The organism is Pseudoclavibacter helvolus, from assembly GCF_014191305.1.
Lineage (GTDB): Bacteria > Actinomycetota > Actinomycetes > Actinomycetales > Microbacteriaceae > Pseudoclavibacter > Pseudoclavibacter helvolus.
Genome location: NZ_JACHWJ010000002.1, coordinates 113,908 through 171,578 on the forward strand (window position 1 = coordinate 113,908; position 57,671 = coordinate 171,578).

Annotated in this window: 44 protein-coding genes, 1 tRNA gene and 3 rRNA genes (2 of these 48 only partly in view); 31 read left to right on the plus strand and 17 right to left on the minus strand. The window is 66.2% G+C overall.

The window, feature by feature from the left end; translation table 11 throughout:
- The 3 genes from FHX72_RS07480 to rrf all read left to right on the plus strand — a co-directional run.
- Positions 1–807 (plus strand): 16S ribosomal RNA (locus tag FHX72_RS07480); it begins 713 nt to the left of the window's first position.
- Between the two features lie 429 nt (positions 808–1,236).
- Positions 1,237–4,350: ribosomal RNA gene (locus FHX72_RS07485) — 23S ribosomal RNA — on the plus strand.
- 133 nt (positions 4,351–4,483) lie between these two features.
- Positions 4,484–4,600 (plus strand): 5S ribosomal RNA (gene rrf / locus FHX72_RS07490).
- Together the 16S, 23S and 5S rRNA genes form the textbook arrangement of a ribosomal RNA operon.
- 185 nt (positions 4,601–4,785) lie before the next feature.
- On the opposite strand, the gene FHX72_RS07495 is transcribed toward rrf, so the two are convergent.
- From FHX72_RS07495 to FHX72_RS07515, 5 genes are read right to left on the minus strand one after another with little or no spacing between them, the layout of a single operon-like run.
- A complete protein-coding gene (locus tag FHX72_RS07495; protein ID WP_183624161.1) occupies positions 4,786–6,093 on the minus strand; it encodes a DUF58 domain-containing protein in 1,308 nt (435 codons plus the stop codon).
- A gap of 55 nt (positions 6,094–6,148) precedes the next feature.
- Positions 6,149–7,102, minus strand: coding sequence for an AAA family ATPase (locus FHX72_RS07500; RefSeq protein WP_068477018.1), 954 nt, complete (start codon positions 7,100–7,102; stop codon positions 6,149–6,151).
- Positions 7,099–8,400 (minus strand): DUF4350 domain-containing protein, encoded by a 1,302-nt coding sequence (locus tag FHX72_RS07505; protein WP_183624163.1) that lies wholly within the window; start codon positions 8,398–8,400, stop codon positions 7,099–7,101. Before FHX72_RS07505 ends, FHX72_RS07500 begins: the two co-directional genes overlap by 4 nt.
- A complete protein-coding gene (locus FHX72_RS07510; protein WP_183624165.1) occupies positions 8,397–9,074 on the minus strand; it encodes a DUF4129 domain-containing protein in 678 nt (225 codons plus the stop codon). The genes FHX72_RS07505 and FHX72_RS07510 overlap by 4 nt, the downstream gene beginning before the upstream one ends.
- Positions 9,074–10,384: a DUF7847 domain-containing protein gene (locus FHX72_RS07515; RefSeq protein ID WP_183624167.1), complete on the minus strand. Its 1,311-nt coding sequence runs from the start codon at positions 10,382–10,384 to the stop codon at positions 9,074–9,076. Before FHX72_RS07515 ends, FHX72_RS07510 begins: the two co-directional genes overlap by 1 nt.
- Before the next feature lie 118 nt (positions 10,385–10,502).
- Between FHX72_RS07515 and mtrA the strand changes: the two genes are divergently transcribed.
- The 6 genes from mtrA (at position 10,503) to secA (ending at position 19,683) form a co-directional block, all read left to right on the plus strand.
- The gene (gene mtrA, locus FHX72_RS07520) at positions 10,503–11,192 is read left to right on the plus strand and encodes an MtrAB system response regulator MtrA (protein WP_104240392.1); all 690 of its coding nucleotides are present in this window, start codon (positions 10,503–10,505) and stop codon (positions 11,190–11,192) included.
- Position 11,193: 1 nt separating this feature from the next.
- Positions 11,194–13,227 (plus strand): MtrAB system histidine kinase MtrB, encoded by a 2,034-nt coding sequence (gene mtrB, locus FHX72_RS07525; RefSeq protein WP_235812585.1) that lies wholly within the window; start codon positions 11,194–11,196, stop codon positions 13,225–13,227.
- A complete protein-coding gene (locus FHX72_RS07530) occupies positions 13,224–14,942 on the plus strand; it encodes an LpqB family beta-propeller domain-containing protein (RefSeq protein ID WP_068477010.1) in 1,719 nt (572 codons plus the stop codon). The genes mtrB and FHX72_RS07530 overlap by 4 nt, the downstream gene beginning before the upstream one ends.
- Positions 14,943–15,018: 76 nt before the next feature.
- The gene (locus FHX72_RS07535) at positions 15,019–15,774 is read left to right on the plus strand and encodes a ComF family protein (protein ID WP_068477008.1); all 756 of its coding nucleotides are present in this window, start codon (positions 15,019–15,021) and stop codon (positions 15,772–15,774) included.
- Positions 15,775–15,920: 146 nt separating this feature from the next.
- On the plus strand, positions 15,921–16,589 hold the full coding sequence (gene hpf, locus FHX72_RS07540; RefSeq protein ID WP_183624169.1) for a ribosome hibernation-promoting factor, HPF/YfiA family: 669 nt from the start codon (positions 15,921–15,923) through the stop codon (positions 16,587–16,589).
- A 142-nt stretch (positions 16,590–16,731) separates the two neighbouring features.
- Positions 16,732–19,683 (plus strand): preprotein translocase subunit SecA, encoded by a 2,952-nt coding sequence (gene secA, locus FHX72_RS07545; protein ID WP_183624177.1) that lies wholly within the window; start codon positions 16,732–16,734, stop codon positions 19,681–19,683.
- A 143-nt stretch (positions 19,684–19,826) separates the two neighbouring features.
- Here secA and FHX72_RS07550 read toward each other — a convergent pair whose 3' ends face one another.
- Positions 19,827–20,294, minus strand: coding sequence for an Rv3235 family protein (locus FHX72_RS07550; protein WP_068477004.1), 468 nt, complete (start codon positions 20,292–20,294; stop codon positions 19,827–19,829).
- A gap of 93 nt (positions 20,295–20,387) precedes the next feature.
- Here FHX72_RS07550 and FHX72_RS07555 point away from each other — a divergent pair, with 93 nt between their 5' ends.
- The gene (locus FHX72_RS07555) at positions 20,388–21,029 is read left to right on the plus strand and encodes a hypothetical protein (protein ID WP_068477002.1); all 642 of its coding nucleotides are present in this window, start codon (positions 20,388–20,390) and stop codon (positions 21,027–21,029) included.
- A 108-nt stretch (positions 21,030–21,137) separates the two neighbouring features.
- Here FHX72_RS07555 and FHX72_RS07560 read toward each other — a convergent pair whose 3' ends face one another.
- Positions 21,138–21,449, minus strand: a complete 312-nt coding sequence (locus FHX72_RS07560) for a helix-turn-helix domain-containing protein (RefSeq protein WP_156475570.1) — start codon at positions 21,447–21,449, stop codon at positions 21,138–21,140.
- Positions 21,450–21,576: 127 nt separating this feature from the next.
- On the opposite strand from FHX72_RS07560, the gene FHX72_RS07565 reads away from it, so the two are divergent.
- From FHX72_RS07565 to FHX72_RS07575, 3 genes are read left to right on the plus strand one after another with little or no spacing between them, the layout of a single operon-like run.
- Complete coding sequence (locus tag FHX72_RS07565) at positions 21,577–22,203, plus strand: hypothetical protein (protein ID WP_156475569.1); 627 nt, start codon at positions 21,577–21,579, stop codon at positions 22,201–22,203.
- 1 nt (position 22,204) lies between these two features.
- Positions 22,205–23,707: a MinD/ParA family ATP-binding protein gene (locus tag FHX72_RS19635; protein ID WP_068476998.1), complete on the plus strand. Its 1,503-nt coding sequence runs from the start codon at positions 22,205–22,207 to the stop codon at positions 23,705–23,707.
- 9 nt (positions 23,708–23,716) lie between these two features.
- Positions 23,717–25,219 carry a sensor histidine kinase gene (locus FHX72_RS07575; RefSeq protein WP_068476996.1) on the plus strand — a complete coding sequence of 501 codons (1,503 nt, stop codon included), beginning with the start codon at positions 23,717–23,719 and terminating at the stop codon, positions 25,217–25,219.
- A gap of 48 nt (positions 25,220–25,267) precedes the next feature.
- On the opposite strand, the gene FHX72_RS07580 is transcribed toward FHX72_RS07575, so the two are convergent.
- Complete coding sequence (locus FHX72_RS07580; RefSeq protein WP_068476994.1) at positions 25,268–25,516, minus strand: WhiB family transcriptional regulator; 249 nt, start codon at positions 25,514–25,516, stop codon at positions 25,268–25,270.
- Positions 25,517–25,695: 179 nt separating this feature from the next.
- Between FHX72_RS07580 and FHX72_RS07585 the strand changes: the two genes are divergently transcribed.
- Positions 25,696–26,112 (plus strand): hypothetical protein, encoded by a 417-nt coding sequence (locus FHX72_RS07585; protein ID WP_156479736.1) that lies wholly within the window; start codon positions 25,696–25,698, stop codon positions 26,110–26,112.
- Here the strand turns inward: FHX72_RS07585 and bcp are convergent.
- A complete protein-coding gene (gene bcp, locus FHX72_RS07590; protein WP_068476990.1) occupies positions 26,109–26,588 on the minus strand; it encodes a thioredoxin-dependent thiol peroxidase in 480 nt (159 codons plus the stop codon). The two genes, FHX72_RS07585 and bcp, sit on opposite strands and share 4 nt — an antisense overlap.
- 89 nt (positions 26,589–26,677) lie before the next feature.
- Between bcp and FHX72_RS07595 the strand changes: the two genes are divergently transcribed.
- Positions 26,678–26,750 (plus strand) — tRNA-Lys (locus FHX72_RS07595).
- 146 nt (positions 26,751–26,896) lie between these two features.
- Positions 26,897–28,204, plus strand: a complete 1,308-nt coding sequence (locus FHX72_RS07600; protein WP_183624179.1) for a D-arabinono-1,4-lactone oxidase — start codon at positions 26,897–26,899, stop codon at positions 28,202–28,204.
- Between the two features lie 127 nt (positions 28,205–28,331).
- Here FHX72_RS07600 and FHX72_RS07605 read toward each other — a convergent pair whose 3' ends face one another.
- The gene (locus FHX72_RS07605; protein WP_221186859.1) at positions 28,332–29,585 is read right to left on the minus strand and encodes an MFS transporter; all 1,254 of its coding nucleotides are present in this window, start codon (positions 29,583–29,585) and stop codon (positions 28,332–28,334) included.
- Between the two features lie 143 nt (positions 29,586–29,728).
- Here FHX72_RS07605 and FHX72_RS07610 point away from each other — a divergent pair, with 143 nt between their 5' ends.
- Positions 29,729–30,520: a DsbA family protein gene (locus tag FHX72_RS07610; protein ID WP_221186844.1), complete on the plus strand. Its 792-nt coding sequence runs from the start codon at positions 29,729–29,731 to the stop codon at positions 30,518–30,520.
- Positions 30,521–30,532: 12 nt separating this feature from the next.
- On the plus strand, positions 30,533–31,180 hold the full coding sequence (locus tag FHX72_RS07615; RefSeq protein WP_068476984.1) for a vitamin K epoxide reductase family protein: 648 nt from the start codon (positions 30,533–30,535) through the stop codon (positions 31,178–31,180).
- A gap of 126 nt (positions 31,181–31,306) precedes the next feature.
- Here FHX72_RS07615 and FHX72_RS07620 read toward each other — a convergent pair whose 3' ends face one another.
- Both FHX72_RS07620 and FHX72_RS07625 read right to left on the minus strand, forming a co-directional pair.
- Entirely contained in the window at positions 31,307–31,816 is a 510-nt protein-coding gene (locus tag FHX72_RS07620; protein WP_068476982.1) for a hypothetical protein, read from the minus strand.
- 247 nt (positions 31,817–32,063) lie between these two features.
- Positions 32,064–32,255, minus strand: a complete 192-nt coding sequence (locus tag FHX72_RS07625) for a hypothetical protein (RefSeq protein ID WP_068476980.1) — start codon at positions 32,253–32,255, stop codon at positions 32,064–32,066.
- Positions 32,256–33,143: 888 nt separating this feature from the next.
- On the opposite strand from FHX72_RS07625, the gene FHX72_RS07630 reads away from it, so the two are divergent.
- The 4 genes from FHX72_RS07630 to FHX72_RS07645 all read left to right on the plus strand — a co-directional run bounded on the left by FHX72_RS07630 (position 33,144) and on the right by FHX72_RS07645 (position 40,301).
- Complete coding sequence (locus tag FHX72_RS07630) at positions 33,144–34,097, plus strand: hypothetical protein (RefSeq protein WP_183624185.1); 954 nt, start codon at positions 33,144–33,146, stop codon at positions 34,095–34,097.
- A 93-nt stretch (positions 34,098–34,190) separates the two neighbouring features.
- The gene (locus FHX72_RS07635; RefSeq protein ID WP_068476975.1) at positions 34,191–34,805 is read left to right on the plus strand and encodes a TetR/AcrR family transcriptional regulator; all 615 of its coding nucleotides are present in this window, start codon (positions 34,191–34,193) and stop codon (positions 34,803–34,805) included.
- A gap of 22 nt (positions 34,806–34,827) precedes the next feature.
- Positions 34,828–37,788 (plus strand): MMPL family transporter, encoded by a 2,961-nt coding sequence (locus FHX72_RS07640; protein WP_183624187.1) that lies wholly within the window; start codon positions 34,828–34,830, stop codon positions 37,786–37,788.
- Positions 37,785–40,301 (plus strand): YhgE/Pip domain-containing protein, encoded by a 2,517-nt coding sequence (locus FHX72_RS07645; protein ID WP_183624189.1) that lies wholly within the window; start codon positions 37,785–37,787, stop codon positions 40,299–40,301. Before FHX72_RS07640 ends, FHX72_RS07645 begins: the two co-directional genes overlap by 4 nt.
- On the opposite strand, the gene FHX72_RS07650 is transcribed toward FHX72_RS07645, so the two are convergent.
- From FHX72_RS07650 to FHX72_RS07660, 3 genes are read right to left on the minus strand one after another with little or no spacing between them, the layout of a single operon-like run.
- Positions 40,298–41,113, minus strand: a complete 816-nt coding sequence (locus FHX72_RS07650) for a sugar phosphate isomerase/epimerase family protein (RefSeq protein ID WP_183624191.1) — start codon at positions 41,111–41,113, stop codon at positions 40,298–40,300. The two genes, FHX72_RS07645 and FHX72_RS07650, sit on opposite strands and share 4 nt — an antisense overlap.
- 55 nt (positions 41,114–41,168) lie before the next feature.
- Complete coding sequence (locus FHX72_RS07655) at positions 41,169–41,894, minus strand: response regulator (RefSeq protein WP_068494212.1); 726 nt, start codon at positions 41,892–41,894, stop codon at positions 41,169–41,171.
- Entirely contained in the window at positions 41,884–43,515 is a 1,632-nt protein-coding gene (locus tag FHX72_RS07660; protein ID WP_183624193.1) for an ATP-binding protein, read from the minus strand. Before FHX72_RS07660 ends, FHX72_RS07655 begins: the two co-directional genes overlap by 11 nt.
- A 163-nt stretch (positions 43,516–43,678) precedes the next feature.
- On the opposite strand from FHX72_RS07660, the gene FHX72_RS07665 reads away from it, so the two are divergent.
- On the plus strand, positions 43,679–45,058 hold the full coding sequence (locus tag FHX72_RS07665; RefSeq protein ID WP_183624195.1) for a cation:dicarboxylate symporter family transporter: 1,380 nt from the start codon (positions 43,679–43,681) through the stop codon (positions 45,056–45,058).
- A 367-nt stretch (positions 45,059–45,425) separates the two neighbouring features.
- Here the strand turns inward: FHX72_RS07665 and FHX72_RS07670 are convergent, their stop codons facing one another.
- Positions 45,426–46,391: a magnesium transporter CorA family protein gene (locus FHX72_RS07670; RefSeq protein ID WP_183624197.1), complete on the minus strand. Its 966-nt coding sequence runs from the start codon at positions 46,389–46,391 to the stop codon at positions 45,426–45,428.
- Positions 46,392–46,476: 85 nt separating this feature from the next.
- Entirely contained in the window at positions 46,477–47,691 is a 1,215-nt protein-coding gene (locus FHX72_RS19640) for a DUF418 domain-containing protein (protein ID WP_183624199.1), read from the minus strand.
- 114 nt (positions 47,692–47,805) lie between these two features.
- On the opposite strand from FHX72_RS19640, the gene FHX72_RS07680 reads away from it, so the two are divergent.
- The 8 genes from FHX72_RS07680 to FHX72_RS07715 all read left to right on the plus strand — a co-directional run.
- Positions 47,806–50,886 carry a Na+/H+ antiporter subunit A gene (locus FHX72_RS07680; protein WP_183624201.1) on the plus strand — a complete coding sequence of 1,027 codons (3,081 nt, stop codon included), beginning with the start codon at positions 47,806–47,808 and terminating at the stop codon, positions 50,884–50,886.
- Entirely contained in the window at positions 50,883–51,551 is a 669-nt protein-coding gene (locus FHX72_RS07685; RefSeq protein ID WP_082775349.1) for a Na(+)/H(+) antiporter subunit C, read from the plus strand. The genes FHX72_RS07680 and FHX72_RS07685 overlap by 4 nt, the downstream gene beginning before the upstream one ends.
- On the plus strand, positions 51,548–53,113 hold the full coding sequence (locus tag FHX72_RS07690; protein WP_183624203.1) for a Na+/H+ antiporter subunit D: 1,566 nt from the start codon (positions 51,548–51,550) through the stop codon (positions 53,111–53,113). The genes FHX72_RS07685 and FHX72_RS07690 overlap by 4 nt, the downstream gene beginning before the upstream one ends.
- Positions 53,110–53,820, plus strand: a complete 711-nt coding sequence (locus FHX72_RS07695; RefSeq protein ID WP_235812734.1) for a Na+/H+ antiporter subunit E — start codon at positions 53,110–53,112, stop codon at positions 53,818–53,820. The genes FHX72_RS07690 and FHX72_RS07695 overlap by 4 nt, the downstream gene beginning before the upstream one ends.
- Positions 53,820–54,104, plus strand: coding sequence for an MrpF/PhaF family protein (locus FHX72_RS07700; protein WP_156475742.1), 285 nt, complete (start codon positions 53,820–53,822; stop codon positions 54,102–54,104). The genes FHX72_RS07695 and FHX72_RS07700 overlap by 1 nt, the downstream gene beginning before the upstream one ends.
- On the plus strand, positions 54,091–54,591 hold the full coding sequence (gene mnhG, locus FHX72_RS07705) for a monovalent cation/H(+) antiporter subunit G (RefSeq protein WP_068480697.1): 501 nt from the start codon (positions 54,091–54,093) through the stop codon (positions 54,589–54,591). Before FHX72_RS07700 ends, mnhG begins: the two co-directional genes overlap by 14 nt.
- Before the next feature lie 50 nt (positions 54,592–54,641).
- Positions 54,642–56,342 (plus strand): dihydroxy-acid dehydratase, encoded by a 1,701-nt coding sequence (gene ilvD, locus FHX72_RS07710; protein WP_183624205.1) that lies wholly within the window; start codon positions 54,642–54,644, stop codon positions 56,340–56,342.
- 81 nt (positions 56,343–56,423) lie between these two features.
- Positions 56,424–57,671 carry the 5' portion of an acetolactate synthase large subunit gene (locus FHX72_RS07715; RefSeq protein ID WP_183624206.1) on the plus strand. It continues 555 nt past the right edge of the window, so the window shows 1,248 of its 1,803 coding nt (coding positions 1–1,248); its start codon is at positions 56,424–56,426; the stop codon falls past the right edge of the window.

Consider the following 57,671-nt stretch of genomic DNA (forward strand, 5'->3'; position numbering starts at 1 on the left):
CTCTGGGCCATTACTGACGCTGAGGAGCGAAAGCATGGGGAGCGAACAGGATTAGATACCCTGGTAGTCCATGCCGTAAACGTTGGGCGCTAGATGTGGGGACCATTCCACGGTTTCCGTGTCGTAGCTAACGCATTAAGCGCCCCGCCTGGGGAGTACGGCCGCAAGGCTAAAACTCAAAGGAATTGACGGGGGCCCGCACAAGCGGCGGAGCATGCGGATTAATTCGATGCAACGCGAAGAACCTTACCAAGGCTTGACATATACCGGAAACGTTCAGAAATGTTCGCCCCGCAAGGTCGGTATACAGGTGGTGCATGGTTGTCGTCAGCTCGTGTCGTGAGATGTTGGGTTAAGTCCCGCAACGAGCGCAACCCTCGTCGTATGTTGCCAGCACGTAATGGTGGGAACTCATATGAGACTGCCGGGGTCAACTCGGAGGAAGGTGGGGATGACGTCAAATCATCATGCCCCTTATGTCTTGGGCTTCACGCATGCTACAATGGCTGGTACAATGGGCTGCAATACCGCGAGGTGGAGCGAATCCCAAAAAGCCAGTCTCAGTTCGGATTGGGGTCTGCAACTCGACCCCATGAAGTCGGAGTCGCTAGTAATCGCAGATCAGCAACGCTGCGGTGAATACGTTCCCGGGCCTTGTACACACCGCCCGTCAAGTCATGAAAGTCGGTAACACCCGAAGCCGGTGGCCTAACCTTTTGGAGGGAGCCGTCGAAGGTGGGATCGGTAATTAGGACTAAGTCGTAACAAGGTAGCCGTACCGGAAGGTGCGGCTGGATCACCTCCTTTCTAAGGAGCACTTAGCACGCACGCTTTGTCGTGTGGAGCTGAAGTCATTTCGGTCGCGAATGTCGGCCGGTGGCGCTCATGGGTGGAACATTTGACTATTCGGTGCTCAGCGTGATGCTGGTTTAGTACGCCTCTTCGGGGGTTGGAACGGCTGGTGTTGGGTTGGGTTCTGGTGTGCACGCTGTTGGGTCCTGAGGGACCGGGCCTGCTGCTGCTCTTCGGAGTTGGTGGTGGATCGGACTCTTGGGCCTTCGTTGCTCGGCTGTGTGTCGAGTGGGGTTGGTACCGATCGTATGTTGAGAACTACACAGTGGACGCGAGCATCTTGAATGCCGCAAATGTTGATCGTCTTCGGATGGTTGGGTTTGTGGTGTTCAGCAATTTTAGTCAAGAGTTTCTGAGAATGAAATGATTGGCTACTCATGTGTAAATCAAATCTTTAAGAGCAAACGGTGGATGCCTTGGCATCTGGAGCCGAAGAAGGACGTAGAAATCTGCGATAAGCCTCGGGGAGTTGATAATCGAACTTTGATCCGAGGATTTCCGAATGGGGAAACCCCGCCAGGCCCCTTGTGGTGACCTGGTGACTCCCGCCTGAATATATAGGGCGGGTAGAGGGAACGTGGGGAAGTGAAACATCTCAGTACCCACAGGAAGAGAAAACAACAGTGATTCCGTTAGTAGTGGCGAGCGAACGCGGATCAGGCTAAACCGGTCGTGTGTGATACCTGGTAGGGGTTGCACGGTCGGGGTTGTGGGACTTTTCGTGCTGCTCTACCAGGCAGTGGGCGTGACAATAGCGTATAGACGAACAGCTTTGAATGGCTGACCAGAGGGGGTGCGAGTCCCGTAGTCGAAATGCGTGTATTGACGTTGAAGAGTATCCCAAGTAGCACGGGGCCCGAGAAATCCCGTGTGAATCTGTCAGGACCACCTGATAAGCCTAAATACTCCCAGATGACCGATAGCGGACAAGTACCGTGAGGGAAAGGTGAAAAGTACCCCGGGAGGGGAGTGAAATAGTACCTGAAACCGTTTGCTTACAATCCGTCGGAGCAGCCTTGTAGCTGTGACGGCGTGCCTTTTGAAGAATGAGCCTGCGAGTTAGTGATATGTGGCGAGGTTAACCCGTGTGGGGCAGCCGTAGCGAAAGCGAGTCTGAATAGGGCGATTCAGTCGCATGTCCTAGACCCGAAGCGAAGTGATCTATCCATGGCCAGGTTGAAGCGAAGGTAAGACTTCGTGGAGGACCGAACCCACCTAGGTTGAAAACTGGGGGGATGAGCTGTGGTTAGGGGTGAAAGGCCAATCAAACTTCGTGATAGCTGGTTCTCTCCGAAATGCATTTAGGTGCAGCGTTGCGTGTTTCTTACCGGAGGTAGAGCTACTGGATGGCCGATGGGGCCCAAAAGCTTACTGACGTCAGCCAAACTCCGAATGCCGGTAAGTGAGAGCGCAGCAGTGAGACTGTGGGGGATAAGCTTCATAGTCGAGAGGGAAACAACCCAGACCACCAACTAAGGTCCCAAAGCGCGTGCTAAGTGGAAAAGGATGTGGAGTTGCACAGACAACCAGGAGGTTGGCTTAGAAGCAGCCACCCTTGAAAGAGTGCGTAATAGCTCACTGGTCAAGTGATTCCGCGCCGACAATGTAACGGGGCTCAAGCACGCCACCGAAGTTGTGGCATTCATATTTATAGACAGGCCTTCGTGGTCCAGTCGTGTGGATGGGTAGGAGAGCGTCGTGTGGCGAGTGAAGCGGCGGTGGAAACCAGCCGTGGACGCTACACGAGTGAGAATGCAGGCATGAGTAGCGAAAGACGGGTGAGAAACCCGTCCTCCGAATGATCAAGGGTTCCAGGGTCAAGCTAATCTTCCCTGGGTAAGCCGGGACCTAAGGCGAGGCCGACAGGCGTAGTCGATGGACAACGGGTTGATATTCCCGTGGCCGGCGAAAAACCGCCCAAGCTAATCCAGTAGTGCTAAGAGTCCGAATCTTTTCGTCTGCCTTCGGGTGGGTGGGAAGCCTAGCGCTCGACCCCGTTCTGGTGCGGTTAGCGTATTAACAGGTGTGACGCAGAAAGGTAGCCGAACCGGGTGATTGGTTGAATCCGGGCAAGGATGTAGGGTGAGTGATAGGCAAATCCGTCACTCGTGAAGCCTGAGATCTGACGCGGAACTCACGTATGTGAGGTAGTCGGTGATCCTCTGCTGCCAAGAAAAGCATCGACGCGAGGTTTTAGTCGCCCGTACCCCAAACCGACACAGGTGATCAGGTAGAGAATACCAAGGAGATCGAGAGAATCGTGGTTAAGGAACTCGGCAAAATGCCCCCGTAACTTCGGGAGAAGGGGGGCCTGAGGCGTATAGGGATTTACTCCTGAAAGCGCATTGATGGCCGCAGAGACCAGTGGGAAGCGACTGTTTATCAAAAACACAGGTCCGTGCGAAGTCGCAAGACGATGTATACGGACTGACGCCTGCCCGGTGCTGGAAGGTTAAGAGGAAGGGTTAGCTTCGGCGAAGCTCTGAATTTAAGCCCCAGTAAACGGCGGTGGTAACTATAACCATCCTAAGGTAGCGAAATTCCTTGTCGGGTAAGTTCCGACCTGCACGAATGGCGTAACGACTTCCCAGCTGTCTCAACCGCGAACTCGGCGAAATTGCATTACGAGTAAAGATGCTCGTTACGCGCAGCAGGACGAAAAGACCCCGTGACCTTTACTACAGCTTGGTATTGGTGTTCGGTGTGGCTTGTGTAGGATAGGTGGGAGACTGTGAAGCGGGCACGCTAGTGTTCGTGGAGTCGTTGTTGAAATACCACTCTGGTCATTCTGGATATCTAACTTCGAACCGTAATCCGGTTCAGGGACAGTGCCTGGTGGGTAGTTTAACTGGGGCGGTTGCCTCCTAAAGAGTAACGGAGGCGCCCAAAGGTTCCCTCAACCTGGTTGGCAATCAGGTGGCGAGTGTAAGTGCACAAGGGAGCTTGACTGTGAGACTGACAAGTCGAGCAGGGACGAAAGTCGGGACTAGTGATCCGGCAGTGGCTTGTGGAAGCGCTGTCGCTCAACGGATAAAAGGTACCTCGGGGATAACAGGCTGATCTTGCCCAAGAGTCCATATCGACGGCATGGTTTGGCACCTCGATGTCGGCTCGTCGCATCCTGGGGCTGGAGTAGGTCCCAAGGGTTGGGCTGTTCGCCCATTAAAGCGGCACGCGAGCTGGGTTCAGAACGTCGTGAGACAGTTCGGTCTCTATCCGCTGCGCGCGTAGGAAATTTGAGAAGATCTATCTTTAGTACGAGAGGACCGAGATGGACGAACCTCTGGTGTGTCAGTTGTTCCGCCAGGAGCACCGCTGATTGGCTACGTTCGGAACGGATAACCGCTGAAAGCATCTAAGCGGGAAGCCGGCTTCAAGATGAGATTTCCATCCCTTCGGGGGAGAAGCTCCCAGTAGACGACTGGGTTGATAGGCCGGATGTGGAAGCACAGAAATGTGTGGAGCTGACCGGTACTAATAAGCTGATGATTTGATAAAACATGCACATGAATGTTGTTGCTGTTCGCGTCCACTTTGTGGTTCTCGATAGACGATCGAGAATCGACCACATGTTCTGAGCCTTCGGGTTTCGGGGTGTGTGGTTCGGAACATGATTGGTTATCCATAGTGTTTCGGCGGTCATAGCGAGAGGGAAACGCCCGGTTACATTCCGAACCCGGAAGCTAAGACTCTCAGCGCCGATGGTACTGCAGGGGGGACCCTGTGGGAGAGTAGGTCACCGCCGGACTTCTTCATGAGCCGGGGTTGGTTGTTGAGTGAGCAGAGATGCTCCTTGACCACCAACCCCGGCTTTTTTGTGCGCGCTGCGTTTGAGCAGCACCGTGTGAGCCCCGTGCCTTTTTGGGCACGGGGCTCTTGTCGTTAACGCGGCTCGGGCGGCACCCAACCGGTCTCAGGCCGGCACCCAGCTGGCTACAGGCGCCCGGAAGCCTTCAGCTCGATGTAGTGGTCGGCGATCGCGGGCGGTAACGCCGACGGCGTTCCCGTCACCGTGTCGCCACCAAGCCGACGGACGGTCTGCCGCACCCGTTCCTGATCCAAGAGAGCGCGCTCGGCCGCGGAAGCCGCGTAGGTCTGCTCGCGAGTGTCTCGGCGGAGCGCTACCTCGTGGACGTCAGGGTTCAATACTGAGCCAAGGACCACGACATGTTTGCTCGCCAGCTGCGGAAGCGACGCGATAACCGGCTCGAGGGTTCCCGCGGTCTCAAGCGTCGAGAGGATCACCACGAGGGCACGATGCGTGGTCACTCCGCGCACGAGGCCGGGGATCGCCCGCCAATCCGTCGCGATGAGCTCAGGCTGCACATCGGCGAGAGACTCAACCATTCTGCTCAGCAGCTCAGCACCGGAGACTCCCTGGATGCGAGCGCGAACGCGGCGGTCCCAGGCGACGACATCCACCCGGTCGCCAGCGCGAGTCGCGAGAGCGGCTAGCAGTAGGGCCGACTCGATCGCGGTATCCAGCCGAGTCTCGTCGGCGACGCGTGCCGCGGACGTGCGCCCGGTGTCGATCACGATGACAACGCGGCGATCGCGCTCGGGCCGCCACGTCCGCACCACCAGGTCCTGGCGCCGAGCCGTCGCACGCCAGTCGATGGAGCGCACGTCATCGCCGCGGACGTATTCACGCAACGAGTCGAACTCCGTGCCGTGCCCGCGGACCATGAGGCGCGTGGCGCCGTCCAGCTCGCGCAGGCGCGCGAGCCGAGACGGGAGATGCTTCCGGGAGTTGAAGGGAGGCAGGACCCGCAAGACGCCGTGGTTGGCGAGGCTCACCTGGCGAGCGGCGAGGCCCATCGGCCCCCAGCTGCGGAGCGTGACGAGCTCCGCGCGGCGGTCACCCCGACGCGAGGGGCGAAGGGGGAACTCCGCCGAGCGTCGCTCTCCCGGAGGGACCTCCAGCTTCGCGCGGTGCTGGGTCCCGCCAGCGGTCGGCTCCCAGCCATCCCTGACCTGCAGCCGAAGCGTGCGCGAACCCAGGTTCGTGACGGCGAGCCGGCTCACCGCATCCTCGCCCAATCGAACCCGAGCGGACAGATCCCGCTCGATACCGACCTGGCGTGGAGCGCCCGCGAGCAGCATGTCCGCGATGGACGTGAGCAGAACGAAAAGGAGCCAGATCGCGAGCGTCAGATATGCCGATTCCGTTGTCTGCCCGAAGAGCACAACGGGCACGGCGCCGACCGCCGTCAGCAGGACCAGGCGTCCGCTCACCACCATGTGCTCACGCTTCCCTTCGGATTGTCGAAATGTGGAGGTACTACGTTGACTCGGATCAGATGGGTACTTGGACCTGTGCGAGGACGGAGCGCAAGATCGCATCAGCACCGACGCCCTCGAGTTCCGCCTCTGGACGCAGCTGAAGACGGTGGCGGAGGACAGGCAGGGCCATCGCCTGTACGTGGTCCGGTGTCACCGCCTGGTAGCCGCTCAGGTAGGCGAACGCCTTGCTCGCGGACATGAGCGCAGTCGCCCCACGGGGAGAGACGCCCATGCGAACGGACGGCGACTGCCTTGTGGCTCGCGCGATGTCAACGATGTAGGCGAGTACGTCGGCCCTGACGTCGACGGCCGCTGCCTCCGCCTGGGCTTGGCGTAGCTCCTCCGCGGAGAGTGCGCTCCGGACCCCTGCGGCCCGGAGATCGCGGGGCGAGAATCCGGCGGCGTGCCGACGCAGCACCTCGAACTCTGCATCACGCGAAGGCAGGTCGAGCACCAGCTTGAGGAGGAATCGGTCAAGCTGAGCTTCCGGGAGCGTGTACGTTCCCTCGTACTCGATGGGGTTCATCGTGGCCGCCACCAAGAAGGGCGCGGGGAGCGCGCGAGTCACCCCATCAGCGGAAACCTGGCGTTCTTCCATCGCCTCGAGGAGCGCCGACTGGGTCTTCGGAGGTGTGCGGTTGATCTCGTCCGCGAGCAGGATGTTCGTGAAGACGGGGCCCTCTCGGAACTCAAACTCGCCGGCTGCTGAGTCGTAGACGAGCGAGCCCGTGATGTCCCCTGGCATGAGGTCTGGCGTGAACTGCACGCGTTTCGTGTCCAGGGAAAGCGTCTCGCTGAGTGCCCGCACGAGCAGCGTCTTGCCGACTCCCGGGACGCCCTCGAGCAGGGCGTGACCGCCGGCGAGCAACGCGACGAGGAGCCCGTCGACGGCTCGCTCCTGCCCGACGACCGCCTTTGCGACTTCACCGCGGACACGTTGCAGGGCTTCACGGACATCGGTGCTCATACGGGGCCTCCGGAGTTCTCGGCTGTGGTGCTCGGGTTTGTCGTGCTTGTGGGGGTGGAAGCGGGAGTTCGTTGAACGCTGCTTGGGTTTGCAGCCGCTGCAACTGATCGCTCGAGGGTCAGCAGCGCCTGGCTCAGGTCGAGCAGCTCTGCTTCGTTGCGCGGTACCGCGTCGAGGAGGGTCCAGGAAACGGCGGCTCGGTTGGCACCAAGGATCGTGGCGCTCGAGGTGATGATCTCCTGCACGTGGCTCGCGCGCGCCAGCCCAAGTGATTTCGCGAGGCGAGTGGTCGTGCCGACTCGGAGGTTGTCGAGGGCGCGGAGTCTGGCGCGTTGCTGCGCGTAGAGCCGGCCCCGGCCCTGCATCGTCTCGGATGCCTCGACGATCACCGGCAGGCGCTCCTCGACGAGGGGGCCGAAACGACGGCCGCGCCAGACCATGACGCCAAGAAGCGTCGCGAGTGCGATGAGGATCGTCGGAGTCAGCCACGGAGGTACGAAGGAATCGAGCGAGGGCTGGACACCGAAGGCAGCCTCGGCGTCGGCGACTCCGGGGACGTACCAGACGAGCGACTCGGTCTGCCCCAGCACGGCCAGCCCCATGGCGGCGTTGGCGGCGTTTAGTACCTCGCCGTTGCTCAGATTGTCGGTCGCGCCGAGCGCGGCAAGCTTCGTTCCGGAGGGCAGCGCCGTCTCGACGTACGCGAAGCGCTCTGACTCCGGGTAGCAGGCGCTTCCGCCAGCGGCGGCTTCGTCACCGAGCTGGTAGAGCCGTGCTCCCCGTTGTGAGATCTCCGGAGCCAGCTCGCCGAGCGGAGAAGTGCAGGCGGCGCCGGCCGAGACCGTGTCTGCCTCGTCGCCGACTTCGCCGACCCCACCGATGGCGATCGAACCTCCGAACGCCTCGAGGAGGGACCTGCTCGGAGCGATCAAGAGGATCCGGTCCGCGTCGAGCTCCGTGATCCGGTCCGCGAGCTCGTCAACAGCGATGCCGTCTCGGTCGTGGACAACGAGTGTGGTCTCGCCTTCCGCGTCCTGCAGCTGGGACCGGGCCTCGTCTGCGGTGGCCGCCGTGCTGGTGTCGATGCCCTGATTGTCGAGGACGGTGAAGATGGCCTTCGCGCCGTTCGGGCGAGCGGAGTCGACGCCCAGGTACGGCGAATTGGAGTTTGCGACGCCTCCCGCGATCAGGGCGCTCGTCACCGCCACGGCGACGGCCCCGGCCGCGATCAGCAGCCACGGCCGTACGCGTCTGAACCGTTCAGCGAAGGTGGGGGTGGCGCCCTGGGCGACCGTCACGAGGCGCGTCCGGCCAGCGGAGTCAGCGCTGCGGGCTTGGCTGCCTCCAGGGCAGCATCGACGCCACGCAGGTGCTGCCAATCATCCTCGGACGCCCCCAGCCCGAGGTAGCGAGCCGCGTTGAAGGATTCGGCGGCGCGATGCAGCCCATGCCCGTGTCCAGGGAACGCCGCCGCCACTGCGTCAGCGACCACCGTCGCGGTCATTCCCGGGCTGAGCGCGATCACTGTGCGGTTGTGCACGGACCGCGCGAGCGCACGGAACTGCTCGATGACCGCGGTCTCGAAGTCCTGGCGGGCCGCCGCCGCGGCGGCGGAGGCTCGCAGCTCTTGGGCCGATCGGGCGTCGCCGTCGAAGAGGTCGGGTGAGAGCGACGCTCCGCGGCTGGCGCGCTGAACAAGGATGGGCCGGCCGACAAAAAGTGCAATGACGCCAAGCACGACGATCGCGCCGATGATGAGGGCGATTGGCGAGAAACCACCAGGGACCCCATCGATGGGCTGGAGGATGTCGTTCACCCAGTTCCAGAAGTCCTCGATCCAGATGTCGAGCCAGGTCGGCGAGGCCTGCGTGTACTCGCTCTTCGAGAGCTCGCTCCGGAGCAGTTCGCGCGCTGGATCCTCGTCGATCTCGAGCGGAGGCTCCGGCGAGCCGGCCCATGGGCCGCGCAGCATCAGCGCACGTATCCGGGCGCGGCCATCGGCGCCAGCTGCTGTTCCAGCTGGACGTCGAAGTGTGCGTCCGTGATCTCGGCCCCAGCGGCGGACTGCTCCGCGTACCGTTGGAGTGTGACCCCGAACCCTTCCTTGCGCATCCTCAGGTCGAAGTAGAGGATCGTAGCGTTCCCGCTCGTCAGGACGAGCACGATCGCTCCGAGCAGCACCTGCAGGGCTGACGTGATGAGGAGGATCACCGCGAACGCCACGACCGTGCCCGCGCTCGGCTCGGTCGTCTGCCCGCTACCCAGGGGCGTGAGGAGCACCTGTCCCATGCTGACGGCCAGCTGCGCGACCGTCGAGACGGCCCCGGTCGCGAAGTTCAGGATCACCTGGATGACAACCACGACTCCGAGGACTCGCCAGAAGTTCCCGTGCGAGAGGGCCCAGCTGCGACGGATCGCGGCGATCGGTCCGAGGCCCTCGAGCACGATGGCACTCGGCGCGAACATGATCTTGATGCCCACCCACACCATGAGCACGACCGTCGCGCCGCCAAGCAGCAGCGTGAAGATCACGCCGAGGCCAATGGAGCCTGCGATCGTGCCCTCGTCGCCGCCGGAGCCAGCGAGCACGACAAACATGATGAAGGGGATGAGCAGCCACCCGATGGCGATGAGGATGATGGATCCGACGCCCACGATCACGGCGTAGCCGATCAGGCGCCAGATGCCTCGCCAGCCAGCACGCCAGGCTTCCTTGAAGCCGAGCTTCTCGCCGATCGCACCTCGTGCGACGACTCGCACGAGAATGCCTTGCAGGAGCGCCGAACCTACGCCCGCGATGGCCAGCCCCAAGAGCGCGGCAAGTGACGTGAGCGTGATCGAGGAGATCAGCATCGGCGCGATGTCCTCCTCGCTCCCGGCGAACGGGATGCGGGTGAACATGAGCAGGCCGACGACGACGGGGAGGAGGCTCGCGAAGAGCGTCGTGACGCCCATGACGATGACGGCGCTACCAAGCGTCGTCTTAGGTGAGGTCCGGAACAGGCGGAACGTGGCAGCGAGTGCGTCGCCGAATGCCAGCGGACGCAGGGGGAAAAGGCCGGGTGGTGGAGCTGGCATCCACTGCCCACCAGGCTGCTGTCCGTACCCCGGTTCTTGAGGCGGGCCGTACTGCCAGCCCGCGGAGCCGGGCGCGCCGTACTGCGGAGGCTGCTGGGCCGGCCACTGCGCTCCCTGCGGGAACGCGCCGGGCGTCTGCGCTCCGGGGCTCGGCGGATACGCGTGGTTGGGCTCTGGTGCGTGCTCGTTTGGGCCATGCGTCACCCGTCCATCGTGGCATACTGCCCGCCGCGCACTCTGGGTTGAGCCTCTGAGGAGGTGATGCCCGCTACGCTGAGAGAACCGCCCGGTCTCGTGCGGGTTCTGGAACAGGGAGGGTTCTGTGGGCGAACGCATCCTCGTAGTCGATGACGACCTCGCGCTCTCGGAGATGATCGGCATCGTGCTCAGGGCTGAGGGGTACGAACCCGAGTTCTGCGGCGACGGCGCTGCGGCCCTCGGCGAGTTCCGCCGGGTCAAACCGGAGCTCGTGCTGCTCGACGTCATGCTGCCTGGACTGGACGGCATCCAGATCTGCCACCTGCTGCGTGCCGAGTCCGGTACGCCCATCATCATGCTCACCGCGAAGTCGGACACTACCGACGTTGTTCGCGGCCTGGAAGCGGGAGCCGACGACTACATCGTCAAGCCCTTCAACCCGAAGGAGCTTGTCGCCCGCATCAAGACTCGTCTGCGCGCAAGCCAGCCCGAGGTGCAGAGCATCATCCGCGTCGGCGACCTCACGTTGAACGTCAACGCACACGAGGTGCTGCGCGGCGAAGAGCAGATCAACCTCACGCCCCTCGAGTTCGACCTGCTCCTGACCCTGGCGGCGAAGCCCCAGAAGGTGTTCACCCGCGAAGAGCTGCTCGAGCAGGTCTGGGGTTACCAGTACAAGGCTGATACGAGACTCGTGAACGTGCACGTGCAGCGCTTGCGCGCGAAGGTCGAGCACGATCCGGACCACCCGAAGATCGTGGCGACGGTTCGAGGCGTGGGCTACCGCGCTGGGAACACGACCGCGTTCTCCTGACGTGAGCGCACTGAGCCCGCGCGCGTCCACCTCTTCTTCTCGGCCCTCCGACGTCGATACCGATGGCATCCGCGTGCCGTACAGGTGGCGCTCCGCCCGCGGAGTCTGGCGCAACCTCGTGTTCCTGTGGCGCACGTCGCTGCCGTTCCGCACGATTGCACTCTCTGTCGCGCTGACGACCGCGACGGTTCTGTCCGTGGGGTTCGTGATGTCGAACTCGATCGCAAGCGACCTCTTCAACTCGAGGCTACGGCCGCTTGTTTCGGAGACCGAGCGCGCTGTGACCGCAGCGCAGACCGTATTCGCCTCTGGCGAAGAGACCGACAGCGCCGCTCTCGAGACGCTGCAGACGCTCGCGGTGGATGCCGCGCAGGACTCGGCCGCCAACAGCTACGGCGTCATCTTCATGCAGAGCGCGTCGGCGACGGGGGAGCAGTCGAACGAGCTGCGGGCTCTCGCGAAGGGTCCTGTTTCAGCAGACCTGGTCTCGCCGGAGCTGAAGGAAGCTGTGAGTGCCGGAGCCGACACCGCCGCAACCGGCACGACCTCGGCTTCCCCGCAGACGCACTACCAATCGATCGCGCTCGTTGACGAACTTGGCAACGAAGTGCCCGGAATCGTCATCGGCTCCACCGTGACCGTGCAGAGTCTCGGGCAGTACGAGATGTACTTCGTTTACTCGATGGAGGAGACGCAGCAGACGCTCGACTTCGTCCAGCGAACCCTCGTCGTCGCCATGTTCGTGCTTGTTCTGCTGGTCGCCGTCATTACCGGCTTTGTCATGCGTGCCGTGATCCAGCCGATCCGCGAGGCAGCGAAGACCAGCAGGCGCCTCGCCGCCGGCCACCTCGAGCAGCGCGTCCCCGAATCAGGCGAAGACGACATCGCGACGCTCGCACGCTCCTTCAACGAGATGGCCGACAGCCTTCAGGACCAGATCGAGCGCCTCGCGAACCTGTCTCAGGTCCAGCAGCGCTTCGTCTCTGACGTCTCGCACGAACTGCGCACGCCGCTCACGACCATCCGCCTCGCGGGCGGGATGCTCTTCGACCGCCGTGACGACTTCGATACAGTGACGGCTCGCTCCGTCGAGCTCCTGCACGACCAGATCGAGCGCTTCGAGATCCTCCTCGCTGACCTCCTCGAGATCTCGCGCTACGACGCAGGAGCCGTGGAGATCCTGCGGGAATCCAATAGCCTCGCGACGGTGGCCGACGACGTCATCGGCGCCATGACGCCGGTGGCGCTCGACCACGGCACCAGGCTCGTGCTCAACGCGCCTGGCGGCTACGGGGAATCGGAGTTCGACGCACGACGAATCAATCGCGTCGTCAGGAACCTCCTCGGCAACGCCATCGAGCACGGCGAGGCGAAGCCGATCGTCGTGTCGGTCGACTCGAACGAGTCGGCGGTCGCGCTGTCGGTGCGCGACTACGGCATCGGCATGACCGAGGCGGAGCGCACCAGGGTCTTCGACCGCTTCTGGCGCGCCGATCCCTCCCGCAAGCGCACGATGGGCGGGTCCGGCCTTGGCCTCGCGATCTCCCTCGAGGACGTTCGCCTGCACGAGGGGCGGTTGGAAGTGTGGTCGGAGCCTGGCAAGGGAACGAACTTCAGGCTCACGCTGCCGAGATTCGTGGGCGGCAAGATCATGGGTTCCCCGCTCCCGCTCGAGCCGGGGGACGCGGGCGCCGCGACCATCACGATCGACCAGGAGGATGTCTCTTCTGAGGCGTTCACGGACGAGGACGTCGACACGCAGCCGATCGAGCTGCCTGACCTCGTCGGCATGCGCTCCTCGAACGCTGAGCCGCTGGTCTCCTCTGCCCCCACGAACTCCATGGACGTCATCGAGAACGTGGATTCGGAGGAGCCGGCTCAGGCCCCTGCGCCATGGGATGACGCTGAGGCAGTCGTCGTGACGAGCTCGGCCCCCGAGCCCGTGCCGTCGCTTCCCAGCGGCGAACAGCACGATGAAGACGCCACAACGGACGCCAGCGAGAGCAACGAACCGAACCAGGAGGAAGCGAAGTGACACGAGCAGCCAACCCACGCCGCGCCTCACGGGCAATCGGCGCTGCGATCGTGGTCGTCGCCATGTTCGTGCTGGTCGGCTGCGCACGCATCCCCACGTCAGGGCAGGTCCTCGCAGGCGAGTCCGAACAGCAGGAAAGCGACCAGTCGTACAGCTTCTTCCCCGACGCGCCGCGAGCTGGGATGAGCCGCGAGGAGATCGTCGAGGGCTTCCTCGACGCTGGAACAGGCACGCAAAACGACTACGAGGTCGCGCGGGAGTACCTGTCCGACTCGTTCAGACAGGAATGGGACCCGAACGCGCGCATCGTCATCACCGCTTCTGTCCCTGACGTCGCGGACGCGGGACCTGACCGCATCGAGGCCAGCTACAAGTCGTCAGCGACGGTCGACGCCGACGGGCTCTACAGTGAGCTCGGGGGCGGCGCGACGGAGCGCCTTGAGTTCTCCCTCGCCCAGGATGCTGAGGGTGAGTGGAGGATCACGGAGGCCCCTCCCGGCATCGTGCTGCTCGGCCAGAATTTCCGAAGCCTGTTCAAGAGCTACACCCTCTACTTCTACAACGACACGCTCTCGCGGCTCGTGCCAGATGTTCGCTGGTTCGACGCACAGCAGACCGCGATGACGCGAATCGCCCGCGCGCTTGTCAACGGACCAGCTCCGTGGCTCGCCGAGGGCAAGGTTGTGAGCGCGATCCCCTCCGGTGTGTCGCTGCTCGGCGCGGTCACGGTCGAGGGTGACGTCGCCGATGTCGACTTCTCGTCGAGCCTCTCGTCCACCTCGCCAGACCAGTACTCCCGGATGCTCCTGCAGCTCACCGAGAGCTTCGCCGACTTCGAGTCGATCACGAGCGTCACGATGTCCATCACCGGCGTTCCCATCGACCAGGAGCTTCCGCCGGACAACGACGTTGTCGTCAACCGCCAGGTGACGAGCACGCCGCTCGTCTACAAGGGCGGCGAGCTCGGTTTCCTCAGCGGCACCAACGTGACGGCGTCCGAAGAGACTGCTGCGCTGCAGGGAGCGATCGCCTCGCTCAGCCCGCAGAGGGGCGCCTACTCGGCCGACGGCGACGTCGCGTCCTTCGTGACTCCGAACGGCGTCTTCACGACGCCCATCAACGAGCCGGCACCGTTGCTCGTCGATGCTCGGCCCGGTCCTCTGGCGATGAGCCTCGACAGCTGGGGATACACCTGGACGGGAAGCACGGACGGTTCTGGGCTCCGCGCGACGGACGTCGAGGACCGCCAGCACAGCTGGCTCGAACCCGACCAGCCCGTCGGCGCCACCGGCTACAGGGCGATCGCCGTCTCTCGTGACGGCGCGAGGCTCGCCGTCCTGGAGAACACGTCCGTCGGCGTCCGCATCGCGGTCATGGCGATAGAACGCGAGGTGGGCACGAACCGTCCCATCGCGCTCGGCACCCCGCTCATCCTCGCTCCAGGGGGAGTCTCGCCCATCGATCTGGCATGGGTCGACGAGACCTCGCTCGCGGTGCTTGCCACGGGAAGCGAGGGGACAGCCGAGGTTCGCACGCAGACGGTCGGCGGCTCGGTCAGCGTCAACGGTGCCGTGAAGGATGGGCAGCAGATCACGGGCAGCAACACGCCAGCCGGGCTGAGGGTGCTCGACAAGGACCACCACATCTACGTGCCGAAGGGCAACAGGTGGCAGCAGTCAGACGCGATCGTCGACTTCATCCTGACCCAGGTGTGACGGGCCCGCTCGCGCCGTTCTCCACAGCCTGACCTGGATCGTGGCTCCCGCACCCGGTGCGGGCCATTCTTGCTGGATGCCGCTGCACTCGACTCCGCGCTCGAGCCTGGCCGCGTGCCTGCGTGAGCGAGCGCAGAAGCTGCGCGCGGCTGCGCTCGACGCGCTCGCGGTTGTGCTGCCGGTCACCTGCGCCTCGTGCGGTGACGTCGACCGCGCGCTGTGTCGGGCCTGCGCGGAGCGCCTCGCCCGCCTCACTCTGGTGCGAGAGTGCGGGCTGCGGATCAGCGCCGCCGATGGCAGCCGCATCCCGGTCTTCGCCGCCTCTGACTACGACGGTCCGACCAAGGCGCTCGTCGCCGCGCTCAAGGAACGGGGGCGAACGGATTCGGCCCGCCCGCTCGCCGTGCTCCTGCGCAAGGCGGTCGGTGCCCTGGCAGCATCGACCGCAGTCGGCGCATTCGAGGATGGGCAGGCTCGCCGTGCCTGGGTCGCGATCCTTGCCCCGTCCTCCGCGAAGTCGCTTCGTGCACGCGGCTACGCGCACCTCGCACTGCTCTGGGGGCTCGCCGTGCCTGGCGTGCCGAGTGTGAGGGGGCTGAGGGTCGTCCGGCCGGTCGAGGACCAGGCAGGGCTCTCCGTGGCAGCGCGGGCAGAGAACCTCCGCCACGCCTACCGCGCGGAGCGAGGGCTCGCTGGGAGGCGGGTTGTCCTCGTCGATGACGTGGTCACGAGCGGCGCCACTCTCCGCGAGGCTGTCCGCGCTCTGGAAGCCGGTGGCGCGGTTGTCGTCGGGTGCGTGGTCATCGCCGAAGCCGTGCGCAGAAATCCGTAACTGGCGGGGTACAACTCGACACGCGCGGAGGGTAGGGCATGCCTGCGAAATCGCAGACAACGCGGAGTGAATTGGGGTCTACGATTGCGGCACAGCATCACGAGGCAGTGACACTTCGGCCTCGTGCAGAACGACAGGAGAGTGACATGGAAATCACGATCACCGGTCGCAACACCGAGATCCCGGACCGCTTTCGCGAGTACGCCACAGAGAAGGCGCTCGCAAAGGTCTCGCTTCTCGATGGCAAGACGCAGGCGGCGGAAATCAAGCTGACCAAGCGCACGGACCGGGCGGGAAACCTGCTCGACAAGGGCAAAGTGGAGATCACGCTCTTCGGTCCAGGCCCGGTCATCCGCGCCGAGGCGGAGGCCGGTGACAAGTACGCAGCCTTCGATCTCGCCCTCGACAAGCTCGTCGAGCGTCTCCGTCGGAACAAGGACCGCAAGAAGATCCACCGCGGCCAGCACACGCCCCTGCGTCTCCAGGAGGCAGCTGCCGACAACTTCTCGCAGGTCGACGTCGTTCCCGCTGACACCGACACCATCAGGCTCGTCGAGAACGGCGGCACCGCTTCGGAGATCGCGGCAGAGGAGGAGACTCTCGAGGAGCTCTACTCGCCTGTCGTGATCCGCGAGAAGACGTTCGCTCCCAAGCGCCTCAGCAAGGACGAAGCGGTCGACCACATGGAGCTGCTCGGCCACGACTTCTTCCTCTTCATCGAGAGCGAGTCGCTCCGCCCGAGTGTTGTGTACCGACGCCGCGGCTGGGACTACGGAATCATCGCCCTGGACGAGAACGAGGTTCCCGTCTCCTGACCTCGAGTTCGTCCACCTCGCCCCGGCCGATGCATCCAGCATCGGTCGGGGCGAGGTGCGTAGAATCAACGGATGTGCACAGCATGGGCTGTGCTTCGCCGCGCGCTCTCGCGCCACTTGCGTCAACCAGTAGGAGCAGACCTTGGCCTCAGTTCTCGAGAAGATTCTCCGCATGGGCGAAGGGCGCACCCTTCGCAAGCTCGAGAGCGTCGCTAAGCAGGTCGGCCGCCTTGAGGATGCATTCAAGGAGTACAGCGACGAAGAGCTTCGTGACATCACGGCCTCGTTCCGCGAACGCCACGAGGCCGGAGAGTCGCTCGACGCGCTCCTGCCTGAGGCCTTCGGCGCCGTCCGTGAAGCGGCCGGACGTGTGCTCGGGCTTCGTCACTACGACGTGCAGCTCATGGGTGGCGCGGCGCTTCACTTCGGCAACATCGCCGAGATGAAGACCGGTGAGGGCAAGACCCTCGTCGCGACACTGCCGGCCTACCTCAACGCCATCGCTGGCAAGGGCGTGCACGTCGTTACGGTCAACGACTTCCTCGCCACCTACCAGTCCGACCTTATGGGCCGCGTGTTCCGCGCATTGGGCATGACGACCGGATGCATCGTCTCCGGCCAGTCGCCCGCCGAGCGTCGCGAGCAGTACGCGGCCGACGTCACGTACGGCACCAACAACGAGTTCGGCTTCGACTACCTGCGCGACAACATGGCCTGGCGCTCCGAGGACATGGTGCAGCGCGAGCACTTCTTCGCGATCGTGGACGAGGTCGACTCCATCCTCATCGACGAGGCCCGCACGCCGCTCATCATCTCCGGCCCCGCGCAGGGCGACGCGAACCGCTGGTACTCGGAGTTCGCCTCGATCGTGCGCAAGCTCAAGGAAGGGCGCGACTACGAGGTCGACGAGAAGAAGCGCACGATCGGTGTCCTCGAGCCCGGCATCGACCGCGTGGAAGACGCCCTCGGCATCGACAACCTCTACGAGTCGGCGAACACCCCGCTCATCTCCTTCCTGAACAACGCCATCAAGGCGAAGGCGCTCTTCAAGCGCGACAAGGAATACGTCGTGCAGAACGGCGAAGTCAACATCGTTGACGAGCACACCGGCCGCATCCTCAAGGGCCGCCGCTACAACGAGGGCCTGCACCAGGCCATCGAGGCGAAGGAAGGGGTACAGATCAAGGCCGAGAACCAGACGATGGCCACGGTCACCCTCCAGAACTACTTCCTCATGTACGACAAGCTCGCGGGCATGACCGGTACGGCCGAGACCGAGGCCGCCGAGTTCATGAGCACCTACAAGCTCGGCGTCGTGCCCATCCGCACGAACCGACCGATGCAGCGCAAGGACAACCCTGACCTCGTCTACAAGAACGAGAAGGTGAAGTTCGACCAGGTTGTCGAAGACATCGTCGAGCGCCACGAGACCGGACAGCCAGTACTCGTCGGCACGACAAGCGTCGAGAAGAGCGAGTACCTCTCGAAGCTGCTCGCGAAGCGCGGCATCAAGCACGAGGTGCTCAACGCGAAGAACCACGCGCGTGAAGCCGCCATCGTCGCCCAGGCCGGGCGCAAGAGCGCCGTCACGGTCGCAACCAACATGGCCGGCCGCGGTACCGACATCATGCTCGGCGGCAACGCCGAGTTCCTCGCCGTCGCAGAGATGACCGCCCTCGGCCTCGACCCGCAGGAGAACGCGGACGAGTACGACGAGAAGTGGCTCGAGGTCTTCAGCTCCATGAAGGAGCAGGTCAAGAGCGAGGCAGACGAGGTCGCGGAGGCCGGTGGCCTGTACGTGCTCGGAACAGAGCGCCACGAGTCGCGTCGAATCGACAACCAGCTGCGCGGCCGCTCCGGACGACAGGGTGACCCTGGCGAGAGCCGCTTCTACCTTTCGATGACGGACGACCTCATGCGCCTCTTCAACACGGGGGCGACGCGGGCCATCATGGCCGGCGACGGCACGCCGGACGACCTCGCGCTCGAGTCCCGCATCGTCTCGCGCGCCATCCGCTCCGCGCAGTCGCAGGTCGAGTCGCGCAACGCCGAGATCCGCAAGAACGTGCTCAAGTACGACAACGTGCTCAACGAGCAGCGCACGGCGATCTACAGCGACCGCCGCCGCATCCTCGAGGGCGACGACATCGCGGACAAGGTGCAGAACTTCCTGACCGACGCGATCGACGACATCATCCAGGAGCACACGGGTGACGGCACGGGCGACGACTGGGAGTTCGACGCCCTCTGGACGGACCTCAAGCAGCTCTACCCCGTTGGCATCACCGAGGAGGAGCTCTTCGAGGAGGCCGGTGGGCGCAGCAAGCTCACCCGCAAGCTGCTCGAGGAGGAGGTCCTCTCGGACGCGCGGCACGCCTACGAGCGGCGCGAGGAGTCGATCGGGGAGGACGCCACCCGCGAGCTCGAGCGCCGCGTCGTGCTGAGCGTGATCGACCGCAAGTGGCGCGACCACCTCTACGAGATGGACAACCTCAAGGACGGCATCGGTCTCCGCGCGATGGCGCAGAGGGACCCGCTCGTCGAGTACACGCGCGAGGGGTTCGCGATGTTCCAGCAGATGCTCGGCAGCATTCGCGAAGAGTCCGTCGGCTTCCTGTACAACCTCGAGGTCACCGTCAAGAAGGACGAGACGCCGTCGGCGAGCGATACGCCAGACGTGCAGATCGTCGCGAAGGGTCTCGACGAGAAGGAGCAGACAGCTCTGAGCTACTCCGCTGCCACCGACCAGGGTGAGGTCGAGGTGCGCAACGAGCGCGGCCAGCTCAACCAGCGGGCAACAGCGGAGGCAAAGCGCCGTGAGCGCGACCTCGGCACGTCGTCCGCGCTTGACCAGGCGCGTGACGAGGCCGGCGAAGAGCCCGCTGCCCCTGCCGCGAGCCCTCGCCAGGCAACTCGCCCGCGCCAGCAGCCAGCGTCGCGTTCGGGAAACCCCGCGAAGCGTCAGGCCGCGGAGCAGGCCGAGCCGTCTGCGAGCAACGCGCCAGTGGCCGGAAGCTCCTTCGGCAAGGGCGGGACGTCCAAGCCGGGCGACCAGCCTGCGGGCAACCGGGCTCAGCGTCGCCGCAAGAAGTAGCCGCTGGCTGCGGCAAGCAGCCGCGTAAGCGCATGTCCCCATAGACGCAGCGGGCGCACCACAACACGTGGTGCGCCCGCTGCGTTGTCCTGCTGGGTGGTGCAGTGCTCAGTGCTCAGTGCTCAGTGCTCAGTGCTTAGGGCTTAGAGGACGTGGATGGCGGAGGCTCGCCAGCGACGGTCAAGTCCCTCGAGGCGCACCGTGACGGCTCTGACCCGCGCGCCGAAGTCGAGGACAACAACGGCGTCGACGATGTTCTCGCTCGTGTCCTGGACGCGCAGGGTGAGTTCGACGAAGTTCGGGCGCCTCGTCGGCCGTCGGCGCGCTTGGCGGGCTCTGGCTGCGTGCTGGGTGCGGATGAGCAGATGCCTGAAAACGTCGTCGGTCACCCACCTCGAGAGCTGCTCGATGTCGCGGACCCCGGCGATGACCTCAACGACGCTTCGTGCGAGGTTGGAGATGAGCGGCTTCGGGTCTGGCAGGTCCCTCGCGGCCGTTCGCTCGCGCACGAACAGCGGGTCTGCGTCGATGAGTTCGCCGGCCCGCGAAGGAGCCGATGACTGAGTTGCATCGACGGCGCGTAACGCCCCGATGCTGCGCGCTGGCAACATGCGGCCCCCGAATGATCTCAGGCGATTCCCCCCGAACCGCCTGGCGTCATGAAACCACGCGACCGCCACAGCTCGCGAGGTTTGAACTCCCCTGTGGATAACTCTGGCCCCTGCGAACTCGGAACATACGCTGGCGAGGTACGGTGGGACGACCTGTTTGACGACCTGGCGAGCGAGCTGCAGGGTGGGCTCGACGCCGAGGCGGGAAGGCGCGCCATCGAGGACGAGCGACTGCGCGTCGGGAGGCTGACCGTGCGCGAGCGACTCATCGCGCTCGCGGAGAGCGGGGAGCGTCCGGTGTCGCTGCAGATGTCTGACGGCTCCATCGTCGCGGTGCGGCCGAAGGCCTTTGGCAGCGACTGGCTCTCGGCCGAACTGCTCGCGGAGTCGGGTCGAGCCCGAGTCTGCATCGTTCCGACCGCTGGTATCGCCTCCCTCGTCCTTGACGCGGAGCAGCTCGTCGCAAGCCTCCGCGAGCCGCTGGGAAGCCGACCAGGTGACCTCTCGGGGCGCCTCGGTCTGTCGTTCGCGCTTCGTGACCTCGGACGTCGCCGTCAGCAGTGCGAGTTCGTCGTCACCACCGGGACGATCGTCGGCACGATCGACCGAGTTGCTCGCGACCACGTGGACGTGGCCGTTCACGAGCGCGGTGTGGCCAGGCGTGCGAGGGACGTCGTCGCCTACCGGATCATTCCGCTCTCGGACCTTCGCCTCGTGATTCTCGCAGGCGACTGACCGGTCAGCGGCGCTTGTCGGCACAGACGTCGAGCACGAGCGCCAACGAAACCATGAGCGCCCACGAAACGATGAACGCGCACGAAACTATGAACGCGCAGGAAACGACTAGAGCAGAGGGCGGAGCCGCGGGATCACGTCGTCCTGGCCTGCTTCCGAGGACAGGAAGCCGCCAGTGTCCGCGAACTCGCTCTGGCGGAGCGAGGCGACTCGGCGCTGGTACTCGTACTGGTCGTCGATGTACTGCTCGAGCATGGTTCGCTCGACTCGCCATTCGCCGACTCCACCGATGCGAATAGCCGGCAGCTCCCCGCTCTGTACGAGTCCCGTCGCGATATCCATCGTGACGTTGAGGATCTCGCAGACCTCGGAGAGGGTCAGGAAACGGCCGATTGACTGGGGGTCAACGGATGCGTTCATGCCGTCGATTATCGCGCGCAGATCACCGATCGGTACGTGTTGTGGATAACTTCTGCGCCTTCTCTCACGCTGCGCCACGATGGCGGGGTCGCCGTACCTCTGGCGACCGACGATGGGGGAATGGTGCATGAGCGTGATCAAGGGGAGAAAGCCGAGACGCTGGGTGGACCCGAGGCTCTTCCTCGGGGCCGTCCTCGTGGTCGCGTCGGTGCTCGGCGTTGTCGCGGTTCTTGTCGCGGGCAACCGCACGGAGCTGGCCTACGCGGCTTCTGCGACGATCGCCCCGGGCCAGCTGATCACCGTCGACGATCTCGTGGCGGTCGAGGTTGCCCTTGGGGCGAGCGCTGAGGCCTATTTGAGCGCCGAGACGGTCCCGAGCGACAGCTTCATCGTGACGCAGGCGGTGCAATCAGGGGAGCTCGTGCCGCGCTCTGCCATCGGAGACGCCGATTCGAGCCGTTCCTCGGTGATCGTCGAGGTATCTGGTGGTCTGCCCACAGAGCTCGGGCCCGGCAGTGCAGTTGAGCTCTGGTCGAGCCAGGAGACTTCGCCAGGAACCTACGGCGCCCCCGTCCTCACCTCTGCGAGCGCCGTCGTCGCGAAGATCCTGCCACGGGAGGGGACGCTGTCCTCGAGCCAAGCGGATCGCGTGGAGTTGCTCCTGCCGAAGTCCGAGATACCGGCCCTGCTCGCAGTCATCAGCAACGATTCGCGCCTGGCGCTCATCCCGGTCTACCTCGAGAAGGGGCAATAGCGTGTCGCGCATTCTGCTCGCCATCGATTTCGAGATCGAGGCCCGGCTGCTCGAGGGCATCATCGCGGCAGGGCACGACATCGTCGACAGAGTCTCAGGCAGCCTCGCGGCTGCGACGGCGCTCGAGCGCCTCCGGCCAGATATCGTTCTGCTGCAAGGGGCGCCGGAGACGCTCACCCCGCGCAGCGTCGCAGCCTGTTCACGATTCGGTGCGAGGGCGATCGTGGTCGTGGCAGGCGATCTGGAACGCCGAAACGCAGAGGCGCTGTCTGCGACGGAAGTGGTGGAGGCGGCTGCGAGCTGGAGCGAGATCGAGGTGCTGCTCGCGTCTGGGGCCGTCGACCCTTCGCGCGACGTGGCGACAGGGCCCATCCCGCAGCAGTCGCTGTCCTTCGCGAGGCCGCCAGCGGTGGCCGCCCCGCCTGCCGGTGAGCAGGTTTCCGAGCCGTCCGGGCCAGAACGGCAGGTGCCCGCTGCCCCCACTCGGGCCGCCCGCAGACGCGCTGACCGAGCGCGTGGACGTCCGGGCGCACGATCCGCGGTGCGTTCCCGCGGAGTGCCATCACCCCTGCGCCGGACTGATCCAGACGGGCGGGGGATGCTGTTGGCCGTCTGGGGGCCGCACGGTGCGCCGGGCGCATCCACCGTCGCCGCAGCGGTCGCGTCCAGCGCCGCCGAGGCCGGCCAGAGGGTGCTGCTCATCGATGCAGACAGCTTTGGGGGCTCTCTCGCGCCGATGCTCGGCATCACTGACGAGGCGCCTGGCTTCGCGGCCGCGTGCCGGCTGGCAGGCGCCGCGCGTCTCACACTGGATGAGCTCGAGCGCATCGCCGTGTCGCGATCTTTCGGGAGGGGCGATCTCCTCGTGCTCACGGGTATTGCAAACCCGGCGAGATGGCCGGAGCTCTCGCGGGACCGGGTGCTCACGGTGCTCGAGAAATGCCGCGAGGTCGCCGACTTCGTGGTCGTGGACGTGGGGTTCAGCCTCGAAAGCGATGACGAGATCGCGAGCGACGCGTTCTCTCCGCGCCGCTCGGCCGCGACGCTGACTGCCCTCACTGCGGCCGACAGGGTGCTCGCCGTGGCTGATGGGCAGGCCGTCGGCCTCCAGCGTTTCCTGCGTGCACGCGCGAACCTGGTCGAGATCGTGGGGGACACCCCGACGGACGTGATCGTGAATCGGGTCCGGGCGGACGCGGTCGGTCTCGGCGCCGCTGGCCAGATCAAGCACGTGCTCTCACGATTCGCCGGCATCGAGGCGAGTGCGTTCATCCCACTCGACCAAACGGCCTGCGATCGAGCACTCCTCGCGGGAGAGCCCGTGACCTACGCGAGCCCGCGTTCGGTGTTCGCCCGCGCGATCGGCGCTTACGTGTCGGACATCCTGGTGGCCGCGACTGCAGGGGCCGGTGCGCGGGAAACGAAGCAAGCGGAGACGTCAGGAAGTACCGCATTTCGCCGATTCTGGCGCGGTCGTGGCGAACTGCAAGCTCAGAACTCCTAAGCTGACCGAGTGTCGAGTCTCTCATCGCAACTCCAGCGCCGCGGAACCCTCAGTGAAGCTGAGCAGTCGTGGATACTGCAGCTGAGCGCCGACTGGCAGCTCCTGACCGACCTCTCGTGCGCCGACGTGGTGCTGTGGGTGCACACCAAGGACGATGACTTCGTCGCCGTCGCACAGGGCCGCCCGTCCAGCGCCCCGACGCTCTTCTACCGAGACCTCATCGGGCAATCCGTGCGGGAGCAGTGGGCCGCCTCTGTGCGCCGGGCCTACGAAGAGGGCATCACGGTTCGCTCGACTGAGCCTGACTGGTTCGACGAGATCCCGACCCAGCTCCTCGTGACGCCCGTCTTCTGCCGCCTTCCGGGCGAGGGCGTCAGCGAGCATCCGATCGCGGTCATCACGAGGCACACGAACCTCGGCAGCACCCGTTCCATCACGCGGCAGGAGGAGACCTTCCGCGACTGCGCGGACGAGATCTTCGCGATGATCGAAGAGGGGGCGTTCCCTGACCCGGAGGCGCCGCAAATCTCCAGGCGAGGAGCGCCGCGTGCATCCGACGGCCTCATCAGGCTCGACAGGGACGGCGTCGTCACCTTCGCGAGCGCCAACGCACTGAGCGCCATGAACAAGCTCGGGTTCGGAGGCGAACTCGAGGGCGAGGTGCTCTCGGAAGTTGCCTCGGCGCTGGTCCACGACAAGAGCAGGGTGACGGTCGACGAGGCGCTGCCTCTCGTCGTCACGGGCCGGGCGCCCTGGATGACCGACGTCGAAGCTCGCGACATCACCGTGACGCTTCGAGCCCTGCCGCTCCGCGCACACGGAGAACGTACGGGAGCGATCGTGCTCTGCCGCGACACGACGGACGTCAGGCACCAGCAGCAAGAGCTCATCACCAAGGACGCCACGATCCGCGAGATCCACCACCGGGTGAAGAACAACTTGCAGACCGTCGCCGCGCTCCTTCGCATTCAGGCGCGACGCTCCCGCAGCGACGAGGCCAGGGAATCGCTGACCCAGGCCATGCGTCGTGTGTCCTCGATCGCCGTCGTCCACGACACGCTCTCAGGCGGGTTCTCGCAGACGGTCGACTTCGACGATGTCTTCCTCCGCGTGATGAAGCTCATCACCGAGGTCTCCTCGTCCTCCAACACGGTCGTCAGGCCGGTCGTCAGCGGTCGCTTCGGCACGCTGCCAAGCGAGTACGCGACCCCGCTTGCGCTTGCGCTCACGGAGCTCGTCACGAACTCCGTGGAGCACGGCCTCGCCGGCCAGGAGGGTGAGGTGACGGTCACCGCAGAACAGACTCCCGGCGGGCTCTCCGTCACAGTTGCCGACACGGGCTCAGGGTTCGTCGCGGGACGAATCGGCGCAGGTCTCGGCACGCAGATCGTGCGCACGCTCGTGGAAGGTGAACTGGGCGGTTCGATCGAGTGGCACTCAGAACCTGGCGAGGGTACCCAGGTCAAGCTGCGCATCCCCAGCCGATGGAAACGCGAAACGGGCGGCGCCTAAACGCCGCCCGTTGGGCGATCCGCGGTCAGGCCGCGGAAGTGGTCTTGCTCAGGATGCGCGTCGTGCGCGTGCCGCACGTCGCTTGAGTGCACGGCGCTCGTCTTCCGAGAGGCCGCCCCAGACACCGGAGTCCTGTCCGGTGTCGAGTGCGTACTGGAGGCATACCTCCGTCACCTTGCAGGAAGCGCAGACGGCCTTCGCTGCGTCGATCTGGTCGACAGCTGGGCCGGTGTTTCCGACCGGGAAGAAGAGCTCGGGGTCTGCGTCCAAGCAGGCGGCAGTATCGCGCCAATCCATCAGTGGTGCTCCTTATCGAGTGCGCCTCGCGCACAAAAACGCTCCGCTGGGAGCGAAGTTCGTGAACCCGGGATGCGGTGACTGGCCTATAGACTTGGCCTCGATTTTGCATACCTCCGGGTATCTCTACCTAGAGAAAGATTTTGCCACAGCGTGATTTTCCAGGCAAGGGGTAATTCGTGAGCTTAGGCACGGCCAAGCGTCCGGTCACCGTCAATGTGCTTGCTGCGGTGCTCAGTTTCGAGGCCGCCATCCTCGCAGCTGTGACGGTGTTCCTCGTCGCCGAGACCGCGGCGCAAGAGGCCGAGTTCCTGGCCTCTTCCCTTGCGCTTGCTGGCCTCGCCCTGCTTGGAGCCGTGTTGCTCGCGCTCGTTGCTGTATCCACGCTTCGTCTGCGTTCTTGGGTGCGCGGCGCCACGATCACGTGGCAGATCATGCAACTGGCAGTCGCCTGGGTGTTCCTTCAGGGCGATATTGCGGTCTGGGCCGGCTGGGCGCTTGTCGCCGTCAGCCTCATCGGTCTCGTCGCCGCGGTGCATCCCGCGACTGGCCGCGCACTGCACCGCGACGACGATGAGGTCGAAGCGGGGCGCTAAACCTCGAGCAGCTTCAGGATGCGGGCCACATGGCCGGCTGCCCTGACGTTGTACATGGCGTGCTCGATGTTGCCCGTCTCGTCGATGATGAAGGTCGAGCGGATGGGGCCGACGGCGATGCGGCCGTACTTGTTCCGCTCCCCGTACGCGCCATACGCCGTCTGGACCGCGTGGTCGGCGTCGCTCAGAAGTGTGAAGTCGAGGTGCTCGGCCTCGCGGAACTCGGCCAGCTTCTCCGGCTCGTCAGACGAGATGCCGAGGATCGTGTACCCGGCCGCTCGAAGAGGTGCGTCGCTCTCGCGGAAGTCGCAGGCCTCGGCCGTGCACCCTGGCGTGAAGGCCTCTGGGTACGTGTAGAGGATGACCCTCTTGCCTCTGTATTCGGCGAGCGAGACGGAGTTGCCGTCCTGGTCGGTGAGGGTGAAGTCGGGGGCGCTTGCACCTGGCTCGAGGCGAGTCGGAGTTGATGTCGTCATGCCCTCAATCGTGGCATGTTGTGGCCGATTGGACTTCGAGTTCAAAACAGTGCTATGCTCTCTCGGTCGCCACGGAAACGTAACGACATGCACCTCTAGCTCAATTGGCAGAGCAATTGACTCTTAATCAATGGGTTCTCGGTTCAAGTCCGAGGGGGTGTACGAGATAGGCCCGGTAGCTCTCGCCAGCTACCGGGCCTTCTTGCATCTAGCGGACGCGGATCTGCCGTTCTCGGAGGCGCGGTGCTGGCAGAATGGGCATGCACTGGCTTGGCGCGGATCGCGCCGACGACGAGGAGGCAGATTCCGTGACGAATGCACCCGGTGAACTTTGGGCGAACTGGCCGCGAACCGCACGCGCGACCCCCTCGAGCGTCGTTGCCCCGAGGACTCCGGTCGAGGTGCAACAGATCGTCGCGGAGGCGTACGTCAGTGGCAGGCACGTCAGGCCCGTCGGTGCTGGCCACACCTCGAACGCGCTCGCTGTCGCGCCGGACATCCTGCTCGACACGCGCGGCCTCCGTGGCCTGAACTGGATCGACCTCGACAGCCACGAGGCATCGTTCGGTGCTGGTACGACGATCGCCGAGGCTGGGGCCCTGCTCGAGAGCTACGGCTGGCAGCTCGAGAACTTCCCGAACAATCCTGCCGTGACGCTCGGTGGCGCCGTCGCAACGGGCAGCCACGGCACCGGGGCGCGCTTCGCGAGTCTCTCGTCCCAGCTCGTTTCCGCGACGCTCGTGTCGGGCACCGGTGAGCTCGTGACGGTCAGCGCGCACCAGGACCTCGAACTGTGGCCATCGGTCAGGCTCAGCCTCGGTGCCCTCGGAATCTTCACGGAACTCGTGTTCCGCATCGTTCCCGGCTACCGCATTCGAACCTCGGAGGAGGAGATGCGCATGAGCGGACTCCTCGACGAGTTCGCGGTGCTCGCCTCTGGTGCCGACCACTTCTCGGCGAGCTGGCGGCCACACACCGACGAGGTGTTCGTGACGCAGGGATTCCGTGAGTCCGGCGAGATCGCTGACGAGCCGACGCCCTCGCGCCGCTCGGCGTCGTTCGGCGCGCTTGGCGAGATGCTGGCGATCGGCCTGTCGAAGTCGCTGCCGCTGCTCACCCCTGCAGTGAACAAGCTTGCGAACCGTGTGCATCCGGTCGGCGAGTCCACCCTCGGGCCTATGCGCGCCCTCGCCGAGCCTGCCCCGGTGCGCTTCGCGTCGCTCGAGTACGCGTTCCCGATCGGGGAGACGCCCGAGGTGCTGCGGGCCCTCGATGAGACTCTCGAGCGGGCTCGCCTGCACCTCCCGTACGCCGTGCGCATCTCGACGACGGCAGCCGACGATGCCTTCCTCTCCAACGCCTACCGAAGGACCGTCGGCAACATCACGGTGCGCGTTCCATCGACGCTCGACGCGCGACCGATCTTCACCGCAGCGGAAGACCTCTTCCTGAGCCTCGGGGGTTTGCCGCACTGGGGGAGCTTCCACACGGTGCGAGCTGAGGAGTTCAAGCACGTCATCACGCGCTTCGGTGACTTCCACACGGCACGTGAACGCCTGGACCCGGAGGGCGTGTTCGACAATGCCCACCTCAAGCGGGTCCTCGGAGCGCACTGAGCTGACTGCGCGCACGGCCGCGCGCCCTGAGTCTCGGGATGGGTTCCACGCTTCGAGATGGGTTGCATCCCATCCGCAAGCGTGGAACCCATCCCGAGGCTGTTGACCGCGGGCGAAGCGCAGTGCGCTAGAGCGGTTCGTCTGTGCGCGGGTCGTCCGAGTTCCGCCAGGGACGGTCGCGCCACCTGAACGCACCCGCCCTGTGCAGGATCCAGGCAGCGAGCAGCGCTCCGATGGCTCCGGATGCGCCACCGACGAGCAGGGCGGCTCGCGGCCCGAACAGCTCGACGATCCAGCCCATGACCGGGGCGCCGATGGGCGTGCCCCCGAGGAAGATCGCCATGTAGAGCGAGAGGACCCGCCCTCGCATGGACGGCTCGACGCTTCCCTGGACAAGCGCGTTCGCCGTGGTGATCGCGCTGAGGGAGGTGAAGCCGATCGGGATGAGGGCCACCGCGAAGATCCAGAACGTGGGCGCAAGCGCGGCCGCCAGGCAGCTGAGCGCGAAGAAGGCGCTCGAAGTCAGGAGCACACGGAACCTCGCCCGCTCACGTTTGGCTGCAAGCAGCGCACCCCCGAGGGAGCCGATCGCGAGGATGGACGACAGCAGCCCAAAGCTGTCAGCGCCGCCCTGGAACTCCATGGTCGTCATGGTCGCGGTGTAGATGGGGAAGTTCAGGCCGAAGGTGCCGAGGAGGAACACGAGCACGAGGACCGCGACGATGTCAGGCCGCTTCGCGACGTAGCGGATGCCCTCGCGGATCTGCCCGCGGCCTCGCTTCGACGGGGGAGAGGGCAGCAGCTCAGAAGAGCGCATCGCCAGGAGCGCCGCGATCGTCGCGAGGTAGGTGAGCGCGTTGACGAGGATCACGGGCCCCGCGCCGATCAGGACCGTGAGGACACCCGCGACGGCTGGGCCGAGCATCCTGGCCCCGTTGAATGATGCGGAGTTGAGCGCTACGGCGTTCGAGAGCAGTTTGAGGCCCACGACCTCGGAGACGAAGGCCTGGCGCGCCGGAGCGTCGAGGGAGGCGGCGCAGCCGAGGAGCAGCGCGAAGACGTAGACGTGCCAGAGCTCCGCGATGCCCGCCGTCACGATCGCGCCGAGCGCGAGGGCAAGCACGGCCATGACTGCCTGCGTCCAGATGAGCACCTTGCGTTTCGAGAGCCGGTCGGCGATCACCCCGGCGTAGGGGGCGAGCAGGAGTTGCGGGCCGAACTGGAGGGCCATGACGACGCCGAGAGCGGTTGCGTCGTTGTCCGTGAGCTCGGTGAGCACGATCCAGGCCTGCGCGGTGCGCTGCATCCACGTGCCCACATTGGAGGTCAGCGACCCCGCGAACCAGATGCGGTAGTTCCGTTCACCGAGCGAGCGGAACATCGAACTCACGGCATCTGCTCCCTGGGGGTCGTGGGGTTCTCGGGGGTGCACAATGTAATAGTTGTGGCCACAAGTATTTATGTGAAGGTCACAAAATGATCTCACGTACAATGACGCCGGTCGTCGAACCCGAGGAGAGCCGCATGGCAGACAAGAACCGCGAACACATTCAGAAGCTTCGCGAGGAGGCCAACGCCATCCGCAAGCAGGAAGAAGCGCGCGCCAAGCGTGGGCGTGTACTGACACAGGTCGGCATCATCGTCGGCGCCGTCGTCGTGCTCGGCGCGATCGTGCTGCTCGCGGTGTTCGGTTCGACCTGGTTCGGCAAGAAGATCGAGATCACGGCAGACGGCACGGTCGCGGTCGGCCGGCTCGACGGCTCCACGGTCGAACAGCCCATCGAGGTCGTCGACAACTCCGCGATCGTCGTCGGGGCAGCGGATGCCCCGGTCAAGATCGACTACTACTTCGACTACTCGTGCCCCCACTGCGTGGACTACCACGAGCAGACCGGGGCCGTCTACAACGACCTCGTGGCATCCGGTGGCGCGCAGGTGACCTACCACGCCATCAACATCGTCGCGCCCTACGGCGCTGAGGCCGCCGCGGCTATCGCCGCCACGGTCGCCAACGAGCCCGGCGCGTTCTTCGAGGTGCACGACGGCCTCTTCGGCATCCCCGCCGAGACGCAGACCGGCTGGGGTCCAGCAGACTACGCCTCCGCGCTCGGTCAGCTCGGCGTCACCAACCAGCAGGCGCTCGCGGACACCACCAACGGCGAGTTCTCGAGCTGGGCAGCCTCGAACACCACGGCTGCGCGCGCCGCCGGTGTGAACGGAACGCCCACGATCTTCATCGATGGCGAGATCCAGCAGACGCCGCCGGACGCCGCGACGCTCATGGGGCTCGTCGGCACCGCCAACACCGGCGAGTAGCGGAGTCGAGTCGTGACGAGCTCCCCAGAACTGGCTGAGCCTCTCGAGGACGAGCGGGGCGGCGCATCCAAGCTGCCCTGGCTCGTCCGCACGCCCAAGAACGTGGCGTGGGCGCTTGTCGTCTTCGGCGGTGTCGGGCTGCTCGCGAGCTTCTTCCTGACGGTCGAGTACATCCACAAGCTGCAGGCGCCAACCGAGGCCCTCGTCTGCGACCTGAGCCTGTTCGTGACCTGCGGGCCAGCCATGCAGTCGTCAGCCGGTGCGATCCTCGGGTTCCCGAACATCATCATCGGGCTCGTGGCGTTCGCGGTGACGGTTGCCATCGGCGCGGGCATCTTCGCCGGCGCGAGCTACCGTCGCTGGTTCTGGGTGGCGTTCCAGGTCGGCCTCGTCGGTGCCGCGGCACTCGTCAGCTACCTGCAGTGGTACAGCGCCTTCGAGCTGGCCCGTCTCTGCCTCTGGTGCATGATCATCTGGGCTGCGACGATTCCGCTTGTCTCGACAGGAACGATCTTCAACATGGTTCACGGGCACCTCGGTGCCGGCGCGAGGCGCGTGGGGGAGAAGCTTGCCCCGTTCCTCGTGACGATCATCATCGTCTGGTACCTGGCTGTCATCGCCGTGGTCTTCGCGGGTCTCCTGCCGTACTTCGCGGTGTAGCCACCTGCTGCGTCCAAGCGCAGCGCACAGAGTGCACGCAAGAACCCCGGTCCGAAACTCGGACCGGGGTTCTCTGCTGTGCGGCTCAAGAGCGCCTGAGGCTCAGGAGCGCGCGAGGCGGACGGCTCAGGCGATCTTTCGCTCGTCGGCGACGGAGGCACGTGCGGCGATGTCTGCCGGGCGCGGGGTCACTGTCTCGACGATGTCTTCGAGCGACTCCTCTGGCTTGAGAAACGTCTCGATTGCCTTCTGTCGTTCCTCCTCGCTGACGGGAGCGAGGCGTGCGGGGGCTTCCTGGCCCGATTCCAGGGCTGCGACGGTTCCGAGCGTGTTCTGGATGCGGCGGACGAGGTCGGCGACCATGATCTCCGAGAACATGGCGTCGTCGCCAGGCTCGCGATCGGGGCGCCATTCAAGGCGGTAGCGGCCCTCTGCCCCGAACATGTCGTCCAGGAGGAGCGTGAGTTCTTCGCGCGCCTCGTCGCTCATGATGGCGCTCGGCTCGAGGAGGCGTGGTGGTTCCAGCTCGCTGCCCGGGCGTTCAAGGCCGGAGAAGTTGGGGTGGCCACCTAGCGGCATCGCCGGGCGTGCTGACGGTGCTGAGGCGGCGGGGATCGGCGCCGGGATGGCGCCCATATGCTGCTGCGAGGGTGCAGGAAGCGTAGCCGCTCCGTGCGGGGCGGGCTGTGTCGACTCTGTCGTCGACGTGACTTCACCCTCGGGGTGTCGCCGCTTGCGGAACCAACCGAACACGGAGTCCCCTTTCTGCACAGGATTTGAGGCTCTTGTACCGGGATAGGTCTTCTGGCCCGGAATGAGACAGCACTAGTCTCACGGCGTTCGTGCGGCGCGTCGCTAGACACGCCGCACGGCGCGCGGATTGTTAGTCGAGCTCTAGCTTCTTCTGGTTCGCGTCGTCCATGACTGCACTGATGGCCAGCGCCGTCGAGATGCCCCAGGCGAGCCAGACGAGCACGGCCCGCCAGCGCTTCGTTTCCATCGACGTCTGCCGGACGACGCCGACGATGCCGAAGACCGAGGACAGGATCGCGCCGTTGGTGAGGAATTTGCGCATGGCTTCCGCTCCCTGCTTGTGTCGGGCCGCGTCGTTGTGATGGCGCCGACGTGTTGATTGACCCCGTCAGGTTAGCGGTGTCGTCTGGCTGAATCGTGAAGTGCGGTGTGAATCGCACGACGATGACGCGGGGGCATGCCCGGAGATGGCCCGGTACGATTCGCCATGTTTAAGTCAATATGACGCGTTCTTTATGTCCGGAACTAGTCAGATTGGTGCGGGCCAAGTTATCTTCAGATCATCATTCCGCACCCCCAGTGCGGGCGATCCTCTGTGTCCGGGCACCCCAGTGCGGACACTTCCCCTCACTGAAGGCTCTTTGATGAATGCTCACTCCCCAGTGGGACACTTCTCTGTCTCAATCCCCGACCGTCCGGTCGGCTTCACACGCAGGCGCATGCTTGCAGGCGCGGCCTGGGCTACGCCCGTGATCCTGACTGCGACGGCGGCCCCACTTGCTGCCGCATCCACCTGCCAGTCGGCCTCAGGCCTGTACAACACGCGCGCCGGTGCACGTCTTCTGCACGGCTCTCTCGCGGGCATTTCGCTCAACGCCGTGACCGGACTCGCGGGCGCACCGGCGAACAACGCAGCCGGGTCTCCGCCCTTGGTCACGATGGCCGGGCCCGCCACGCTCGCACCACTTGCCGGGCCTGCCGCGGTGCTCAGCGGTGTGCTCACATTGGCGGACACCGCTTCTGGTGTTGCGAACCAGTACGCGGAGGCCAACCAGAACGGTGCATCCTTGGTGCCGTCGGCGCGGTCTCCGACGACGGCAGCATCACGCTGGACCCGAACCCCTACGAGTCGCCGGACCTCGCGCGCATCGAGCTCAAGGGAATCCTCGAGAACCTCGCAGGTTCGCCCGTCGCCGACCTTGTCAGCTCGGTGTCTGGCGCCGCGCTTGTTGTCGGCGCCGTCGGGGCGCTGAGCGAGATCCAGGACCCCTGCTCGGAACCCGCGGCAACGCGGGTGTCGATGCTGAGCCACCTCGGGCTCGAGCTCACGAGCCCCGCGGCCGGCGCGCTCATCACTGCCCTGACAAACGCCCTGCCAACCCTCACGGTCGACACCTCGAGCATCCTCGGACCGCTCACGTCGATTCCGCTGCTCGGCAGTGTCATCAACGCGGCCAACATCAACGTCGCCGCCTCCGTAGCTGCGGCTGACCTGCTGCAGCCCATCCCCGGTGACGGCTCGTCCACGCTCACCTTGGATGCCGCGGGCGGCGTCGCCTACATCGACCTCGCGACACTCTTCGCCGGGCCGTACCCGGCAGGCACCCCGGGGTGGCTCAATAACCTTCCGCCGAACACCTCCCTGTTCGCCTCGGCCTTCCCGGCGACGACAGTGACCATCATCCTTGACCAGTGGGTTACAGCGTTGCTCGCTCGACTCGGGTCGATCGCAACCATCACGGTCACAACGGGCTCGCTGACGCTGACCGGCACGCTGGCGCAGTTCGCGAACGGCACTGCGACGTTCACGACCGGAAGTGTCCTCACCAATGCGCTGCTCGGTGGCCTCATGAGCGGTGTCATGTCGGCGGTTGCGGCGAGCGTCGAGGCCGCGCTGCACGCGCTCCTCGACCCGGCGGGCCCCCTGTCTGCGGAGCTCACTGCCATCACGAACCTCCTGGCGGCGACGCTGCCGCTGTTGAGCGATGTCCTCGCGCTCACGGTCAACGCGCAGAAGCACCTCCCGGGCGCGCTGCCTTCGGCGTCGACCGTGGCAGGGCAATTCGAAGTGACGGCGCTGCACGTCGGCGTGATCGGTGCTGCCTCGGTGCTCGACCTGTCCGTTGGCCACGCCATCGCCGGGCCGAACACTCCTGGCGTCTAGCTCTCCGGGTCACCAGGTCGGTCAGGATGCGCGAATCGCGCGCATCCTGACCGATCGGTTGAAGTCTGACCGTTCGGTCAATAGACTCTCCGGGTGAGCGAGCAGCAACCCCAGCCAGATGATCCCAGGGGCGAATCCCAGCAGGCCGAGCGGACCCGATCGGCGCACCGCCAACACCCGACCGATCTCCTGAAGCAGGCGGCGCTCGTCGAGTTCGCTGCGCACGGCTACGAGGGGGCCTCCCTGCAGGAGATCGCGAGCAAGGCTGGCTACACGAAAGCCAACCTGCTCTACCACTTCGGCTCGAAGCAGGGCCTTTTCGAACAGGCCGTGCTCGAGGCCCTCGGCGCGTTCGAGGAGCTCGTCGACTCGCTGCAGCACCTGGACATCGGCGCCGAGGACAAACGACTCGTCGGCCCGTTCGTCGACTTCCTCCTCCAGCACCGCCTCGCCGTGCACATGTTCGTGAACCACCGCAGCACCGGAGCTGGCGAGTTCATCGCGACAAGGGTCGACCCCATCATCGAGCGGCTCGTTGCGGCGCTGTCCGACGACGACCCCGACCGTGCGCTTCGCATCGCCATCGGGCTTGCTGGTGTCACGTACTGCCTCGCCAACGAGAACATCCCTGGCGAAGCCCGCACGCAGGAGCCGACACGCGAGGAGCTCGTCGCCGCGCTCACCTTCATCTCGGCCACGCGCCGGTAGCCGACAGGCAGGCAACAGACTCATGGCCCTTCTTCTCTTCCGAATCGCTCGTGGCTCGTACCGTCACCCGTGGCGTGTGCTCTCCGCTTGGATCCTCCTGCTCGCCGTGGCGCTCGGCGTCGGCGTGGCCGCAGGCGGTGCGCTCAAGGAGTCGTTCGCGATCCCAGGCACTCAGTCGCAGGCGGCGCTCGACCGCCTCGGCGAGGTGTTCCCCGAGGCTGCAGGTGCAAGCGCCAGCATCGTCGTCGTGACCCCGGCGGGCGACTCCGTCGAGGCCGAGCCGTACCGGGGGGCGATCGAGGAGGCCGCCGATCAGCTCGGCGAGCTCGACGGCGTCAGCCAAGCGCTCTCGCCCTTCTCGGAGTACGCAACCGACGCGGTCTCCGACGACGCCCAGGCAGGCATCATCCGCGTGCAGTTCGACGGCACGAGCGAGGACATCGGCGAGGAGCTCATCGCCGAGGTGACCGAGATCGGCACGTCGCTCGAGGGCTCTGGCCTGCAGGTCGGCTTCGACGGGCAGATCTTCCAGGACCTCGAGTACGGGCTCACGCCGACCGAGATCGTCGGCGTCGTCTTCGCCGCCATCGTGCTGCTCGTGGCCTTCGGATCTGTGCTCGCCGCCGGGCTCCCTCTCGCCTCCGCCATTGTCGGGGTCGGGGTGACGATGGGCGGCATCCTCTTCGCCGCGAAGTTCGTGGTCGTCTCGAGCGCGACTCCGCTGCTCGCGGTCATGATCGGCCTCGCCGTCGGCATCGACTACGCGCTCTTCGTCGTGTCGCGCCACCGCACGCAGCTTGCAAACGGGATGGACCCGGAGGAGTCGACCGCGACCGCCGTCGGCACGGCGGGCAACGCTGTCGTCTTCGCCGGCGTGACCGTCATGATCGCCCTGCTGGGCCTCATGATCGTCGGCATCCCGTTCCTCAACGTCATGGGCGTGGCCGCAGCCGGCGCGGTGTTCGCGGCCATGGCCGCCGTGATCACGCTTGTGCCAGCGCTGCTGGGCTTCACGGGTGAGCGGATGCGCCCCAAGGCCGGGTCTCGTGCGTTCCGTCGCGAGACGGGTGCCAATGCGAAACCAACGATGGGCAGGCGCTGGGTGCGGCTTGTCATGAAGGCGCCGCTGGCCTTCGCGCTCGCCGTCGTGGCCATCCTCGGCACGCTTGCGATCCCCGCCCTCGACCTCAAGCTCGCCCTGCCTTCCGGTGCCTCCGAGCCGGAGGACAGCGTGGCGCACGTCGGCTACGACCTCGTCTCGGAGCACTTCGGGCCAGGCGCCAACGGGCCGCTCATCGTGATGGTCGACATCACGCAGGGAGACAACGAGACCCTGCTCGACGACCTGCAGCTCATCGCCGACCGCGTCGCAGAGGTCGACGGCGTCGAGACCGTCGGCGACCCGCTGCCGAACCTGACCGTCGACTCCGCGATCCTCCAGGTGGTGCCGTCGACCGGACCCGACGACGACGAGACGCTTCGGGTTGTCGGCGAGATCCGCGACCTCGGCGACGACCTCGAGGCCGAGACCGGCATGACAACTTCGGTGACGGGTGCGACGGCCATCGCCCTCGACATCTCCGACCGGCTCAACCAGGCGCTCCTGCCATTCGCCGCGGTCGTCGTCGGGCTCAGCTTCTTCCTGCTCATGATGGTCTTCCGGTCGATCCTCGTTCCGCTCAAGGCGGCGCTGAGCTTCCTGCTGAGCGTGTTCGCGGCCTTCGGCGTTGTCGTCGCGATCTTCCAGTGGGGGTGGTTCGCCGACGCCTTGCACGTCGTGCCCGGCCCCATCATCAGCTTTATGCCCATCCTGCTCATGGCCATCATCTTCGGCTTGGCAATGGACTACGAGGTCTTCCTCGTCTCCGGCATGCGCGAGGCCTACGTGCGCAGCGGGAACGCCAAGGAGGCCGTCGAGACGGGCTTCGCGAACGGCGCGCGGGTTGTCACCGCGGCCGCGCTCATCATGTTCTTCGTCTTCGCCGCGTTTGTGCCGGAGGGCGCTGGCGTCATCAAGGCGATCGCGCTCGGGCTCGCCGCCGGCATCTTCTTCGACGCGTTCCTCGTGCGCATGACGCTGGTGCCCGCCGTCATGGCGATGCTCGGGAATCGCGCCTGGGCGCTGCCTGCCTGGCTCGAGCGCATCCTCCCCGACCTCGATGTCGAGGGGGAGCACCTCCGCCACTACCGCCAGAACGCCGAGTGGATGCGCGACCAGCCCAACGGCATCGCCATAGACGGCCTCGTCGCGGGTGCCGAATCGACGACAACGCGACCGGTTACCGGCGGAATCGAACGCGGCGGGGTGCTGCTCGTCGAAGGGCAGCTCGCCGAGCGTCGGCTGCTCGCGGCGACCCTCGCCGGCCGCATCGCCCCCGTGAGCGGGCACGCCCACGCGCACGGGCACCTCACGCCCGGCGACGAGAGCGCGCTTATGCGTCGCGTCGCCGTCGTGGACGCCTCGACCCTCGACTCCAGGTCTGCGGAGCTCACGGTGGGGGCGCTCCTCGAGGAGCGCCTGCGGCTCGGCCGCGGTGCCGCGGGCGGATCGGTGCCGCCTGCGCTCATCGAGCAGGGGATCGCCGAGATCTCGGCCGCCGCTGCCCGGCTGCGCGACGGCTCGCCGCGCGTGCAGGCAGACACGAGCCTCGGCGAGCTCCGGCCCGCCTCCCGTGGCGTCGCGCTGGCACGCATCGCACTCGCGGAGGGGCCAGAAGTTCTGATCCTCGACCTCGGCCCCGGAGCCGAACCAGAAGTGACGACCCGCCTCGCCGCGTCCCTCCTCAGGGAGGCGAGCGCGCTCGCCGCGCCTGAGACGACCATCGTCCTCGGGCTTCCAAGCGGGCTCGACCCCGCCGCCATCGTGGGCGAGGTGCGCCGGCCCGCAGGCCGCATCCGCCTCGATGCCCCACCCGCTGCGTCCGCAGGCGCACCGCAACCCACGCACGAAGCAACCAGCGCGCACAAGGGAGCACTCGCATGAGCGCCGCCGTCCTCCACGCCGTCACGGCCGACCGCGGGGCGCTGCGCCGCCGGCGCCTACGCAACCTGCTCGTCGCGATCCTCGTGCCGCTCATCGTCGCCGGCGCCTACTTCGCCGGCCTCGCCGGCGCGGAGGCCCGCACCTCGGCGATCCCGGCCATGATCGTGAACAACGACGAGATGCAGACCCAGACCGCGCCAGACGGCAACGAGACGACCGTCATCGCGGGCAGACTCGTCGTCAGCGCGCTCACCGACCCAGACACCGCGACGGGCTTCGACTGGCAGCTCGCCAACGCGGAAACCGCCAAGGCCGCGCTGGAAGACGGCTCCGCGTACGTCGTCGTCACCATCCCGGAGGACTTCTCCGCACGCATCACCGGCATCGCCGACGAGGGAGCGACACCGGCCACGATCGACGTGACCACCGACCAGTCCCACGACTACCTCTCGCCCGCCATCGCCAACGGGCTCTCGGATGCGCTCACCGCCCAGTTCGGCACGCAGGTCACCGAGATGGTCGCCGTCCAGCTCTTCGACGGCATCGGGCAGACCGCGACCTCCCTGCGCGACGCAGCAGACGGGGCATCCCAGCTCGCCGACGGCGGCACGCAGCTCGGCTCCGGCCTCGCGCAGTTCGCCGACGGCCAGAGCGAGCTCTCGGCGGGACTCGTGCAGAGCGCGGACGGCGCCAGCGAGCTCTCGACCGGCGTGACGACCTACGTCTCCGGCGTTGGACAGCTCTCGAGCGGCATCACCCAGTACACGGGAGGCGTCGGTCAGCTCTCGGCTGGCATCACGCAGTACACAAGCGGTGCCGACCAGCTTGCAGCCGGCGTCGGTCAGCTGGCCCAGCAGACGCCTGGTCTCCGAACCGGCGGCCAGGAACTCGCTGACGCGGGCACCCAGCTCGAGGGATACTCGACCGCCGTCACGCAGGGCACCGCGACCTACCAAGAGCAGATCAGGCCCGCGCTTGTCGCGCTCAACAACTCCACCGATGGTCTTGTCGCCTGGTGCGCGGCGCTCGCCGACCCGACCCTCAAGACCGAGTGCGAGACGCAGCTCGAGGGCATCGCCGGCACGACAGGTGGCGTCGACGGCCTCGTCGCGACCCTCGACGGCGCGACGGGTGAGCTCACCGCTGTCACCGACGGGGCAACCGACTTGAAGGCGATCGGCGCAGGCCTCGTCACGCTCGCCGATGGCATCGACCAGCTCAACACCGGCGCCACGCAGCTCTCGGCGGGTTCGAGCAGCCTCACGACGGGTGCCTCCGACCTCGCGACGGCGGGGGACGAGCTCGAAAGCGGCGCATCCCAGCTCGTCACGGGAGGCACCCAACTCGAGACGGGAGCAGGCGCGCTCGCCACGGGCCTCGGGCAGCTCCGCGACGGGCAGCAGCTCCTCGTCGACGGCGTCGCCCCGATTCAAGAGGGCGTTGGCGAGCTGACCTCAGGCGCGAGCCAGCTCTCGACCGGGCTCAGCGACGGGGCGGCGCAGGCCGAGAACGCCGTCGGCGACCCCGACGCGCTCGCCGAGGTCGTCGCGAATCCCGTCCAGGCGAACCAGGCCATGCAGCACGAGGTGAGCTTCGGCGAGATCCTCACCGCGCTCATCCTGCCGCTCGCGCTCTGGCTCGCGGCACTCGCGACGACGCTCATGCGCCGCCTCGTGCCAACCGAGGCGTACGCCTCGATGGCCTCGAACGTGCGCATCCTGCTCGACGCCACGAGGCGGATGCTCCTGCCGCTCGCCGTCGTACTCTTCGCCGTCATGGTCATCGCCCACGGCTTCGTGGGCGTGCCCGTCACCGCGGCCTTCGCGACGCTCGGCCTCGGCGCCCTCTGCGCGATCGCCCTCATCGGCGTGCACCTGCTGTTCACGACGCTCTGGGGAAGGCGCGCCGCGGCCGTCGCCTCCGTCGGCCTCCTCAGCATCCAGGTGCTGGCCATGCGCGGACTCATTCCGCTGGAGCTGAAGTCTCCGTTCGTCGAGACGATCTCGGGACTGCTCCCTGGGACGCACCTCGCCGCGGGGCTGCAACTCGCCTACTCCGGTGGCAGTGCATCCGGGGTCGTCCTGGCGGCCGTCGGCATGCTGGTTATCGCAGCGCTCGCGTTCGGAGCCGCGAGCATCGTCATCGGCCGCAGGCGCCGCTCGAGGCCTCGCTTGTCGCCGGCCTCGCGGCTGGCCGCCGCGAGCTCGTCGCCGCGTAGGCGCTCGGCGGCCGGCTGGCCACTCGTCTCGGGGGTGGCCACGCGTCTCGGTGCGGTCGCACCTCTCGGCGCAGCGCATGTCGCGGTGTGGTCGCACCTCTTGGCGCAGCGCTGTCGCATCCGACAGCCAGAGTCTCGGGATGGGTTGCGCGCTTCGGGATGGGTTGCAACCCATCCCGAGATGAGAAACCCATCCCGAGACGAGAGTGGGAGACGAGAGCGGGCAGTGGACGCTAGACGGCGTCGGGGACTGCGCGGTCCCGAGACGAGAGTGGTCGTCGAGAACGGTCGCTAGACGGCGTCGGGGACCGAGCGGCCGAGCTGCAGGTGATCATGAGCGAACGCGACCGTCTCGCGCAGCATGCGCAGGCGGTCAGGCTCGTTCTTGGCCTTGCGCGTGTTCACCTCGGCGACGACGTGCCCGGACCACCCGATGGATGCGAGGTACTGCAGCGTCTCGGCCACGGGCTGGCCGCCCTCGCCAGGCGCGAGGTGCTCGTCGAAGAGCTTGTCGTTCGCCTCGGGTGCCTGGCCGTCGCAGAGGTGGATGTGCCGCAGGCGGTCACCCGCGGCCTTCACCATCTGCAGGGAGTCGCGGCCCGAGAGCGCTGCGTGCGAGAAGTCGAGGGTGACGGCGTCGCAGTCCATCTCGACGGGGTCGATGCCAGGCTTGTAGGCCTGCAACGCACGTCCTGACACCTTCCACGGGAACATGTTCTCGACGGCGATCTCGGTGCCGGTGTCCGCGTTGATCTCGCGGACGATGTCGAGGAAGTTCTCCGCGTATCCCGATTGCCACCGGAACGGCGGGTGGACAACAACGGTGGAGGCGCCGATATCGCGCGCCAGCTCGGCGGAACGCTGCAGCTTCGTTCGCTGGTCGCGGCCCCACACGAACTGCGTGAACAGCAGAACGGGGGCGTGCACGGCGAGCACCGGCAGCTGGTACTTGTCGATGAGGCGCTTCAGCGCATCCACGCTTCTCGACGTCTGATCGGTCGAGATCATGATCTCCATGCCGTCGAAGCCCGCATCGCGAGCTATCTGGAACGACGTCTCGACAGACTTCGGGAACGTGCAGGAAGTGCTCATGCCGACGGTGATCATTTTCCGGAGATTACTCCTCTCGGCTGTCCGAAAGGTGACGAACGCTCCAAGCGAATCAGGCGAGACGGTATTCCAGCTCGGGGCGTCCGGGCGTGCCGTACCTCGGGGTGCGCTCCGCCGCTGACGTGTCGACGAGGTGCTCGAGATAGCGGCGGGCGGTGACACGAGAGAGTGCCAGCTGCTCCGAGAGCTCCTTCGCGGAGATGCCGTTTCCCTCCCCGAGCGACCGAAGCGCAGCGATGACGCTTGCGAGGGTCTCGCTCGTGAGGCCCTTGGGGAGGCTCGCCTGCGGAGTGGCCTGACGGAGCGAAGCGAGCGTCTGGTCGACCTCGTCCTGGCTCGACACGACGTGGTCGAAGAGGCCGGCCCGGTATTCGCGCAGCGCCTCCAGCTTCTCCGCGAAGGTCTGGAACGTGAACGGCTTGAGCAGGTAGTGGGCGATGCCGAGCGAAACCGCCTGCTTGACGGTTGCCGCCTCGCGCACGGCAGTCACGGCGATGATGTCGACGTCGTGCCCCTCAGCCCTGAGCCGCCTGGCGACGTCGATGCCCGTCGCGTCCGGCATGTTGATGTCGAGCAGGACCACGTCGATGCGCTCGGCGTCACCCGAGGCGGCCGCGCGGACGGCGAGGATCGCCGCGGACGCGGTGCCCGCGACACCGACGCCACGGAACCCTGGCAGTCGGTCGACGTACGAGGCGTGAGCCTGCGCCGTGAGCGCCTCGTCGTCCACAACGAGTACGTGCAGGGATGCTGGATGCGCTGCCCGGTCACCGGTCATCTGCCGTCTTCTCCACTTCTGAGACCCCGCTCGGGGTGAGCTCCGAATCGCGCACCGGCAGGCAGACGGTGAACGCTGACCCGTCGACGTCGATGCTTCCGCCCGACCTGCGCACGGCCTGCCGGACGAGCGCCAGCCCGACGCCGCGGCCCTTGCCCGGCTTCCCAGAGACGCCGAAGTCGAAGATCCTCCCGAGGAACTCCGGGTCCGGCCCAGCTCCGCTGTCACTCACCTCGATGAGCACCTCCCCGTCGAGTTCCTCGACGAGCACCCGCACCGCCGGGGCTGGCGTCGCGCGGGCGGCCTCGAGGGCATTGTCGATGAGGTTGCCGACGATCGTGATGAGGTCCCGCGCCGAGGCGCTCGCGGGAACCCGGGCAGGCAGGTGCAGGTCGAAGCGCACATCCATCTCGTCGGCCTGCGACGACTTGCCGAGGAGCAGTGCGACGAGCACCGGGTCCTCGATGGCGCGCACGAGGCGGTCAGCAAGCTCCTGGCTGACATCGAGCGTGGAGCTCGCGAGCCGCATCGCCTCGTCTGGCTGCCCGAGCTCGATGAGCGCGATGATCGTGTGGAGGCGGTTCGCGAACTCGTGAGCCTGCGAGCGGAGTGCCGCCGCGAGGGTCTGCGAGGTCTCGAGCTCGCCGCTCAGCTCCTCGATGCGGGAGTGGTCGCGGAGCGTGACGACCGTGCCCGCGAAGCGCGGCGCATCCTGACCGGGCCCACGGGTCACGACGGCCTCGCAGTTCACGACAAGCACGTGGCGTTCGGTCACGACGATCTCGTCGACGACGGCGTCTCCCCGCAGCATGACGTCGCTCAGGACCTCCGGAACGTTGAGGTCGCGCACCGGCTGCGGGGTGGCCTGCGGGTCGAAAGGCGCCAGGCCGAGGTACTCGGCGGCGACCACGTTGGTGAGCGCGAGCCTGCCCTTCGTGTCGATGAGCACAAGCCCCTCGTCGATCGAACGAAGCACACCCTCGTAGTAGGCGAACATGCGGGACAGGTCCTCCGGGCCGCGGTTATCGGTCACCCGCCGCAGGTATCGGCTCAGCGCCCAGGCGCCCGCGCCGCCGATGAGCAGGGCGCCAAGCGCGGACCACAGGATCAGCGTGATGCGCGAACCGGTCGCGACGTGCGCGTTCGACACGGTGACGCCGGCCGAGACGAGAGCCACGACCTCGCCGTCGTCCCAGATGGGGGCGACGGCGCGCACAGAAGGGCCGAGTGTTCCCGTGTAGGTCTCGGTGAAGGTCGAGCCCCTGAGGGCCGAGTCGATATTGCCCTGGAACAGCCCGCCGATCTCCTCCGGGTTGCGGTGCGTGATGCGCACCCCGCTCGTGTCCATGATCGTGATGAAGTCGATCCCCGTGGAGTCGGAGATGGTGATCGCGTACGGCTGGAGGGTGCTTGTGGGGTCCGCCACCTGCAGCTGCTCGACGACAAACGGATCGTGGGCGATCGTCTCGGCGACGGCCAGGCTGCGCAGCGCGGCGTCGTCCTCCGCCTCTCGGCGTGCGTCCGCCCACACGACGGCCACCCCAATGCCGGTGAGCGCGAGGATGGCGACGAACTGCAGCACGAAGAGTCGAGTCGCGACGCTCCAGCTTGCGAATCGCACAGCGCCTCCTCTGCGTCGATGGGGGACCGCGGCAGACCTCGGTGTTGAGGTGCACGGTGAAAACAGTATGAACGCAAGTCGCGATGGTCACAGCGGTGAGCGGATGCTCAATCCATCGTTCCCGACGCAGCTCGCGTCGGATCTCAAGGGAGAGAAGACAGCAATGGCGCTCACATCTCAGGACACCAAGGCCCCACGCAAGCGTGGCATCGACAAGACCCACTGGCTCTACATCGCCGTCATCATCGCCGTGCTCGCCGGCATCACCGTTGGCCTCGTCCTCCCGGAGTTCGGGAAGGCCCTCAAGCCCGTCGGCGAGGCGTTCGTGGCGCTCATCAAGATGATGATCGCCCCCATCATCTTCTGCACGATCGTGCTCGGCGTCGGCTCCATCGCGAAGGCCGCGACGGTCGGCAAGGTCGGCGGGCTCGCGCTCCTCTACTTCATCACGATGTCCACGTTCGCCCTCGGCATCGGCATGGTCGTCGGCAACTTCATCCACCCGGGTGAGGGCCTCAATATCGCGAGCGCCACGTACGAGGCGGATGCGTCGAAGAGCGAGGGCACGGCCGACTTCCTGCTCGGCATCATCCCGACCTCGCTGTTCTCGTCACTCACTGACGGCAGCATCCTCCAGGTGCTGTTCGTGGCCCTGCTCCTGGGCTTCGGTTTGCAGAAGATGGGCACGAAGGCCGCGCCCATCATCGACGCGATCGCTCAGATCCAGGCGCTCGTCTTCCGCGTGCTCGGCATGATCATGTGGGTCGCTCCGGTCGGTGCCTTCGGAGCTATCGCCGCGGTTGTGGGAGCTACGGGCATCGACGCGGTCATCGCGCTCGGCACGCTCATGGTCGCCTTCTACATCACCTGCGCCCTCTTCATCGTGGTGGTGCTCGGCTCGCTGCTCTGGCTCGTCGCCCGCGTCAACATCTTCAAGCTCATGAAGTTCCTCGGCCGCGAGTACCTGCTCATCGTCTCGACGTCGTCGAGCGAGGTCGCGCTGCCTCGCCTCATCGCGAAGATGGAACACGTCGGCGTATCCAAGTCCGTCGCCGGAATCACGATCCCCACCGGGTACTCGTTCAACCTCGACGGCACGGCCATCTACCTGACGATGGCGTCGCTGTTCATCGCCAGCGCCATGGGCACGCCGCTCTCCATCGGCGAGCAGGTGTCGCTGCTGGTGTTCATGATGATCGCGTCGAAGGGCGCAGCCGGTGTCACCGGCGCCGGACTCGCGACGCTCGCCGGCGGGCTGCAGGCCCACCGCCCCGACCTCGTCGACGGCGTCGGCGTGATCGTCGGCATCGACCGCTTCATGTCTGAGGCTCGTGCGCTCACGAACTTCACCGGCAACGCAGTCGCGACGGTGCTCGTCGGAACGTGGACCAAGGAGATCGACAAGCAGCGCGTCGACCTCGTCCTCAGCGGAGGGGCCCCGTTCGACGAGGCCACCATGAACGAAGACGTGCACGGCGCAACCGACCACTCGCGCGACGCCAAGAGCCAGCAGGTCATCGACCAGGAGCGCGTCACGGCGTAGCTAGCTGGCCGGCTCGCTGGTTAGACCGCAAGACAACAGACCTGTGGAGTGCGCATCCGTTTCGAGAGATTCGGATGCGCACCCCACAGGTCTGTGCCTCGCCGTGCCCCGATGCTCGCCGATCACTGGGGTGCAGAGAGATCGGAATGAGCGGGGTCGGGTGTCGCCCGCTCTGTCAATTTAAGGGCGAGTTGGCTCTCGGACGTGCAACGCCAGTGACGGCACCGCGAGATTCCGGGCCTCTGCGCGTGGCCGATTTCCACTTCGCCCTTAAATTGGCTGGGGCCGGGCGGGAGTTGGGGGCGGGGTCGGGCGGGAGGCCGGGCGAGGGTGGCGCGGGAGGCCGGGTGCGAGCGCACTCGGGTGGCTACAACCAGTCCCTTTTCTTGAAGACGATGTAGAGCACCACGGACGCGCCGATGACGAGGGAGACGGACGCGATGAGCCCCTCGACCTCGTTGTGGCCGGGGAAGTCGACGTTCATGCCGAAGAATCCGGTGATGGCGGTCGGGACGGCGATGATCGCAGCCCACCCGGTGACCTTCTTCATGATCTCGTTCATCTTGTTGCCCTGCAGGGCGATGCTCGTCTCGATGGCCGTCGAGACGTGTTCCGCGAGCGTCTCGGACCAGTCGGCGGCGAGCGCGGCGTGGTCGCCGACGTCGGCAAAGTAGGGGTGCAACTCGGGTGCGACCTTCTCCTCGCCCTGGTGGATGAAGAGGGTGATGACCTCTCTGAGGGGGAGCGTCGCGTGACGCAGCTTCGAGACGCTCCGGCGCAGGGTGAATGCGCGCCGCTGCACCTCACTCGTGTCCGGCCGATCGCTGAACAGTCCGTCGCTGAGCGCCTCGATGACCTCGTCGAGCTGCTCGACGGAGTCGGTGTGGCTGTCGACGACAACGTCGAGGAGCCCCCAGACGAGCCACGGAACTCCGAACTCCGAGAGCTCCTCGTTCTCGTCGAGCCGTTTCGTGACGTCTTCGATGGGGAACGCGGGTTCGTGGACGGTCACGAGGATGCCGGGCAGGATGAACGCGGTCAGCCGAGAGATCGTGACGTCGCCGGTCTCACCGCACGCCGAACTCGACAGCGTCAGCAGCAGGTGCGAGTCGAAGCGTGCGAGGCGGGGACGCTCCAGCCGAGACCGCGCGTCCTCGACCGCAAGCGCGTGCAAATCGAGGAGGCGTGCGAGCTCATTGAGCGCGCCCTCCTCATCGAGTGTCAGGTCGACCCAGGCCGTGCAGCCCTCGGATGCGCGGTGCTCGGCGAGGCTCGACAGCGAGTGCTCGCCGCCAACTCGCTTGCCCTCGCGGTAGAGCCTCTTCGTCTGCATGCGGCTCATCGTACGGTCGGGACCCGCCGCGCCACGCGATGCCAGTCACAGCTCGCTGGCCAGCCGCGCAACACCAGGGAGCGGTTCAGTGGTGAAGTGCAGTCGTCGCGCTCACGGTCGGGCGGCCGTACGCGAGGCGGCGGATCGCCCACTCCGCCGGTCCGGCTTTGCCTGCCCGCTCGAGGAGGACGGCACCGATCACGGTCACCAGCCACGTGCTCGTGCCGACGAGAAGGGCACCGCCCGTGCCGAGCGTCCCGCCGAGACCCAGGGACCACGCCGGCATGATCAGTACGAACACCACCGACTGGGCGAGATAGCCGGACATGGACCGCTTGCCGAGCGCGGTCAACGCGCCGATCGCTGGACCGGGCGCAACACCTGCCCACTGCCTTCGCGACACGATGAGGGCGAACATGGCCGCGTATCCCGCGCCGCCGAGGAGCCCCGACGCGGTGTGGAGCATGCCGGCGCCCAGCCACTCCGGTCCTGGAGTGAACCCGAACGCCAATCCGAAGGCGAAGGGGAGCCCGCCGAGGACGGCGGAGAGCACACCGACGACAGCGATGATGAGAGCGGCCCGCCGGTGCTCCCAAGGCCGCTCGAGGAGCTGGGATCGGGCCATGAGGAGCCCAAGCATCATGGGAGCCATGAGCGAGATCGCCAGGACTGGCGAGAACAGGAGAGAACCGGAGAACTCGCCGAGGCGGTCGAGCTGTGCCTCGCCCAACGTCTCGGCCTGCGCGGACGGCATCATCGGGCCCATCCCGAAGTCGAACCCCGAGGCAAGGAACGCGTCGTTTGCGCCCAGGAAAATCATGAGGGGAGTGGTGACGCCGAACACCGTCCACAGCACCCAATTCGGTGCGCGTACAAGGAGGACCAGGAGGAACCCGGCGAGTGCGTACACGTGCATGATGTCGCCCATGAAGAGCAGGAATCCGTGCGCGATGCCAAAGACCAAGAGCCACAGGTTTCGGCGCAGGAGCAGGGATCGGGCCTGCGGCCACGGTGTTCCGCGCTGCTGCTCCCTGGACAGGAGCTGGTGCATCCCGTACGCAAAGAGGAGCGAGAAGAGCGGGTAGCTGCGGTTATCGATGAAGAGGGCTCCGACGACGTTCGCCACGCGATCGCCCGCGGATCCGTCGATCGGGCGGCCGAGGATTCCGGCCTCGTTCCCGTACAGATACACCGTGAGGTTCGCGATCGCGATGAACAACAGCGCGAACCCGCGAGCTGCATCTGGGGCAAGTGCCCTGGCGGTTCGGGCGGTCGGCTGCGGCTTCGGTGAAATCGTCACAACACACCATCCTGGCTCGGTCCAGAGGTCGATCCGATGCATTCAGACTCTGCACGGCCAACTGCCAGGTAAAATAAACACGTCCACACCGCTGCATGAGCTCCAGGAGGCCGAATGATCGCGTTCCTGGCTATCTTCATCGGCACGAGCATCCTCATCCCGGTGCTCCACAGGTGGCTACGGAACGTGACGTTCCTCGCCGCCGCCGCCATCCCCGCCGCCGCCTTCGTCTGGACCGCGCTGCTCGGTCCCCGCCTTCTGAGCGGCGAAGTACTCACCGAGAGCGTGCCCTGGATTCCGCAGATCGACATCGCGATCGCCATGCGGATGGACGTGCTCGCCTGGATCATGACGCTCATCGTCACCGGCATCGGAGCGCTGGTCCTGCTCTACTGCGGACGCTACTTCAAGCCGGACGAGCCCGACCTCGGTCGCTTCGCCGCCGTGCTGCTCGCCTTCGCGGGTGTCATGTTCGGGCTGGTGCTCGCCGACGACATCTACCTCCTCTTCATCTTCTGGGAGGCGACGAGCGTGCTCTCGTTCCTCCTTATCGGCCACTACTCGTCGAAGCGCGCGAGCCGCGGTGCCGCCATGCAGGCCCTGCTCGTCACGACGCTCGGCGGCCTGGCCATGCTCGTCGGCCTCGTCATGCTGCACGCCTCGACCGGCACGTCGCTGCTGTCCGAGATTATCGCGAACCCGCCCGAGTTCGACGGCTTCACGATCACAGCGGTCATGCTCGTGCTCGCCGGGGCCGTCACCAAGTCGGCCCTCGCCCCGTTCCATTTCTGGCTTCCCGCCGCGATGGCCGCCCCGACCCCCGTCAGCGCGTACCTCCACGCCGCGGCGATGGTCAAGGCCGGCATCTACCTCATCGCCCGCCTCGCCCCCGGCTTCGCCGAGATGCCAGGCTGGCGCGAAGTGCTCATCACGATCGGCGTCGCGACGATGCTCATCGGCGGCTGGCGTTCGCTGCGCCAGCACGACCTCAAGCTGATCCTCGCCTACGGCACCGTCAGCCAGCTCGGCCTGCTCACGGTCGTCGTCGCGTTCGGCACGAGGGATGCGGCGCTCGCGGGCCTCGCAATGGTCATCGCGCACGCCTGCTTCAAGGCGGCCCTGTTCCTCATCGTCGGCATGATCGACCACCGCACGGTAACCCGCGACATCCGGAAGCTCTCCGGCCTCGCGAAGGCCGCCCCCGTCCTGTTCTGGATGACGGCGCTGGCCATCGCGGCTATGGCGGGCGTGCCGCCGATGTTCACCTTCGTCGCGAAGGAGGCCATCCTCACGGCGCTCCTGGACGCTGGCGAGGCTGGCAACGTGTGGGGCTGGATCGCGCTGGTCGGAGTTGTGCTCGGCACGGTCTTCACCGTCGCCTACTCGGCCCGCTTCCTCTGGGGCGCCTTCGCCTCGAAGCCGGACGTCGAGCGCGTGCGCTACGTGCCAGAGCACCTCGACTTCATGTTCTCCCCGCTTGTCCTGGTCATCGCCTCCCTCGGCCTCGGCTTCGCCTCCGGCCTCATCGACCCCGTGCTCGCGATGTACGCCGACACGCTGCCAGAGCTGGAAGGGGTTAAGCCGTACCACCTGGCGCTCTGGCACGGGTTCGAGCCTGCGCTGTTCATCACGATCGGCACCTTCATCCTCGGAGGACTGCTGTTCGTGTGGCGGGCCCCCGTCGCCCGGGCGCAGGCGAAGGTGCCACCGCTCATCGAGTCGTCGCGCGGCTACTGGACCACGATGCGCGTCGTCGACGTCATCGCGGCCCGCACCACGGCGACAACGCAACGTGGCTCGCTGCCCTTCTACCTCGCGTCGATCTTCATCATGTTCGTCGTGGCGTCCGTCTTCACGCTCGTCACTATGGATACGCCCGTCCCCGCGTTCGAGACCGAGATCCGCTGGCAGGAGATCGCGATCATCCTGATCATGATCCTCGCGGCGTTCTTCGTCACGAGCTCGGAGAAGCGCTTCCAGGGCGTCATCCTGGTCGGCGTCACGGGCTACGGCATGGCCGGCCTCTTCGCCCTCTCAGGCGCCCCTGACCTCGCAATCACGCAGGCCCTCATCGAGACCATCACGCTTGTCGTGTTCGTGTTGGTGCTGCGCAGGCTCCCCGCCCGCCACGGCAAGGCACTCAAGAATCCGCCTTCGTGGCTTCGTTGGCTCATCGGCGGCAGCGTCGGGATTGTGCTCGCGGTCGTCGCGTGGATCTCGCTTGCGTCCCGCCAGGCCATCCCCGACTCGGTGTTCTTCCCCGAGTTCGCCTACAAGGGCGGCCACGGCTCGAACATCGTCAACGTCACGCTCGTCGACATCCGCGGCTGGGACACGATGGGCGAGCTCTCCGTGCTCATCGCCGCCGCTACGGGCGTCGCGAGCCTCGTCTACCTCAACAATCGAGGCCGGTCGCGCGTCGACGCGGCCCGCGGCCCTCGCTTCCTGCGTGCATCCCGCCCGGTCACCGAGCCCATCGACCTCGCCGCCGTCAGCGCGGCAGGGCAGAAGCTGGGCAAGGCGGACAAGCTGCAGGGGGAGCACCGCAAGGTCTGGCTCATCGCCGGGAAGTCGCTCGCGCCGAACAACCGCTCGATCATCCTCGAGGTCGTCGTGCGGCTCGTGTTCCACGCGCTGCTCATCGCCTCCCTCTTCCTCCTCTTCACGGGGCACAACACTCCGGGTGGCGGCTTCGCCGGAGGTGCCGTCGCGAGCCTCGCGCTCGCCGCGCGCTACCTGGCTGGCGGCCGTGCGGAGCTCGACGAGGCCGTGAAGGTAGATGCGGGTCGACTGCTCGGCATCGGGTTCCTGCTCGCGACCCTCACGGCGCTTGTGCCGATCTTCTTCGGCCAGGCACCGTTCACGTCCTCCTGGATCGACCAGGACATTCCAGGCATCGGCCAGTTCGTCTTCGTCACGTCGACCGTGTTCGACATCGGCGTCTACCTCATCGTCATCGCGCTGGTCATCGACATCCTGCGCTCGCTGGGTTCGGAGATCGACCTGCAGATCGAACAGGACGCATCCCCTGACTCTGACACGTCAGCGGCAGAGCACGACGGCCTGCAGGGCGAGAACGCAGAGGGAGGCGAGACGGGCTTCAACACCGGCGCTCTCGCTCGTGTCAACGAAGAGGTCGAAACCGACCAGAACGACATCGAACCAGTCGAATCCGAGGAGGTGACCCGCTCATGACCCTGTCCCTTGTGCTTCTCGTTGGCATGGCAGTGCTCTACGCCTGCGGCGTCTACCTGCTCCTCGAGCGCAGCCTGACGCGCATGCTCCTCGGGATCCTGCTCGTCGGCAACGCCACGAACATCCTCATCTTCTTCATGTCGGGCAGCTTCGGTCTCGCGCCCATCTACGACGCGGATGTGGCACCCGAGGACTACTCGGACCCGATCCCGCAGGCCTTCATCCTCACCGCCATCGTCATCACCTTCGGCGTGACGGCGTTCATGCTCGCCCTCATCTACCGTTCGTGGCGCCTGGCGCAGGCCGACACCGTGAGCGACGATGAAGAGGACATCGCGATGCGAACCGCCGACCTCTCGCAGGATGACGAGGAGTTCGACGAGGACGACTCGGGCGACACCGAGTTCGGGCAGTACGCGGAGGCGGCCGTCTCGACGGCGCGCATCGACATGGGGGAAGGGCCGGACTCGGGGTCTGGCAGGGACAGCTTCGCGGAAGCATCCCTCAAGGCCACCGAGCCGAGCAACCGCCACGAGGAGCTTGAAGAGTTCCGGGCGGGCGAGCAGGACGCCGAGGGCACCCAGCCCGAGGTCGGCCTCGATTCCGGCTCGGATGACGCCGCCAACCGCAGAGACGACAACGCAGGGGAGGGGGATCGATCATGACCTGGCTTGTTCCCCTCATCGTGCTCGTGCCGCTCATCGGAGCGGCCCTCGCGCTGACCGCGGCCCGCGCGGCCCGTCTGCAGATCTTCATCGCGCAGGCGACGCTTGTCCTCGCGCTCGCCGTGAGCGTCGGCCTGCTGGTCGCCGTCACCACGTCTGGCGAGGCGCTTGTCGTGCAGGGCGGCGGCTGGCTCGCGCCGTTCGGCATCTCCCTCGTCGTCGACCAGCTGTCGGCGATGCTCGTCGTTGTCACCAGCATCGTGCTGCTCGCGGTCATGGCCTTCTCAATCGGCCAGGGCGCGGCGGACGGCGACGACGAGACCCCGGTCTCGATCTTCTACCCCACGTACCTCGTGCTGTCGGCGGGCGTCTACAACGCGTTCATCGCGGGCGACCTCTTCAACATGTACGTGGGCTTCGAGATCCTGCTCGTGTCGAGCTTCGTGCTCATCACGCTCGGGGGCACGACGGAGCGCATCAAGGCCGGCGTCACCTACATCGTCGTGAGCCTCGTCTCGTCGTTCATCTTCCTGGGTTCGATCGCGCTCATCTACGGCGCCGTCGGAACCGTGAACTTCGCCGAGATCGCCGTGCGCATGGCGGAGCTGCCGCAGGATGTGCAGCTCATGCTCCACATGCCGCTGCTCATCGCCTTCGCGATCAAGGCGGCGCTCTTCCCGCTGTCGTTCTGGCTGCCGGACTCGTACCCGTCGGCGCCAGCTCCGGTCACGGCCGTGTTCGCGGGCCTGCTGACGAAGGTCGGCGTGTACGCGATCCTGCGCACGGAGACGCTGCTGTTCTGGGACAACGACATCTCCGTGCTGCTCATGGTCATCGCGCTGCTGACGATGATCGTCGGCATCCTCGGTGCCGTCGCCCAGGCAGGCATCCGGCGAATGCTGTCGTTCACGCTCGTCAGCCACATTGGCTACATGATCTTCGGCGTCGCGCTCGGCACCGAGCTCGGCTACGCGGCGACGGTGTTCTACATCGTCCACCACATCATCGTGCAGACGGCGCTGTTCCTCGTGACGGGGCTCATCGAGCGAATAGCCGGCTCGTCGTCCCTCACGCACCTCGGCGGGATGCTCAAGCGGGCCCCGTTCGTGGCCGTGCTGTTCTTCATCCCGATGCTCAACCTCGGCGGTATCCCGCCGTTCTCGGGCTTCATCGGCAAGGTCGGCCTCTTCACGGCGGGCGCGGCCCAGGGGAGCGTGCTCAGCTACGTGCTCATCGGCGCCGGTGCCGTGACGAGCCTCCTCACCCTGTACGCGCTCATCCGCGTCTGGAACCTCGGCTTCTGGCGCACGCAGGAGCAGGTCGTCGACTTCTCCTCGCCCATGACGGAGCGCATCTCGGACACTCCAGAGTCGGCCGTCGTCACCGAGACGAAGTCATCGTCGCGGCTCATGACGATCGCGACCACCACGACGGTCGCCGTGAGCGTCGCCATCACGGTCTTCGCCGGCCCCATCTACGAGTGGTCCGAGACTGCCGCGTTCGACCTGTTCCCTGCTGAGTACATCAGCTCGGTCTCCAACGGGGAGGTGCTCAAGCCATGATGAAGGTCAAGGACACCAGCGCCCGCAAGCCGCGGCGCCACGCGATTCTCGTCCAGCTGCCGCTGCTGCTCGCGCTTGTCGCGTTCTGGCTCGTGCTGTGGGGGCACGTCGACGTCATCAGCGTTGTCACCGGCATCATTTTCTCGGTCATCATCGTCGAGGTCTTCTACCTGCCGGCGGTCGACCTCTCCGGACGCATCAACCTGTGGTGGACGCTCGTCTTCTTCGTGAAGTTCGTCTACCGCCTCGTGAGCGCGTCGCTCATCGTCGCGTGGCTCGCCTTCCGGCCGGCGAAGCCGCCGCTGGGCTCCGTCATCTCGGTGCAGCTGCGCACGCGCAGCGACTTCATCCTCACCCTCACGGCCGAGGTCAACATGCTCATCCCCGGCTCGATGGTCGTCGAAGTCGACCGGATGCACTCGGTGCTGTACCTGCACGTGCTCGACGCGTCCACCGACGAATCCGTCGAGTCCGTCAAGGCACTCGCGCTCGATGTTGAGGAGGGCCTCGCGCTTGCCCTCGGCACCCGCGACGACCTGTGGCGCGTCAACCGCGACCGCGTGCGCCGCGGTCTCGGTCCCATCGGGCAGTCGCCAGCGCAGAAGAAGCACGAGGCGATCCGCGACAAGCAGTTCGCGCACGACATGCCCGTCATCGTCAAGGAGTCGGCCACCGGCCGATCTGCAGCTCAGGAGGGGGACAAGTGATGGTCGTCGACGTGCTCGTCTGGATCTTCGGCACGATGTTCGCCGTCGCCGCGCTCCTCGCGGTGATCCGCATCATCCGCGGCCCCTCCATCATCGACCGCATGGTCGCGTCCGACGCGCTCCTCACGATCCTCATCTGCGTGCTCGTCGCCGACATGATCATCCGCGGTCACACGGACACGCTCCCACTTGTGCTTGCACTCGCGATGACCGCATTCATCGCTTCGATCGCAGTGGCCAGGCACGTCACCAGGCAGGAGGCGAACGCAAGTGAACGCTTCTGACGCGCTTCTCGCATCCGGTGGGCTCCTTGTGGCCAACGGCCCTCTTGACGCCCTCGACATCATCTCTCTCGTCTGCCTCGGGCTCGGCGCGCTGCTCTCGCTCGCAGCCGGGGTTGGCCTCATGCGCTTCTCGGACGTGCTCATGCGGATGCACGCGCAGACCAAGCCGCAGATCGCCGGCCTTATGTTCCTGCTCATCGGCCTCGCCGTGCAGCAGACGCACCTGCCGACGATCCTCTTCCTCATCCCGATCATGTTCTTCCAGATGCTCACGACGCCGGCCGGCGCGACGATGCTCGCGCGAGCCGGCTACCGCAGCAGGCAGTTCGACAATGCTCCGCTCTACGTCGACGAGCTGGCGGCAGCTGTCGAGAGCGCGCAGCGACGCACCGACGACGAACTGACCCGAGCCCACGCGGTTCGGACCGGTCAGCCGGAACGCGAACCGGCACCGGAGCACGAGGGCCTCGGACACGGCGAGAAGTAGCGCGTCGCCGCGGCGCGGGCCGAGGCTCGCCGCGGCGTAGAATGGCGGGCATGCCTGAGCCAGAAATCGACATCAAGCCACGCAGTCGGGTCGTCACCGACGGCATCGAAGCCACCACCTCGCGCGGCATGCTTCGCGCTGTCGGCATGGGTGACGACGACTGGGACAAGCCGCAGATCGGCATCGCGTCCTCGTGGAACGAGATCACCCCCTGCAACCTCTCCCTCAACCGCCTCGCGCAGGGTGCAAAAGAAGGCGTGCACTCCGGCGGCGGCTACCCGCTCCAGTTCGGTACGGTCTCCGTCTCCGACGGCATCTCCATGGGCCACGAAGGCATGCACTTCTCACTCGTCTCCCGTGAGGTCATCGCCGACTCCGTCGAGACGGTTGTCATGGCCGAGCGCCTCGACGGCACCGTGCTGCTCGCCGGCTGCGACAAGTCGATCCCCGGCATGCTCATGGCGTCCGCGCGACTCGACCTCTCGAGCGTCTTCCTCTACGCGGGCTCGATCGCTCCGGGCTGGGTGAAGCTCTCGGACGGCACCGAGAAGGACATCACGATCATCGACTCCTTCGAGGCCGTTGGCGCCACGAAGGCCGGCAAGATGTCCGAGTCCGACCTCAAGCGCATCGAGTGCGCGTTCGCCCCGGGCGAGGGTGCCTGCGGCGGCATGTACACGGCCAACACGATGGCCTCCGTCGCCGAGGCGCTCGGCCTCAGCCTGCCAGGCTCGGCCGCTCCCGCATCGGCCGACCGCCGCCGCGACATGTACGCCCACCGCTCGGGTGAGGCAGTGGTCAACCTGCTCCGCCAGGGCATCACGACGGGCGACATCCTCACGAAGGAAGCCTTCGAGAACGCCATCGCGCTTGCCATGGCGCTCGGCGGATCGACCAACGTCGTGCTCCACCTCCTCGCGATCGCTCGCGAGGCGCAGGTCGATGTCACCCTGCACGACTTCAACCGCATCGGCGACAAGGTTCCCCACATCGCGGACATGAAGCCGTTCGGCAAGTACGTCATGAACGACGTCGACCGCCACGGCGGCATCCCCGTCGTCATGAAGGCGCTCCTCGACGAGGGCCTCATGCACGGCGACGCGCTCACCGTGACGGGCAAGACGCTCGCCGAGAACCTTCGCGACCTCAACCCGGACCCGGTCGACGGCGACGTCGTGCACACGGTCAACAACCCCATCCACGCGACGGGCGGCATCACGGTGCTGCACGGCTCGCTCGCCCCAGAAGGCGCCGTCGTGAAGACGGCCGGCTTCGACGCCGACGTCTTCGAGGGCCCAGCCCGCGTGTTCGAGCGCGAGCGCGGCGCGATGGACGCCCTCACCAACGGCGAGATCGAAGCTGGCGACGTCCTCGTCATCCGCTACGAGGGCCCGAAGGGCGGACCGGGCATGCGCGAGATGCTCGCCATCACGGCGGCCATCAAGGGCGCGGGGCTCGGCAAGGATGTACTACTCTTGACGGACGGACGATTCTCAGGCGGCACAACCGGCCTGTGCATCGGCCACATTGCACCGGAAGCGGTCGACCAAGGTCCCATCGCTTTCGTCCGCAGTGGAGATCTGATTCGGGTCGACATCGCGGCTCGCTCGATCGACCTACTCGTCGACGAAGCTGAGCTCGCCTCCCGCCGAGAAGGCTGGGAACCACTCCCTCCGAAGTTCACGCGCGGCGTGCTTGCGAAATACTCGAAGCTCGTCCGCAGCGCGTCCGAGGGTGCGACCACGGGCTAGCCCCCGGAGCCTCGGCTCTGACCTTGGGGCTCGGCCCCATCGACTGCGCTCGACTCATCGAGTACAAGAAGAACGGATCTCATGACGCAGGAAACTGCCGCCCGCATTGCCGCGGCGTCACCCTCCTCCGGGCGCGAGCCCGAAATGCTGACCGGAGCCCAGGCTGTTGTCCGCACCCTCGAGAACCTCGGGGTCACGGACGTCTTCGGGCTGCCAGGCGGCGCCATCATCGAGGTGTACGACCCACTCCTCGACAGCACCAAGCTCCGCCACATCCTGGTCCGCCACGAGCAGGGCGCCGGCCACGCCGCCGAGGGCTACGCCTCGGCGAGCGGCCGGACCGGCGTCTGCATCGCGACGAGCGGCCCAGGCGCAACGAACCTCGTGACCGCGATCGCCGACGCCTACATGGACTCGGTGCCGCTGCTGGCCATCACCGGCCAGGTGTTCTCGCACCTCATGGGGACCGACGCGTTCCAGGAGGCCGACATCATCGGCATCACGATGCCCGTGACGAAGCACAGCATCCTCGTCCGAACGCCGGAGGAGATTCCCGCGGCCATCGCGTCTGCGCACCACATCGCGTCGACCGGTCGCCCGGGGCCCGTCCTCGTCGACATCACCAAGGACGCACAGCAGAAGAAGGCGCCGTACATCTGGCCGGTCAAGCTCGACCTCCCCGGCTACCGCCCGGTGCTCAAGGCGCACGGCAAGCAGATCCTCGCGGCGGCTCAGCTCATCGCGCAGGCCAAGAAGCCCGTCTTCTACCTGGGCGGCGGCATCGTCCGCTCCGGCGCATCCACTGAAGTGCAGCGCCTCGTCGAGAAGACCGGGGCACCGGCCGTCACGACGCTCATGGCCCGCGGCGCGTTCCCCGACTCGCACCCGCAGATGCTCGGCATGCCAGGCATGCACGGCACGGTGCCTGCGGTGCTCTCGCTGCAGGAAGCCGACCTGCTCATCACGATCGGCGCCCGCTTCGACGACCGAGTCACCGGCAAGTCGGCGCTCTTCGCGCCGAACGCGAAGGTCATCCACGTCGACATCGACCCAGCAGAGATCTCCAAGATCCGCACGGCCGACGTGCCGATCGTCGGCGACGCGCGCGAAGTCGCGATCGACCTCCTCGCCGCCGTCACCGACCATGCGCCCGCCGACACGGCCCGCCTCGCGGACTGGTGGACCTACCTCGACGGCCTGAAGGCCGAGTTCCCACTCGGGTTCACCGAACCGAGCGACGGGCTCCTCTCGCCGCAGCACATCATCCAGCGCATCAGTGAGCTCACGGGGCCGGAGGCCATCTACGCCGCGGGCGTCGGGCAGCACCAG

Excerpts from the sequence above, each read along its gene's own strand:
- hpf (WP_183624169.1), top strand. The coding sequence starts at position 15,921 with ATGGAAATCACGATCACCGGTCGCAACACCGAGATCCCGGACCGCTTT.
- FHX72_RS07610 (WP_221186844.1), top strand. The coding sequence starts at position 29,729 with ATGGCAGACAAGAACCGCGAACACATTCAGAAGCTTCGCGAGGAGGCC.
- bcp (WP_068476990.1), bottom strand. The coding sequence starts at position 26,588 with ATGACGACATCAACTCCGACTCGCCTCGAGCCAGGTGCAAGCGCCCCC.
- FHX72_RS07500 (WP_068477018.1), bottom strand. The coding sequence starts at position 7,102 with ATGAGCACCGATGTCCGTGAAGCCCTGCAACGTGTCCGCGGTGAAGTC.
- FHX72_RS07620 (WP_068476982.1), bottom strand. The coding sequence starts at position 31,816 with ATGGGCGCCATCCCGGCGCCGATCCCCGCCGCCTCAGCACCGTCAGCA.
- FHX72_RS07535 (WP_068477008.1), top strand. The coding sequence starts at position 15,019 with ATGCCGCTGCACTCGACTCCGCGCTCGAGCCTGGCCGCGTGCCTGCGT.
- FHX72_RS07560 (WP_156475570.1), bottom strand. The coding sequence starts at position 21,449 with ATGAACGCATCCGTTGACCCCCAGTCAATCGGCCGTTTCCTGACCCTC.
- FHX72_RS07625 (WP_068476980.1), bottom strand. The coding sequence starts at position 32,255 with ATGCGCAAATTCCTCACCAACGGCGCGATCCTGTCCTCGGTCTTCGGC.
- FHX72_RS07495 (WP_183624161.1), bottom strand. The coding sequence starts at position 6,093 with ATGGTGGTGAGCGGACGCCTGGTCCTGCTGACGGCGGTCGGCGCCGTG.
- FHX72_RS07650 (WP_183624191.1), bottom strand. The coding sequence starts at position 41,113 with ATGATCACCGTCGGCATGAGCACTTCCTGCACGTTCCCGAAGTCTGTC.
- FHX72_RS07640 (WP_183624187.1), top strand. The coding sequence starts at position 34,828 with ATGGCCCTTCTTCTCTTCCGAATCGCTCGTGGCTCGTACCGTCACCCG.
- FHX72_RS07605 (WP_221186859.1), bottom strand. The coding sequence starts at position 29,585 with ATGTTCCGCTCGCTCGGTGAACGGAACTACCGCATCTGGTTCGCGGGG.
- FHX72_RS07690 (WP_183624203.1), top strand. The coding sequence starts at position 51,548 with ATGACCTGGCTTGTTCCCCTCATCGTGCTCGTGCCGCTCATCGGAGCG.
- FHX72_RS07680 (WP_183624201.1), top strand. The coding sequence starts at position 47,806 with ATGATCGCGTTCCTGGCTATCTTCATCGGCACGAGCATCCTCATCCCG.
- FHX72_RS07580 (WP_068476994.1), bottom strand. The coding sequence starts at position 25,516 with ATGGATTGGCGCGATACTGCCGCCTGCTTGGACGCAGACCCCGAGCTC.
- FHX72_RS07510 (WP_183624165.1), bottom strand. The coding sequence starts at position 9,074 with ATGCTGCGCGGCCCATGGGCCGGCTCGCCGGAGCCTCCGCTCGAGATC.
- FHX72_RS07550 (WP_068477004.1), bottom strand. The coding sequence starts at position 20,294 with ATGTTGCCAGCGCGCAGCATCGGGGCGTTACGCGCCGTCGATGCAACT.
- FHX72_RS07685 (WP_082775349.1), top strand. The coding sequence starts at position 50,883 with ATGACCCTGTCCCTTGTGCTTCTCGTTGGCATGGCAGTGCTCTACGCC.
- FHX72_RS07655 (WP_068494212.1), bottom strand. The coding sequence starts at position 41,894 with ATGACCGGTGACCGGGCAGCGCATCCAGCATCCCTGCACGTACTCGTT.
- FHX72_RS07645 (WP_183624189.1), top strand. The coding sequence starts at position 37,785 with ATGAGCGCCGCCGTCCTCCACGCCGTCACGGCCGACCGCGGGGCGCTG.
- FHX72_RS07665 (WP_183624195.1), top strand. The coding sequence starts at position 43,679 with ATGGCGCTCACATCTCAGGACACCAAGGCCCCACGCAAGCGTGGCATC.
- FHX72_RS07695 (WP_235812734.1), top strand. The coding sequence starts at position 53,110 with ATGATGAAGGTCAAGGACACCAGCGCCCGCAAGCCGCGGCGCCACGCG.
- FHX72_RS07670 (WP_183624197.1), bottom strand. The coding sequence starts at position 46,391 with ATGCAGACGAAGAGGCTCTACCGCGAGGGCAAGCGAGTTGGCGGCGAG.
- ilvD (WP_183624205.1), top strand. The coding sequence starts at position 54,642 with ATGCCTGAGCCAGAAATCGACATCAAGCCACGCAGTCGGGTCGTCACC.
- FHX72_RS07700 (WP_156475742.1), top strand. The coding sequence starts at position 53,820 with ATGGTCGTCGACGTGCTCGTCTGGATCTTCGGCACGATGTTCGCCGTC.
- FHX72_RS07565 (WP_156475569.1), top strand. The coding sequence starts at position 21,577 with ATGAGCGTGATCAAGGGGAGAAAGCCGAGACGCTGGGTGGACCCGAGG.